The organism is Campylobacter concisus, from assembly GCF_902460705.1.
Lineage (GTDB): Bacteria > Campylobacterota > Campylobacteria > Campylobacterales > Campylobacteraceae > Campylobacter_A > Campylobacter_A concisus_Z.
This window is the reverse complement of sequence record NZ_CABPUP010000004.1, coordinates 55,292-112,962: the sequence shown is the minus strand read 5'-3', so window position 1 is coordinate 112,962 and position 57,671 is coordinate 55,292. Positions and strand designations below refer to the sequence as shown.

The 57,671-nt window shown below is 36.7% G+C and carries 54 protein-coding genes, 11 tRNA genes and 2 pseudogenes (2 of these 67 running past the window's edge); 41 read left to right on the top strand and 26 right to left on the bottom strand.

The features are described 5' to 3' along the window. Together F3G75_RS06880 and ccoG are read right to left on the bottom strand one after the other, a co-directional pair. A protein-coding gene (locus F3G75_RS06880) for a TetR/AcrR family transcriptional regulator (protein ID WP_149717034.1) crosses the window boundary here: on the bottom strand, positions 1–437 show its 5' portion. 190 nt of this gene lie to the left of the window's left edge; 437 of the gene's 627 nt are visible here — the first part of the coding sequence; its start codon is at positions 435–437; its stop codon lies off the left edge, out of view. Positions 438–467: 30 nt separating this feature from the next. Beyond that, positions 468–1,793, bottom strand: coding sequence for a cytochrome c oxidase accessory protein CcoG (ccoG, locus tag F3G75_RS06875; RefSeq protein WP_149717033.1), 1,326 nt, complete (start codon positions 1,791–1,793; stop codon positions 468–470). Positions 1,794–1,931: 138 nt separating this feature from the next. On the opposite strand from ccoG, the gene rpsU reads away from it, so the two are divergent. The 29 genes from rpsU to F3G75_RS06730 all read left to right on the top strand — a co-directional run bounded on the left by rpsU (position 1,932) and on the right by F3G75_RS06730 (position 30,016). Beyond that, positions 1,932–2,144: a 30S ribosomal protein S21 gene (rpsU, locus tag F3G75_RS06870; RefSeq protein WP_009294994.1), complete on the top strand. Its 213-nt coding sequence runs from the start codon at positions 1,932–1,934 to the stop codon at positions 2,142–2,144. 103 nt (positions 2,145–2,247) lie between these two features. Next, entirely contained in the window at positions 2,248–2,880 is a 633-nt protein-coding gene (locus F3G75_RS06865) for a DNA-binding protein (RefSeq protein WP_149717032.1), read from the top strand. Continuing rightward, on the top strand, positions 2,877–3,494 hold the full coding sequence (locus F3G75_RS06860) for a UPF0323 family lipoprotein (RefSeq protein ID WP_149717031.1): 618 nt from the start codon (positions 2,877–2,879) through the stop codon (positions 3,492–3,494). The genes F3G75_RS06865 and F3G75_RS06860 overlap by 4 nt, the downstream gene beginning before the upstream one ends. A 2-nt stretch (positions 3,495–3,496) precedes the next feature. After that, positions 3,497–4,678: a glutathionylspermidine synthase family protein gene (locus tag F3G75_RS06855; RefSeq protein WP_149717030.1), complete on the top strand. Its 1,182-nt coding sequence runs from the start codon at positions 3,497–3,499 to the stop codon at positions 4,676–4,678. 2 nt (positions 4,679–4,680) lie between these two features. Then, complete coding sequence (locus F3G75_RS06850; RefSeq protein ID WP_149717029.1) at positions 4,681–5,616, top strand: D-2-hydroxyacid dehydrogenase; 936 nt, start codon at positions 4,681–4,683, stop codon at positions 5,614–5,616. Beyond that, the gene (locus F3G75_RS06845) at positions 5,616–6,374 is read left to right on the top strand and encodes a hypothetical protein (protein ID WP_149717028.1); all 759 of its coding nucleotides are present in this window, start codon (positions 5,616–5,618) and stop codon (positions 6,372–6,374) included. Before F3G75_RS06850 ends, F3G75_RS06845 begins: the two co-directional genes overlap by 1 nt. Positions 6,375–6,390: 16 nt before the next feature. After that, positions 6,391–6,888: a YajQ family cyclic di-GMP-binding protein gene (locus F3G75_RS06840; protein WP_149717027.1), complete on the top strand. Its 498-nt coding sequence runs from the start codon at positions 6,391–6,393 to the stop codon at positions 6,886–6,888. Positions 6,889–7,160: 272 nt separating this feature from the next. Beyond that, entirely contained in the window at positions 7,161–7,952 is a 792-nt protein-coding gene (locus F3G75_RS06835; RefSeq protein WP_149717026.1) for a YegJ family protein, read from the top strand. Positions 7,953–7,975: 23 nt separating this feature from the next. Further along, entirely contained in the window at positions 7,976–8,176 is a 201-nt protein-coding gene (locus F3G75_RS06830; RefSeq protein WP_149717025.1) for a hypothetical protein, read from the top strand. Between the two features lie 314 nt (positions 8,177–8,490). Continuing rightward, the gene (locus F3G75_RS06825; RefSeq protein ID WP_149717024.1) at positions 8,491–9,204 is read left to right on the top strand and encodes a hypothetical protein; all 714 of its coding nucleotides are present in this window, start codon (positions 8,491–8,493) and stop codon (positions 9,202–9,204) included. 2 nt (positions 9,205–9,206) lie between these two features. Beyond that, positions 9,207–9,575 carry a hypothetical protein gene (locus F3G75_RS06820; protein ID WP_149717023.1) on the top strand — a complete coding sequence of 123 codons (369 nt, stop codon included), beginning with the start codon at positions 9,207–9,209 and terminating at the stop codon, positions 9,573–9,575. Positions 9,576–9,586: 11 nt separating this feature from the next. Next, on the top strand, positions 9,587–10,921 hold the full coding sequence (locus tag F3G75_RS06815) for a hypothetical protein (RefSeq protein WP_149717022.1): 1,335 nt from the start codon (positions 9,587–9,589) through the stop codon (positions 10,919–10,921). A 184-nt stretch (positions 10,922–11,105) separates the two neighbouring features. Next, positions 11,106–12,470 carry a coproporphyrinogen III oxidase family protein gene (locus F3G75_RS06810; RefSeq protein WP_149717021.1) on the top strand — a complete coding sequence of 455 codons (1,365 nt, stop codon included), beginning with the start codon at positions 11,106–11,108 and terminating at the stop codon, positions 12,468–12,470. Next, on the top strand, positions 12,470–14,104 hold the full coding sequence (locus tag F3G75_RS06805) for a multidrug ABC transporter permease/ATP-binding protein (RefSeq protein ID WP_149717020.1): 1,635 nt from the start codon (positions 12,470–12,472) through the stop codon (positions 14,102–14,104). The genes F3G75_RS06810 and F3G75_RS06805 overlap by 1 nt, the downstream gene beginning before the upstream one ends. Before the next feature lie 105 nt (positions 14,105–14,209). Beyond that, entirely contained in the window at positions 14,210–14,599 is a 390-nt protein-coding gene (locus F3G75_RS06800) for an NAD(P)H-quinone oxidoreductase subunit 3 (RefSeq protein WP_149717019.1), read from the top strand. After that, positions 14,581–15,093, top strand: a complete 513-nt coding sequence (locus F3G75_RS06795) for a NuoB/complex I 20 kDa subunit family protein (protein ID WP_012001120.1) — start codon at positions 14,581–14,583, stop codon at positions 15,091–15,093. The genes F3G75_RS06800 and F3G75_RS06795 overlap by 19 nt, the downstream gene beginning before the upstream one ends. After that, positions 15,090–15,848 carry an NADH-quinone oxidoreductase subunit C gene (locus F3G75_RS06790; protein WP_149717018.1) on the top strand — a complete coding sequence of 253 codons (759 nt, stop codon included), beginning with the start codon at positions 15,090–15,092 and terminating at the stop codon, positions 15,846–15,848. Before F3G75_RS06795 ends, F3G75_RS06790 begins: the two co-directional genes overlap by 4 nt. Beyond that, positions 15,845–17,074, top strand: coding sequence for an NADH dehydrogenase (quinone) subunit D (gene nuoD / locus F3G75_RS06785; RefSeq protein WP_149717017.1), 1,230 nt, complete (start codon positions 15,845–15,847; stop codon positions 17,072–17,074). Before F3G75_RS06790 ends, nuoD begins: the two co-directional genes overlap by 4 nt. Further along, positions 17,071–17,301, top strand: coding sequence for an NADH-ubiquinone oxidoreductase subunit E family protein (locus tag F3G75_RS06780; RefSeq protein WP_149717016.1), 231 nt, complete (start codon positions 17,071–17,073; stop codon positions 17,299–17,301). Before nuoD ends, F3G75_RS06780 begins: the two co-directional genes overlap by 4 nt. Beyond that, on the top strand, positions 17,298–18,008 hold the full coding sequence (locus F3G75_RS06775; protein WP_149717015.1) for a hypothetical protein: 711 nt from the start codon (positions 17,298–17,300) through the stop codon (positions 18,006–18,008). The genes F3G75_RS06780 and F3G75_RS06775 overlap by 4 nt, the downstream gene beginning before the upstream one ends. Next, positions 18,005–20,305: an NADH-quinone oxidoreductase subunit G gene (locus F3G75_RS06770; RefSeq protein ID WP_149717014.1), complete on the top strand. Its 2,301-nt coding sequence runs from the start codon at positions 18,005–18,007 to the stop codon at positions 20,303–20,305. Before F3G75_RS06775 ends, F3G75_RS06770 begins: the two co-directional genes overlap by 4 nt. After that, complete coding sequence (gene nuoH / locus F3G75_RS06765) at positions 20,298–21,293, top strand: NADH-quinone oxidoreductase subunit NuoH (protein WP_149717013.1); 996 nt, start codon at positions 20,298–20,300, stop codon at positions 21,291–21,293. Before F3G75_RS06770 ends, nuoH begins: the two co-directional genes overlap by 8 nt. A gap of 8 nt (positions 21,294–21,301) precedes the next feature. Beyond that, complete coding sequence (gene nuoI, locus F3G75_RS06760; protein ID WP_149717012.1) at positions 21,302–21,919, top strand: NADH-quinone oxidoreductase subunit NuoI; 618 nt, start codon at positions 21,302–21,304, stop codon at positions 21,917–21,919. 23 nt (positions 21,920–21,942) lie between these two features. After that, positions 21,943–22,479: an NADH-quinone oxidoreductase subunit J gene (locus F3G75_RS06755; RefSeq protein ID WP_103640936.1), complete on the top strand. Its 537-nt coding sequence runs from the start codon at positions 21,943–21,945 to the stop codon at positions 22,477–22,479. Then, on the top strand, positions 22,476–22,778 hold the full coding sequence (gene nuoK / locus F3G75_RS06750) for an NADH-quinone oxidoreductase subunit NuoK (protein WP_084041822.1): 303 nt from the start codon (positions 22,476–22,478) through the stop codon (positions 22,776–22,778). The genes F3G75_RS06755 and nuoK overlap by 4 nt, the downstream gene beginning before the upstream one ends. Before the next feature lie 3 nt (positions 22,779–22,781). Continuing rightward, positions 22,782–24,620: an NADH-quinone oxidoreductase subunit L gene (gene nuoL / locus F3G75_RS06745; RefSeq protein ID WP_149717011.1), complete on the top strand. Its 1,839-nt coding sequence runs from the start codon at positions 22,782–22,784 to the stop codon at positions 24,618–24,620. After that, positions 24,620–26,131 (top strand): NADH-quinone oxidoreductase subunit M, encoded by a 1,512-nt coding sequence (locus tag F3G75_RS06740; protein ID WP_149717010.1) that lies wholly within the window; start codon positions 24,620–24,622, stop codon positions 26,129–26,131. Before nuoL ends, F3G75_RS06740 begins: the two co-directional genes overlap by 1 nt. Next, positions 26,128–27,618, top strand: coding sequence for an NADH-quinone oxidoreductase subunit NuoN (gene nuoN, locus F3G75_RS06735; RefSeq protein WP_149717009.1), 1,491 nt, complete (start codon positions 26,128–26,130; stop codon positions 27,616–27,618). Before F3G75_RS06740 ends, nuoN begins: the two co-directional genes overlap by 4 nt. 22 nt (positions 27,619–27,640) lie before the next feature. Continuing rightward, positions 27,641–30,016, top strand: a complete 2,376-nt coding sequence (locus F3G75_RS06730; protein WP_149717008.1) for a tetratricopeptide repeat protein — start codon at positions 27,641–27,643, stop codon at positions 30,014–30,016. A gap of 540 nt (positions 30,017–30,556) precedes the next feature. Here F3G75_RS06730 and F3G75_RS06725 read toward each other — a convergent pair. From F3G75_RS06725 to F3G75_RS06650, 16 genes and pseudogenes are all read right to left on the bottom strand, one after another. After that, a tRNA-Glu gene (locus F3G75_RS06725) sits at positions 30,557–30,631 on the bottom strand. Between the two features lie 8 nt (positions 30,632–30,639). Beyond that, a tRNA-Lys gene (locus F3G75_RS06720) sits at positions 30,640–30,715 on the bottom strand. A 114-nt stretch (positions 30,716–30,829) separates the two neighbouring features. Beyond that, positions 30,830–30,906, bottom strand: a tRNA-Asp gene (locus F3G75_RS06715). Positions 30,907–30,914: 8 nt separating this feature from the next. After that, positions 30,915–30,990 (bottom strand) — tRNA-Val (locus F3G75_RS06710). A gap of 18 nt (positions 30,991–31,008) precedes the next feature. Beyond that, positions 31,009–31,084, bottom strand: a tRNA-Glu gene (locus F3G75_RS06705). A 13-nt stretch (positions 31,085–31,097) separates the two neighbouring features. Then, positions 31,098–31,173: transfer RNA gene (locus F3G75_RS06700), tRNA-Lys, on the bottom strand. 140 nt (positions 31,174–31,313) lie between these two features. Then, positions 31,314–31,398: transfer RNA gene (locus F3G75_RS06695), tRNA-Leu, on the bottom strand. A 15-nt stretch (positions 31,399–31,413) separates the two neighbouring features. After that, positions 31,414–31,490: transfer RNA gene (locus F3G75_RS06690), tRNA-Arg, on the bottom strand. A 15-nt stretch (positions 31,491–31,505) separates the two neighbouring features. Further along, a tRNA-Arg gene (locus F3G75_RS06685) sits at positions 31,506–31,582 on the bottom strand. A gap of 6 nt (positions 31,583–31,588) precedes the next feature. Then, a tRNA-His gene (locus tag F3G75_RS06680) sits at positions 31,589–31,665 on the bottom strand. A 9-nt stretch (positions 31,666–31,674) separates the two neighbouring features. Continuing rightward, a tRNA-Pro gene (locus tag F3G75_RS06675) sits at positions 31,675–31,752 on the bottom strand. 102 nt (positions 31,753–31,854) lie between these two features. Continuing rightward, a complete protein-coding gene (locus F3G75_RS06670) occupies positions 31,855–32,235 on the bottom strand; it encodes a VOC family protein (protein WP_149717007.1) in 381 nt (126 codons plus the stop codon). Positions 32,236–32,250: 15 nt separating this feature from the next. Further along, on the bottom strand, positions 32,251–32,979 hold the full coding sequence (locus F3G75_RS06665; protein ID WP_149717006.1) for a TerC family protein: 729 nt from the start codon (positions 32,977–32,979) through the stop codon (positions 32,251–32,253). After that, positions 32,972–33,559, bottom strand: coding sequence for a phosphoribosylglycinamide formyltransferase (purN, locus tag F3G75_RS06660; RefSeq protein ID WP_149717005.1), 588 nt, complete (start codon positions 33,557–33,559; stop codon positions 32,972–32,974). The genes F3G75_RS06665 and purN overlap by 8 nt, the downstream gene beginning before the upstream one ends. Continuing rightward, positions 33,541–34,944 carry an NAD(P)H-hydrate dehydratase gene (locus F3G75_RS06655; protein WP_149717004.1) on the bottom strand — a complete coding sequence of 468 codons (1,404 nt, stop codon included), beginning with the start codon at positions 34,942–34,944 and terminating at the stop codon, positions 33,541–33,543. The genes purN and F3G75_RS06655 overlap by 19 nt, the downstream gene beginning before the upstream one ends. Before the next feature lie 2 nt (positions 34,945–34,946). Next, positions 34,947–35,582: pseudogene (locus tag F3G75_RS06650) on the bottom strand (ATP-binding protein); the annotation flags it as partial. 312 nt (positions 35,583–35,894) lie between these two features. Between F3G75_RS06650 and F3G75_RS06645 the strand changes: the two are divergent. From F3G75_RS06645 to F3G75_RS06600, 10 genes are all read left to right on the top strand, one after another. Continuing rightward, a complete protein-coding gene (locus F3G75_RS06645) occupies positions 35,895–36,539 on the top strand; it encodes a TnsA endonuclease N-terminal domain-containing protein (protein ID WP_103559941.1) in 645 nt (214 codons plus the stop codon). Next, entirely contained in the window at positions 36,532–38,430 is a 1,899-nt protein-coding gene (locus F3G75_RS06640) for a TnsB C-terminal domain-containing protein (protein ID WP_103559942.1), read from the top strand. The genes F3G75_RS06645 and F3G75_RS06640 overlap by 8 nt, the downstream gene beginning before the upstream one ends. Before the next feature lie 12 nt (positions 38,431–38,442). Continuing rightward, on the top strand, positions 38,443–39,336 hold the full coding sequence (locus tag F3G75_RS06635; protein WP_103559943.1) for a TniB family NTP-binding protein: 894 nt from the start codon (positions 38,443–38,445) through the stop codon (positions 39,334–39,336). Positions 39,337–39,380: 44 nt separating this feature from the next. Further along, positions 39,381–40,298 (top strand): TniQ family protein, encoded by a 918-nt coding sequence (locus F3G75_RS06630; RefSeq protein ID WP_169779396.1) that lies wholly within the window; start codon positions 39,381–39,383, stop codon positions 40,296–40,298. Positions 40,299–40,500: 202 nt separating this feature from the next. Next, entirely contained in the window at positions 40,501–42,357 is a 1,857-nt protein-coding gene (locus tag F3G75_RS06625; RefSeq protein WP_103604732.1) for a TonB-dependent receptor domain-containing protein, read from the top strand. Positions 42,358–42,389: 32 nt separating this feature from the next. After that, positions 42,390–43,352, top strand: a complete 963-nt coding sequence (locus tag F3G75_RS06620) for an ABC transporter substrate-binding protein (RefSeq protein ID WP_103559946.1) — start codon at positions 42,390–42,392, stop codon at positions 43,350–43,352. A gap of 32 nt (positions 43,353–43,384) precedes the next feature. After that, positions 43,385–44,434 carry an ABC transporter substrate-binding protein gene (locus tag F3G75_RS06615; RefSeq protein WP_103593417.1) on the top strand — a complete coding sequence of 350 codons (1,050 nt, stop codon included), beginning with the start codon at positions 43,385–43,387 and terminating at the stop codon, positions 44,432–44,434. Next, positions 44,427–45,428 (top strand): FecCD family ABC transporter permease, encoded by a 1,002-nt coding sequence (locus F3G75_RS06610; RefSeq protein ID WP_103604734.1) that lies wholly within the window; start codon positions 44,427–44,429, stop codon positions 45,426–45,428. Before F3G75_RS06615 ends, F3G75_RS06610 begins: the two co-directional genes overlap by 8 nt. Further along, on the top strand, positions 45,428–46,162 hold the full coding sequence (locus tag F3G75_RS06605; RefSeq protein WP_103593415.1) for an ABC transporter ATP-binding protein: 735 nt from the start codon (positions 45,428–45,430) through the stop codon (positions 46,160–46,162). The genes F3G75_RS06610 and F3G75_RS06605 overlap by 1 nt, the downstream gene beginning before the upstream one ends. Next, positions 46,159–46,953: a class I SAM-dependent methyltransferase gene (locus F3G75_RS06600; protein ID WP_103604735.1), complete on the top strand. Its 795-nt coding sequence runs from the start codon at positions 46,159–46,161 to the stop codon at positions 46,951–46,953. Before F3G75_RS06605 ends, F3G75_RS06600 begins: the two co-directional genes overlap by 4 nt. Positions 46,954–47,274: 321 nt before the next feature. Here the strand turns inward: F3G75_RS06600 and F3G75_RS06595 are convergent, their stop codons facing one another. From F3G75_RS06595 to tig, 8 genes and pseudogenes are all read right to left on the bottom strand, one after another. Continuing rightward, positions 47,275–47,970, bottom strand: a complete 696-nt coding sequence (locus F3G75_RS06595) for a pentapeptide repeat-containing protein (RefSeq protein ID WP_103559950.1) — start codon at positions 47,968–47,970, stop codon at positions 47,275–47,277. A gap of 53 nt (positions 47,971–48,023) precedes the next feature. Beyond that, the gene (locus F3G75_RS06590; RefSeq protein ID WP_103559951.1) at positions 48,024–49,745 is read right to left on the bottom strand and encodes a Tn7-like element transposition protein TnsE; all 1,722 of its coding nucleotides are present in this window, start codon (positions 49,743–49,745) and stop codon (positions 48,024–48,026) included. A 184-nt stretch (positions 49,746–49,929) separates the two neighbouring features. Next, complete coding sequence (locus F3G75_RS06585; RefSeq protein ID WP_103559952.1) at positions 49,930–52,425, bottom strand: NACHT domain-containing protein; 2,496 nt, start codon at positions 52,423–52,425, stop codon at positions 49,930–49,932. Between the two features lie 100 nt (positions 52,426–52,525). Continuing rightward, positions 52,526–53,398, bottom strand: a pseudogene (locus tag F3G75_RS06580) (magnesium chelatase domain-containing protein); the annotation flags it as partial. Beyond that, entirely contained in the window at positions 53,395–53,913 is a 519-nt protein-coding gene (def, locus tag F3G75_RS06575; RefSeq protein WP_103592665.1) for a peptide deformylase, read from the bottom strand. The pseudogene F3G75_RS06580 and the gene def, both read right to left, overlap by 4 nt. A 14-nt stretch (positions 53,914–53,927) precedes the next feature. Continuing rightward, positions 53,928–54,950 carry a GGDEF domain-containing protein gene (locus F3G75_RS06570; RefSeq protein ID WP_085657935.1) on the bottom strand — a complete coding sequence of 341 codons (1,023 nt, stop codon included), beginning with the start codon at positions 54,948–54,950 and terminating at the stop codon, positions 53,928–53,930. 8 nt (positions 54,951–54,958) lie between these two features. Further along, a complete protein-coding gene (gene clpP, locus F3G75_RS06565; protein WP_054196008.1) occupies positions 54,959–55,549 on the bottom strand; it encodes an ATP-dependent Clp endopeptidase proteolytic subunit ClpP in 591 nt (196 codons plus the stop codon). Then, positions 55,549–56,880 (bottom strand): trigger factor, encoded by a 1,332-nt coding sequence (tig, locus tag F3G75_RS06560; RefSeq protein WP_149717003.1) that lies wholly within the window; start codon positions 56,878–56,880, stop codon positions 55,549–55,551. Before tig ends, clpP begins: the two co-directional genes overlap by 1 nt. A gap of 137 nt (positions 56,881–57,017) precedes the next feature. On the opposite strand from tig, the gene folE reads away from it, so the two are divergent. Together folE and fliI are read left to right on the top strand one after the other, a co-directional pair. Continuing rightward, positions 57,018–57,590: a GTP cyclohydrolase I FolE gene (gene folE / locus F3G75_RS06555; RefSeq protein ID WP_021090409.1), complete on the top strand. Its 573-nt coding sequence runs from the start codon at positions 57,018–57,020 to the stop codon at positions 57,588–57,590. Further along, on the top strand, positions 57,587–57,671 hold the start of the coding sequence (fliI, locus tag F3G75_RS06550) for a flagellar protein export ATPase FliI (RefSeq protein ID WP_149717002.1). 1,223 nt of this gene lie beyond the right edge of the window; 85 of the gene's 1,308 nt are visible here — the first part of the coding sequence; it begins with the start codon at positions 57,587–57,589; its stop codon lies off the right edge, out of view. Before folE ends, fliI begins: the two co-directional genes overlap by 4 nt.

Sequence of the window (57,671 nt, the reverse complement as noted above, 5' to 3'; positions counted from 1 at the left end):
TCGTCTCTTTCAAAGAAATTTATAAGCACAAGATCAATCTTTTTTAAAATTTGATCCAAAAACGTCTTACCAAGTTTGCTACCATTTTTAGAACCCTCGCTCATCATTATCCTACCAAGAGAGATATGCCTTTTACTGCAAGTAATAGAAAATGTTATGGTTGCAAATTTGGTTAAAAATTCCTCCAAGCTGTGAGAAATTTTAAGATCTATTTTCTCATCGATCTCTTTTATAAGGCTATCTATCTCTTGCTCAACGATCGCCTCAAAAAGCCCCTCTTTGTTCTCAAAAAACGTGTAAATGCTAGAAAGTGATCCACCACTTATCGCTACAATATCGCTTAAACTTGTCTTTTCGTATCTTTTTTCTAAAAATAGCTCAAGTGCTGTTTTTACGATAAGTTCGTATCTTTTTTTACCCTTTTCTGAGATCGCCATCTTGCTTCCTGTTAAATTTTTGCCATTTTATCATCTTTTAGGATAGATAAAAGCACTTTGCCTTTGCACGCTGATAGCCGGCTCATCGGTGGCATAGGCTTTTATATTTATGTGTTTTAAAAGATCTTTATCGCTTAAATTTTCATTTTTTGATTTTAATGTGACAATGACTCGTTGTTTTGCACCTGCTTTTAATATAAATGGCTTATTTGGACGAGAAATTTCTATATTCTTATCATCTACTTCAAAGTAAAATGCATGCTCTTTATTTTGTGTATTTTGCACCAAAAATACGTAAGAATTTTCAACTTCATTTTCGTCTAAAATTTTATAAAGCTCGCTTGTTCTATTTATATTTAAAAGCATGCTTTCTTTTTTGCCACTCATCAATACCCCAGCTGTTAAGACAATACCCAAAATGACAAGGTAAGCAACCGTTCTAAAGCGTAAAATTTTGACTCTTTTTTGCTCTTTTATAGAATTTATACTTCTCCACTCAATAAGTGAACTTTCATAAAAATGCTTCATCACTTTAGCACAAGCATCGCTACATTCTAGACAATTTATACATTCAAGCTGCATACCTTTTCTTATATCAATGTGCGTTGGGCATACTCTTACGCACGCCTCGCAGCCAGTACACAGCGCACCCTCTTCTTTTGGCTTTTTAAATTTCTCTTGTCCATTATAGATTACGCCGCCTCTTTTTTGATTGTAAATAACTTGGATCGTATCGTTATCAAACATCACCGATTGCACCCTAGCGTAAGGACAAACATAAATGCAAAAATTTTCTTTTAAAATGATGACATCATAAACTAACCAAATAGCTATAATAAGCCAAAATGCAAGTAAAACTCCGTGCTCACTTGGCTCTTTTAAATAAGCAAAAAAATCAAGCGGTGGTACAAAATACCATAAAAAATTCGCCGAAATAATAAGAGCTAAAACGCACCAAATTCCAACTGCTAAAGTACGCTTTAAAATTTGTCCTTTTGGCTCATTTTGTTTATTTTGGATATTTTTTCTAATCTTTAAAATTTTAGTTTGCAAAAGGTCACGAAATATCGTTCTAAAAATAGTTTGCGGACAGCTCCAACCGCACCAAACGCGCCCTGCAAGTGTCGTTAGAAAAAATATGCTTAAGAACAAAATAATAAATAAAAATGGTAGCAAGTACAGCTCTTGCATATCAAATTTTGTAAAAAAGAGATCAACTCTACTTTTATCAAAACTTAGCAAAAATAACTGTGCATCATTTACCCTGATAAATGGCAAAACAAAGACAAATAGCGTAATACAGGCGAAAAAAATGTAACGCCTCTTGGCGTAGCTAAGATGAAAATCCTTTGACATAATAAGCCTTTTTTGAAATTTTATGATTATAAAGCTTATGGCATTAAAAGAGTTTTAAAAAAAAATAGTTAAAAGCTTAAATTTATGAAAGTTAAACTATACTCACGGTTTATTTTAATCTGAAAGGTGGTGAGGACGTTGCCTGGTATTAAGGTACATCCTAACGAGTCATTTGATGAGGGTTACAGAAAGTTTAAAAAACAAACTGATCGTAACTTAGTAGTAACTGAAGCAAGAGCTAGACGCTTCTTTGAGCCTAAAACTGAGATCCGCAAAAAACAAAAAATTGCTGCTCGCAAGAAAATGCTTAAACGTCTTTATATGCTTAGACGCTACGAGTCAAGACTCTAAAACCAAGACAAAGAGGGCCCCGCTCTCTTTGTTTAACTCTTCTTTTAGCCTTATTTTTTTATAATCAAAGCAAATTTTTTATTTTATTTTAAACGGAAATTCGATGCAAAAGCTAGCTATAAACGAAGCTGCAGAAATTTTAGGCATAACAAAAGAAGCAGTCTATAATAGAATCCGCCGTGGTTCGATAAATACAGTCATTGAAAATGGCACAAAATTTGTCATCCTTGATGAGAAACCAAGTAGCGAAAAACCCACAAAAACCGCCCCAAAAAGCACAAAACCTAAATCCCAAAACGACGAGTTTGTAAGCTATTTGCTAAATGAGCTAAATGAGCTAAAGAGCTTAAATTTAAACTTGCAAGCCGATAAAGATAGGCTTTTTAAAGAAAAAGAGCAGATGCTCATCGAGCGCAAAAATGAAATTTTGCAAATTTACAAGGACAGAGACGAGAAGCTCATGCAGTTTCTAAACGCCATGCAAAGACCACTTTTAGCACCTAAAAACGAAAGTGCCGCAAGCGAAGTGGCGATAGATGCGCAGATAGAGGATGAGTCAAAATGGATAAATTTAAGCGAATATCTAAAGGAGTTAAATTTAAAGCCAAAAGCGACAAAAAAGATCAGTGAAAAGATAATAAAAGCGATACATCACTCCAAATTTATCAAATTTAAACGCGGCGTGATACTTGTTAGAAGACATAAAAATTTAAAAGAGTTGATAGGAGAGATATGAAACACATTAAAAAGATAGCAACTTATGCTGCGGTTGGAGGATTTGGTGCCATTATCATGGCTGGACTTGCAGGTTGTGGGAGCGACGATGGCGGTGATGAAAACGCACTAAACGAAGTTGCGCAAAAAAATGGCGCCTTTGTCATCATCGAAGAGAGCGCGCCTGGCGTTTATAAAATCTTAGAAGAGTATCCAAGCACCGAAACTAGGGTCGTGCTAAAAGATATGAACGGCACTGAGCGCGTGCTAAGCAAAGACGAGATCGATAAGCTTCTAGCGCAAGCAAATGCAAAGATCGACAATAACACTTCAAATTTGACAAGGACTAGCGACGCACAGCTAAGTAGCGGTGGGCTAAGCCTTGGCGAGACGATCCTTGCCTCAGCAGCTGGCGCGATACTTGGTAGCTGGATAGGCAGTAAGCTCTTTGGTAACCAAAATTTCCAAGCAAATCGCCAAAGCACATATAAAAATCCAAGTGCCTACACAAGAAGTGTGGATAGTTTTAATAAGCAAAAAGCTGCAAATTCTGCTGCAAGAAGCGGCGGTGGAAAGAGCGGATTTTTCGGTGGTGGCTCAAAGTCAGGCTCTAGCTCATCAAGCTTTGGAGGCTGAAAATGATAAATTTAAGAAAAATCACCCCATTAAACAACGAATTTATGGAGAAAATCGGCTTTGCATGGCATACAGATAACGACAACAGCTCGTATATCGCTGATGAGATCGTGCAAGTAAGCGAAAAAGAGGCAAATGCCTACTATGAGGCGGCAAACGAGCTATATGATATGTATGTAAATGCCGCTCAACACGTGATCGACAACAACCTTTTTCATGAGATAGGCATACCATTTAACCTTGTTGATATCATCAAAAATAGCTGGGAAAATGACGTTCATTGGCACCTTTACGGCAGGTTTGACCTAGCTGGCGGGCTTGATGGTAAGCCTATAAAGCTCATTGAGTTTAACGCCGACACGCCAACGGCAGTTTTTGAGACGGCGATCATCCAGTGGGCGATGCTAAAGCTAAATCACATGGACGAAGCAGCCCAGTTTAACGACCTTTACGAGTCGCTAAAGCAAAATTTCAAACGCCTTATCACGCTTGGCGACGAGGATGCGGACTTTGATGAGCTTTACGAGGGCTGGGGGATACTATTTAGCAGCATCGCTGGCAGTATCGAGGACGAGCAAACCGTAAAACTACTGCAATACATCGCAAAAGAGGTTGGCTTTGTAACAGACTTTGCCTACGTTGATGAGGTCGTTTTTAACGATGATGAGGGCATTTTTAAAGGCGATGCAAATTTTGAGTACTGGTTCAAGCTTGTCCCTTGGGAGAGCATAGCGATCGATGAGGGCGAGCTGGCTCTAATACTTTCAAACATCGTCAAAAATCAAAAAGCTATTATCATAAATCCAGCCTACACGCTGCTTTTCCAAAGCAAAGGGATTTTAAAAATCCTTTGGGATCTTTATCCTAATCACCCGCTCTTGCTTGAGACCTCAAACGAGCCGCTAAAAGGTAAAAAATATGTGAAAAAGCCGGTATTTGGCAGAGAAGGTGCAAACGTCTCGATACACGATGAAAACGGCGCACAAATAGCAAGCAACGATGGCGAATACGACTCAAACAAAGCCATCTATCAAGAATTTTACGAGTTTAACCAAGATGAGGGGGGCGAGAGCTACCAAGCAGGCGTATTTTACGCTTATGAAGCGTGCGCGCTTGGATATAGAAAGGGCGGCAAAATTTTAGATAACTACTCTAAATTTGTAGGACATTTCATTAAGGATTAAAGATGAAGATCGTTTGTTTAGACGCGGCCACGCTTGGCGAAAACGTTGATCTTAGTGTTTTTAAGAAATTTGGCGAGTTTATCAGCTACCAAAAAACCAAAAGCGATGAGGTCGTGCCACGTCTAAAGGGCGTTGATATCGTCATCACAAACAAGGTCGTCATCGACAAAGCCGTGATGGATGCGACAAATTTAAAGCTTATCTGCATAAGCGCAACTGGTATGAACAACGTAGATCTAGAGCATGCAAAAGCTAAAAATATAGCTGTGAAAAACGTCGCTGGCTACTCTACTGCAAGCGTCGTGCAGCACACATTTGCCATGCTTTTTGAGCTAACAAATCGCATCAAATTTTATGACCACTACGTAAAAAATGGCGAGTGGGTGAAGAGTGAAATTTTCACCTATCTTGGCGCAGATATCAGCGAGATCGCAGGCAAAGAATTTGGCATCATCGGACTTGGCGAGATAGGGCGCGGTGTGGCGGCAGTGGCACGTGCATTTGGCGCAAAAGTAAGCTACTACTCGACAAGCGGAGCAAATAAAAATAGCGAATTTGTGCAAAAAAGCTTAGATGAGCTACTAAGAGGTAGTGACATCATCACTATCCACGCACCACTAAATGAAAAGACTAGAAATTTACTAGGTATAAATGAGATAAATTTGCTAAAAGATGAGGCGATAGTGCTAAATTTAGGACGTGGCGGCATAGTGGATGAAGCGGCGATGGCAAGGGCGATAGATGAGAGAAATTTACGCTTTGGTACCGACGTTTTAGAAAGCGAACCGATGAGCGAAAATAGCCCATTTTTAAATGTAAAAAACAAAGAAAATCTACTCATCACGCCACACGTGGCATGGGGCAGCTTGGAGGCTAGAAAGACGCTCATCACAAAGATCGTCGCAAACATCGAAAATTTCATCAATGAGAGCAGATAATGGGCTATGATATAAGCTATCACGCCATTAGCGAAGATGAAATTTCAAAGTGGTATTTTGAGGCACTTGAGCTTGCAAGGGCTGGTAAATTTGAAGAGGTTTTAGCGCTTGCTAGCAAGGCTGGCGTAGAGGAATTTTACGCGCAAAAGTACAAAGATACGCTAAGCGCTGCGTTGCAGTATAAAGACGATGAAATTTTTAACAAAACTCACGGCTTTTGTATCGCCGTCACGCAAGGATTTTTTAGAAAATATTTCTACACTCGGGGCACAGCGTTAAGCTCTTTGGCGCGCCAAAATGAGAAATTTAAAAACTACATCAGCAACTGGCGAGAAATTTTACCAAGCGAGTTTTTGGATAAATTTAGTGGCGAAATTTATAATGAGATCACCGAAAACTACTGCTGTGGCGCTTACGTAAACGCTAAAAACGTAGCTAAACTAAAGGCTGACTATGAAGCAGGTGGCGAGATAAAAGAGGCGATTGATGGCTTTTACGCGCAAAATTTACCTGCATTTTTAGATGCACTAAACTATGCATACAAGCTAGGAACAGGCCTACTTGAGGTCACCGAGGTCGTGGAGCCAAATCCACTTGATCTAAACAAATCAAGCTCATATTCAAACCTCTTTAACTGCGATCCAAAGGGTGCTATCATCTACGCACAGATCGCTGTGCAGCAGATTAGCGAGGCAGTAAAGCAAGAAGAAACTGGTAAAAAGTCGCTTTTTGAGAAGATCAGAGGGCTATTTAAATAAATTTGAAAGGATAAAAATGGCAACTGAGCATAGTTTTGATATAAGTGCCGAGGTCGATATGATGGAGGTTAAAAACGCTCTTGAGACGGCAAAAAAAGAGATCGCTGCGAGATATGATTTTAAAGGGCTTGTGGCCGAAGTCGAGCTAAACGAAAAAGAAAAATTTATCACGCTTCTTAGCTCAAGTGATAACAAGATCGACGCGCTAAAAGATATCGTGATCTCAAAGCTCATCAAGCGCAACATCCCACCAGTGGCGATCACAGAAACAAAAAGAGAGCCAGCGAGTGGGGGCAATTTAAAAGCGACGCTAAAACTAAACGACACACTTGACGCTGAAAACTCAAAAAAGATCACCAAAGCGATCAAAGACTCAAAGATCAAGGTGAGCGCGCAGATCAGGGGCGAAGAGATCAGAGTGACAAGTAAGAGCATAGATGATCTGCAGGAGTGCATAAAGCTCGTTAGGGAGTTGAATTTAGAACTTCCAATAAGCTTTAAAAATCTAAAATAACGCACTTTTTCGCTTTATTATGCGTCGTTGATTTAAATTTTTACTCGGTCATTACCAACTCGGTAACTCCCATCACAAAAATTTAAATCGCCTCGCCTAATTTCACGAAATGACTGCGCGACTTTTATATTTAAAATTTTGTAGGATTTTGGACTAAATTTGCGAAATTTCGCATAGTTTTTGTATTTAAAATTTGACGTATTCGTGGGTGAAATTTCGCCTTATCGCTTTATTTAAATTTGATCTATCTAAAATAAAAAGAAGGACAAAAAATGAGCTTTTTTAAGAAAATTCTCGGTAAGCAAATCGATCTTGGCAAGCAAATGCCTATCTATTTTGTAAGTAGCGATGAAGACTATATGCAGCGTGCGTTTGAGCAGGCCAGAGAGAGCTTTAGATATTTTTGGCGTGAGGTTTACTGGGAGCACCACAGGATCGTACCTATGCTTGACTATGCAATGGTAAAAATTTGCTTCCTAGATGTCGTAAATGGCGAAGAAGTTGGCGAGCACATGTGGATAGACGATGTGGAATTTGACGGCGAAACGATATATGGTACGCTCATAAATGAGCCAGATAGCGTGCAAAACGTGAAATTAGGCGACCAAATAAGCGCAAAGATAGACGAGATGAGTGACTGGCTCTTTTCGATAGATGGACGCGCATACGGCGGATTTAGCGTGCAGGCGATGCGCTCACGCATGCAAAAGAAAGAGCTAAAAGAGCACGATAAAGAGTGGGGGCTTGATTTTGGCGATTTTAACGATATTTTGGTAGTTTACGAGCAAAAAGAGCACCCTGAAAATTTGATAGAGCATCCAATGAGCAAAAATACACATGAACAGGTGGAGCAGTATATAAAAGAGCATCTAAGTATGGTCACGGATGCCGATGAATTTGGCTATACGCAGCTTCACCACGAGGCGATCGCAGGAAATTTAAATCTTGTAAATCTCTTGCTAGAAAACGGCGCTGATAAAAATACCCGCACAAAAAGTGGCAAAACGGCAGCTAAATTTGCTGAGAATTTGGGCTGGAGCGAAATCGCGAAGGTGCTTAGCTAGTTAAATTTTTATAGGAGATAACTTTGAATTATCAAGATATTTTAAAACAGAAAGAAAATAATATTACTAGGATAGATGAAATCATAAAATTTTTAAGAGAAAATTTTGATGGCTTGGACAAATATGATAGTAAATATAGCCAGTTAATAGTTCTTTTAAATAAAGAAAAGAGGTTGTATAGTAATTTGGATAAAAGTAATCCTGATGTTTTTATAATGAATTAAGGGATATAAAACGTCAAATAGGTTTTAAAATTTCAGAAATTAAATATGAACTATCAAAAGCTCTTAAAGAAAAGAAATCTGCACCCAAAATAAAGGAGCAAGCAATAAAGTCCTCTGAAGAAAAAGATTCTGGAATTAAAAAAAATTTCCGAGAGGAATATGATGAAGATATTTACAAGAAGACAAAAGAAATATCAAAACGTACTAGTGAATATTTTGAATATTATTTAACAAAATCTTTTGAAGAAAGAAGTGTAAAAGACTATTTTAATGCTCTTTTAAAATTTCATCCATTGATACTATCTGGCATTAGCTTGGTTGGCATGATCTATTATTTTGCATATTTTGGATTTGAGTTGAAATATTTTCCTGATTTAGGTGGAGCAGATGTAGCATATGTTGGTGTATCATTATTTTTTATGCTAGCAACTATTTCTCTTTTCTTTATTTTGCCTTGTTTATGTTATCCAGGCTATCACAAGAAAGATATAGGATGGATATTTTTCTTTGGGCTTTCTTTGCTTCCTCTTTTTACATTGGTTTGTATGGCAACATTAAATACTATTATAAACAAATCACTTGACGTTTTATTTTGGTTTTCTTTGATAGGATCATTTATTTATTTGATTATTGTTATTTGCACAGATAAATTTACAACTTTCTCTTTATGTAAAGTTGCTATATTAATAATAATCTTTCCCGAAAATTTTAGTTTCAATGGATGGTTTTTTTCTTCAATAGTTGGACTTTATCTTATGACACTTGTATACTTTAAAGGTTTGGAATATTTTTATAACAATAATGACTTACTTCAGTTTGTAGTTGCTTTCATAATTGTAGTATTTGCAATTCTTTCTTGGTTTGTAACAAATGAATTCGCAAATAGGCTTGGCATAGCAAATGTTGAATATAAATATTTATCTATTGAAAAAAGTGCATTGGGTGCTTTACCAAAAGGAATTTATGATATTAGTAAAATAGCTCCATTTGAAAAAAGCCAGTTTTCTCATATATTGATAATAACTTGACTATGGAACATGATGAGAAAAACAACACAATATCTTATACTAATGTTTCACATAAGTATATACAATTCGGATGCGAAGAAAAAAATTGTAACGATATAAAAGACGCAATAAACATAAATTATAATGATAAGAAGCTAAGCTATACAACAAAAGACAAAGAGGACATATCAAAGGAAAATAATTTTACTATTGAAACTACTGCTAACCTAAAAACAAAAGATAATATAACCTACACAGAAGAAAACAGAGATATCATTTGGCTTCACAATATAAAAGCCATTTCAACTCTTGGTAAGTTTTATTATTTAGAGACAAAAGATGGAACAAAATTCGAGCTTGACGCAAGTAAAATCATCTCAAGAAAAAAATAAGAAAGGTAAATTTGAGTTATCAAGACATTTTAGATGAAAAAGATGAGAGTGCAAAAAACGCTAGAAAATTTGTAAATTTCTTAAAGGCAAATTTTTCAAACTGCGAGATAAGAAGCAGCAAACAAGCACGTTTGATCGCTCTTTTAAACGAAGAAAACGACCTTTTTGACAGGCTAAATAGGACAAATTTTACTGAAGTTTCAAAAAGGCTCGGCGAGATAAAAGAGCAGATCACTCTTGTCATTTTAGATATCAAAGATGAGATCATAAAAGACTTTGGCGAGCAAAACTATGAAATTTACAAAAAGGCGCTATCAAGAGAGCCAGAGGAGCTTGAAAAGGTCAAAAATGAGCTACTTTTAAACTCATTTTTCGAGAGCCATTTGGGTGAGTACTCAGCAAATTTAAAGGCAAATTTTATAAAAGAGTGTGTTACTTTTTTCTTTAAACACTCAAATTTTATCGTGCCTATCATCAGCGTACTTTGCTACTTTTATTATTTTGGCTTTGAGATCGGCTATTTTCCGAGTTTAGATAGCGCTGAGATGATATTTACAGGCATTTTGCTCTTTTGTGCGACCGCATTTGTCACCGTTTTTGAGATATTGGTTCTCGTTTTTATCTCATTTTTATACCAAAAAGACGATAAAAAGTATAAATTTAAAAAGCCAAAATTTCTATTTTTTTATAACTCAAATTTCATCTACATCTTAACGCTCATCTCATTTGCTATTTTAGCCTTTGCAGCCTTCAAGCTAAACTACGGCTGGAGCGCTATTTTATCGCTACTTTTACTATCCTATGTTGTCGTAAATTTAGCAGTTCGCTTTAAAGATAAATCAAATTTGGCTATATGGGTTTTATCTTGCTTGGTGGTTGCTTTATTTATTGCACTTAATATTGTTTCAAATGACTTTAGTGAGTTTTTTGCGCGTTGGATGCTATTTTGCTCATTTATGCTCTCATTTATGCTGGGCGTAGCTAGCATCAAAGAGACCAAGGATTTTTCATTTATATTTTATACTGCGATCATTCTTATGATAGTTTCAAACTCGCTTTTATTTGTCAAATACTCAGCCAAAATATTTAACATAGGCGATGTGGATTATAAATTTTTACTTGTTGATAAAAGTGCGCTAAATGCCCTTCCAAAGTCACTTTGTGAGGTAAAAGGCAAAGAGCAAATGGCTTGCGAGATAGATGAAAAGGCAGTTAAAATTTATAATGTAAAGTCGCTTTGTAATATTGGTAAATTTTATTATTTAGAAGCAATAGGTTGTGAAAAAAATGAGAAAATAAGATTTGAGCTTGATTCAAGCAAAATTATCTCAAGAGCCAAGGAGTAAAATCCTTAAGCTTTGGGGCTAAAATTTGATCGATATGTGAAATTTATAGATTTAAAAAATTAAAATTTATAGGCCAAATTTATCTGGCTAAGCCAAAATTTTCTTTAGCACAAGGCTAAATTTATTAAAAGTTAGCTATCCTAACACATCAATTTAAAACCAAACTTATTTAAGGCGATTAGTTATGATCTTTAAAAATATTGTCGAGAATTTTGCCGTAAATTACGCTCATAATTCTATTCAAAGATCACTATATAATGAATTTAATATAGACATTTTAACCACAACCTACACTAAAACTCCCAAAAAAAACAAAAAGTATATGCTCTACGCTCATGTACCATTTTGTCACACATTCTGTCCATACTGTTCGTTTCATAAGTACCACTATGAGCAAGAGCTTGCAAAAGTTTACTTTGAAAATTTACGTGAGGAGATTAGGCAGGTTAAAGAGGCTGGATTTGACTTTGATTCACTTTATGTTGGTGGTGGCACGACGCTTATAAATGAGCCTGAGCTTGAGAAAACGCTTAAGCTTGCAAAAGAGCTTTTTAGTATAGATGAAATTTCAGCAGAAAGCGATCCAAATCATATCTCGCCCGAGAGTTTATCTAGATTTGATGGATTAATTGATCGCTTAAGTGTTGGCGTACAAAGCTTTGATGATGAAACGTTAAAAAGAGTTGGCAGATACGAAAAATTTGGCTCAGCCAAGGAGGTAAAAAGAAAGCTTGAGCTTGCTCTTGGTAAAATCCCAGTCATTAGCCTAGATCTCATCTTTAACCTGCCAAATCAAACAAAAGAGCAGCTCATAAACGACATAAATACCGCAAAATCGATCTCTCCGCAACAAATTACCTTCTATCCACTTATGAAATCAGAGCTAACAAGAGAGAATATAGCTCGCTCGCTTGGTGTTTCAAACGTAGATAATGAGCGTGAATTTTATGAGATAATCACTGAAGAATTTAGCAAAAGTAACTACAAACAAAGCAACGCTTGGGCATTTTCAAATGAAAAAAGCGCAGACTTTCGCGACGAATATGTAGGCTCAAATTTAGAGTATCTTGGCGTTGGTAGCGGAGCATTTAGCTTTCTTAACGGTGAGCTTGTAATAAACGCGTTTAATCTACTTGAATACGGCAAAAGGATAAAAAATAGACAAAGCCCAGTCATTGCAAAATGTGGTTTTAGCAAGAAAGAGCGACTTAAATACACGTTTTTAACAAGGCTTTTTGATGGCGGAGTTGATATTAAAAGATATAATGACGAAAATAACACAAACATTAACAAGGCCTTATTTATGGAGCTTAGCTTGCTTAAGCTTGTAAATGCGGTATACGAAGAAAATGGCATTATTAAACCGACATTTTTTGGCAAATATATCTGCATCGTGCTTATGCGTGATTTTTACGCTGGTATGGACAAAGTTCGTGCGATATTTAAAGATGACGCTAAGATAAAAAGAAGCAAGGTGCTTCGCATAATGAGCGAAAATACTGAACAAAAGTATGAGCCAAATATCATTCAGCCACGAGCTGCGATGTAATGCTTGCAAATTTAATCAAAAAAAACATATATCAAATTTCTAAAATAGTGTTATTAACACTCGTATTTAGTGGACTTGGTGTCTGGACTCTTTCATTTATAAATAATGAGCTTGTAAGCTTAAAAGAATTTGACCCGATTCTTGCCATTAAATTTATAGCAGTTTTACTTTTATTTTTTATAAGCGCCATCGCCGCAAATATATCGCTTACAAATTTTGGGCATAAATTTATCTATGAGCTAAGATATCAAAGTGTAAAGCAAATTTTAGACACGCCAAATAGTGTAATAAACGAGATCGGCAAGGCAAAGATTATAGCTAGCCTAAATAATGACATAAAAACGATCACATTTGCCTTTATGAGCGCTACTGGCTTTATACAAAGCTTAGTTTTTATCATCTGTGCGAGCATCTACCTTTGTGTAATCGCTCCAAAAATTTTTATCTTTTTATCCATTTGGATCGGTGCGACTCTTTTTATAAATACGCTTTTTATGAAAAAAATTCATCTTTATTTTAAGCATTCTAGAGTTCAAGATGACGCATTGCAAAAGCACTACGACGATATCGTAGAGGGGCATAGAGAGCTTAGTTTAAATAGAGCAAGGGCAAGTGTCTGCTTTGATGAGTTAAATTTTACAGGCGATAAAAAACGCCAAAATATGGTAAAGGCCGATATTTATCACGCATTAAGCGATAATTTTACAAACATTATGCTTCTTGGCTCAGTTGGACTTTGTGTATTTTTGTGCGTAGCATTTGACTGGGCGAGCCTGCAAACAGCACTAAGCATTAGCCTAACGATACTATTTTTAAGAGGCTCATTTATGAGTATGGTTGGCTCCATACCAGCCGCACTTAGCGCAAAAGTGAGTTTAGAAAAGATCACGAGCTTAAATCTAAATAAATTTAAGGAAGGCTTTAAATTTGACGATAGCCTAAGCGATAATTGGCAAAGCATAAAACTAAAAGATATAAATTTCAACTACACTCACGGCAAATTTTGCCTAAAAGACGTAAATTTAGAGATCAAACGCGGTGAGATAACATTTATTATCGGTAAAAATGGCAGTGGCAAAAGTACGCTTATAAATTTACTTTGTGGCCTTATACGCCCAAGTAGTGGTGAAATTTACCTTGATAGCACAAAGATAGATGAAGGAAATTTACAAAGCTATCAGGCAAAGATTAGCGCTATTTTTGCCGATTTTTATCTATTTTCGCAAACGCTCTCTCATAATGGCTTTGCCAGCCAAAGCGAAATAGACGAGCTTTTAGCCTTACTTGAGATCGACAAAAAAGTAAGTGTCATAGATAACAAGCTTAGCACTACGCAGCTCTCAACCGGCCAGAGAAAGCGTCTAAGCCTGCTAATAGCCATTTTAGAGCACAGGTCTATCCTTATACTTGATGAGTGGGCAGCCGATCAAGATCCGCTATTTAAGCGTAAATTTTACAAAGAAATCTTGCCATTTTTACAAAGCAAGGGCATCAGCATCATCGCCGTAAGCCATGATGATAGCTACTTTAACATGGCGACTAGGATCATTTTAGTAAAAGATGGCTTTGTAAAAGAGCTTGATGAGAGCGAGCGAATAAGTGCTGCAAAAGATGCAGTTGAGAAGATAAAATAGGAGTAATTTTTACACAAAAGCACAATACTCACCCTACTCTTAAGCCGTTTCAAGCTCAAATAAATTTAAATTTAGTAGAATCTTAAAAATTAAAAAAGGCAAAGTATGTCACATTCAGAGCTTGAAAGCGCCTATTTTGGTGCATTTATCATACTTTTACTAGCGACTTGTTCATTTTGTTTAATAACATTCTTATCTTCAAAAATAAGTAAAAAATTAGCCAACCGCAATACCCAGCGTCTAAAACTTGGCTTTTACGAGTGTGGCCCAACCACCGTAAAACAGCCAAACAAGATAAATATCCACTACTTTTTTTATGGAATTTTATTTATTTTGTTTGATGTTGAAGTCATCTTTATGTATCCGTGGGCGGTTGATTTTAGGCTACTTGGAATTTTTGGACTAATCGAAATGTTGCTTTTTGTGGCGATTTTACTTATCGGCTTTGCTTATGCTTGGCAAAAAGGAGTCTTTAAATGGCAAAGCATCAGATAAACTACGCTGCAAATGGCGGCTTGCCAGTAGTTTTAACAACCGTTGATAAGCTCGTTCAATGGGGCAGAAGCAACTCACTTTGGGCACTTAGCTACGGGCTTGCTTGCTGTGCGATAGAGATGATGGCAAGTGGCGCTAGTAGGTATGACTTTGATAGATTTGGCACTATATTTCGTGCCAGTCCAAGACACTCAGAGGTAATGATCATAGCTGGTACGCTAACTAAAAAACACGCTGAGTTTACAAGGCGTCTTTATGATCAGATGCCTGAGCCAAAATGGGTCATCTCAATGGGTAGCTGCGCAAATACTGGTGGCATGTTTAACACCTACTCTACTGTTCAAGGTGTAGACCGCATAATACCAGTTGATATCTACATCCCAGGCTGTGCCCCACGTCCAGAGACGCTTCAATATGCACTTATGATGCTTCAAAAAAAGATAAGAAAACAAAGTGCATTTAGGGCGCAAAAGCCAAGAAAGCTCGAGATATGAGAGAGTATAAGGCAAATAATGATCTGCAAAAAAAGCAGTATTACAAAGAGAAATTTTATATAGAAAAGCATACACCAAAAGATGAGGTAAAAGGTTCTAAATTTGATGAGGAGTTAGCCATCTTAGAGCAAAGCGGAGTGCAAATTTTATCTAGCTACGTGGAGTTTGATCAGCTTGTAATTTATGTAAATTCTAGTGAAAATTTTAAAGCTCTTGAGACACTAAAAAGCTTTGGTTATGAACAGCTTAGCGAGCTCGCAGCACTTGATTTTACAAGTGCAAAAGATGGATATGAAGTCTTTTATCAGCTTCTTAGTATCAGTAAAAATAGACGCGCTCGCGTAAAATGCTTTGTAAAAAAGGATGAAATGTTAAAAAGTGTTTGTGGGCTTTATAAAAGCGCAAACTGGGCTGAGCGCGAGATGTATGATCTAAGCGGCGTTCTCATTAAAGATCATCCAAATTTAAAGCGCCTCATCATGCCTGATGACTGGCACTCACACCCACTCTTAAAGAGCTATCCGCTAGTTGGCGACGAGGCTGCTAAATGGTACGAGGTGGATAAAATTTTTGGAAGCGAATTTAGAGAGCAGATCGGCGAAGAGAACCGCGATCCAGCTTATATTGAAGAGAAAGATACCTTTGGATTTTCAAGAATATTTAACGAAGAGTACGAGTATCAAGAAGATGGCGGCGTAAAATTTGTCAAAAAGGCTAAATTTAACGAGAGCCAGATAGTAAAGGAAAGACCTTGAGCCAGTCACTAAACCGCTTAAAACCATTTTTTGAAAATTTAGAATTTGAGCAAAATGATGGCAAGATGATACTAAATTTTGGCCCACAGCACCCAAGCGCTCACGGCCAGCTAAAGCTTGTGCTTGAGCTTGACGGCGAAAAGGTGGTGCGTGCGCTGCCAGAGGTTGGCTTCATGCACCGAGGCGTTGAAAAAATGGCTGAAAATATGACCTATCAGGAATTTATACCAGTGACTGACAGGGTGGACTACATCGCATCAAGTGCGAATAACTACGCATTTTGTGCGGCTGTAGAGAAGCTTTGTGGTATCGAAGTGCCTCGCCGTGCGCAGATTATTAGAGTGATGCTTTTAGAGCTAAACCGCATTAGCTCGCACCTTTTGTTTTTAGCCACGCACGCCCTTGATGTTGGGGCTATGAGCGTATTTTTATACGCATTTAGAGAGCGCGAATACGCCCTTGATCTTATAGAAAAATATTGCGGCGCAAGGCTAACGCATAGTTCCATAAGGATCGGTGGCGTGCCGCTTGATCTGCCTGATGGCTGGTGCGAGGAGCTGCTTAAATTTTGCGAAAAATTTCCAAGCGACATTACACTTTATGAAGATCTGCTAAGTGAAAATAGAATTTGGCAAGCAAGGCTAATAGACGTGGGCGTAGTTAGCAAAGAGCTAGCCCTTAGTAGCGGCTGCTCTGGCGTCATGCTAAGAGCAAGTGGCATTGCGCGCGACATCAGAAAAGAAGAGCCTTATCTCATCTACGACGAGCTAGACTTTGACGTGCCTTATGCGACACACGGCGACTGCTACGCAAGGTATCTGCTTTACATGAAAGAGATGCGTGAGTGCGTGAAAATTTTAAAGCAGTGCGTTAGCAAGTATCAGACAAGCAGCCCCGCTATCATCGCCGACGCGCCAGATTACGTGAGCGCTTCAAAAGAGCAGATAATGAGCCAAAACTACTCATTAATGCAACATTTTGTGCTAATAACTCAGGGGCTAAAGCCCCCAAAGGGTGAAATTTACTTCGCTAGTGAGTCGCCAAAGGGCGAGCTTGGAATTTATATAAACTCGGACGGCAGTGCAAGCCCATATCGCCTAAAAATTCGTACGCCAAGCTTTTGGCACTGCGCTATTTATGAAGATTTATTAGTAGGCCAGTACGTTGCTGACGTCGCTACGATAATTGGTAGCACAAATATCATCTTAGGTGAGGTCGATAGATGAGACGGGTCGATCTTAGGCACTTAAAGAGTGACTTTTTGAGCGCTCTTGGACAGCAGATAAAGGCTGGCGAGCCTGGCGAAGTGATTATATTTTTATTTGAGATAGGCGATTTTAGCGGCGTAGCAAAGGCTGTAAATTTAGCCTATAATCTAAACTGCGAAGTGATGAACTCACTTAAATTTAACCAAGTTGATTGGGTATTAACCATAAAAAAGGGTAAGATATGAAATTTAATGATTTAATAGCAGGTAAAAGCTTAAGCATCGCAAATTTACTAAGCTTAAGCGACAAAAATTTAGCAAAAAAGATAAAAGAGCACGAGTTTAAATATATCTCTTGCATCGAAGATAACGAGCTTGGCGGCGAAAATTTAATCCGCTGCGAAATAGGCTCAATAAGCTACGTCTTAGCTCTTCTTTGCAAATACGCAAATTTATCTTGCGATGAGTTTTTTAGCGAGCTTGATGATGGGCTGATAAGTGGCGAGTGCAATGTTGGTGAAGAGGAATTTGAAGAGCTAGGCGAGTGGATAAAGGACGTTAAAAACATCGTTATTGATGATTCATTTTTTACTCATCCAGATAAAGATGCGATCTTTTGGCTACTTGAAATTTTAGGCAAAAATGTCGTTTTAGCTGGTGGTTGCAAGAAAGAATTTAATGATTATCACAAAATAGACGAGCTAAAAGAGCTTGAAAATTTTGACGGAGCGGTCGTTTATCTAAACAAGAACGCAAGCGATGAGATCGTAGGTGGTGTGCAGTTTGGTATCGTAGCAAAGGCAAAAGATGGCGATATATTAGAGCTTAAAGCAAAAGATTTTAGCGTGAAGGCAAAATTTAAACTAGACCATTCACTAAAAGGCACAGTTGCGATATTTGGCGCAAAAGAATTTGATGGATACGCATTTAAGCAAGTAGTAGTTAGTAAATGAAAATAAGCATAAATGATCAAATTTTAGAAGCAGATGAGGGCGAGAGCATCCTAAATATCGCAAGGGCAAATGGAATTTATATCCCAGCTCTTTGCTATCTTAGCGGCTGCTCACCAACTCTTGCTTGTAGACTTTGCATGGTCGAGGCAAACGGCAAAGTAGTTTATAGCTGCAATGCCAAAGCAAAAGAGGATATGCAAATTTATACAAACACGCCAGAAATCGCTGTCGAGCGAAATGCGATCATGCAGACTTACTGCGTAAATCATCCGATTCAATGTGGCGTTTGTGACAAAAGCGGCGAATGTGAACTACAAAATTTAACCACACATCTAAAGGTAAATGAACAAAAATTTGCCATCGCTGACACGCACAAACCGCATAAAAAATGGGGGCTAATCAACTATGATCCAGCTCTTTGCATAGTCTGCGAAAGATGTGTCACTGTTTGTAAGGATAGAATCGGAGAGAGTGCACTAAAGACCGTACCAAGGGGCGTTGAGGTGCCAAAAGAGCTAAAAGAGAGTATGCCAAAAGATGCCTATGCAGTTTTTAGCAAGATGCAAAAAAGCCTAATAGGTCCAAGCGTTGGCGAGAGTCTTGACTGCTCATTTTGTGGTGAGTGTATCAGTGTTTGCCCTACTGGAGCACTTATTAGTTCGCATTTTCAATATAGCACAAATATCTGGGAGCTAAACCCTATCCCAGCAGCAAATCCACATCAAAGCGACTGCGAGCTCATTTTTTATGACGTAAAAGAAAAGAGCACTAGCGATAGAAGTAAGCAAATTTACCGCGTCAACAATGATTTTACATTTGGCGAAATAAGTGGAGCAGCCAGATTTGGCTATGACTTTCACAACGAGCTTGCCTGTAAGAATGAAGAGAAATTTGAAGAGATTGTTTTAAATATTAAAAATGGCACGATCAAAAATATAAAATTTAATAGCTTCATCACGAATGAAGAGGCCCTTATTTTAGAGCGTTTAAGAGAGAAATTTGATCTAAATCTAATAAACAATGAAGCGCTAAATTATCAAAAATTTTTAAATAAATTTAGCGAATTTAGCGGGCTTAGCTCGTATAGCGCAGACTATGAAGATATTAAAAATAGCGATTTTATCATCACTGCTGGCAGTTTCTTAAGACACGAAAGCCCAGTGACAAGCTTTAAGTTAAATAATGCTTTAAAAATGAATAAAGCAGCTGGAATTTACTTTCATCACATAGCCGATGAGATCGTTAAAAAATATTCTAAAAATTTTATCTATGTAGCGCATGAAGCTGGAAAATTAGAGCAAATTGTACTTTTTATACTTAAAAACTGGGGTGAAAATTTACCTAGCGCACTTACATCAAAACTGACAAATTTTGATGAAAATTTTGGCTTAGATGTACCAGCTTTAAGCGAGGGCAAAAGCAAATTTACGCTCATTTTAGGAAGCGATTTTTACGCTCATGAAAATGCGAATTTACTAGCAGCACTTACTGGAGTGATCGCAAGAGCTACGCCTTTTCGTGTGATGCTAATACCACCACGCACAAACTCACTTGGCGTTGCTAAAATTTGCACTCTTACAAGCGAGAAAAAGCCTGGCAAGACGCTTGGCTATAACGAAAATGGTGATTTTAAATTTAGCATTTTTGAAGGCGATATCGATGCTAGCGCGCTAAATCAGCAAGAAGGTACATTTACAAGCATAAATAACGCCTTAGTGCCAACAAATGTGGCGATACCGCACAAAGGTTATTTTCTAAACGATATTGCAAATGCGCTTGGACTAATGGCTAAAAATACGATTGATTACACACCAGATTTACCAAAAGAAAAGGGTTACAAAGGCATTAAATTTGATGATTTAGAAAATTTTTATGCAAACGACGGCATAAGTCACAGAGGTTATAAACTAGAAATTTCAAATTTCACGCCAAAAGAGGACATAGAGTCACTTTTTAAAGAAAAAAATGAGCCAAATTTAAAAGATGGCGAAGCTCTAGTTAGCCTTGCAAATCCTATAAATTTGCCATCATTTTTTGCAAACTATGCCACACAAACAGCCAAGAGAGCGAAGCTTTATGCAAGTAGCGAATTTATGGCTAAATTTGAAATTTCACAAAATGAAGCGATTATTTTAGAAAAAGATGGGCGCAAGCTTGCCATTTGCGTGGAGCTTGATAGCGAGCTTAGCGGAGTTGGTGCGTACTTAGGTGATTATGACGATAAGCTTGAAGTGGGCGTTATATTTAATGGCAAAAGCTACGCCGCAGTTAAAATCATAAAGGCAAAAGATGAGTGAAACACTATTTTTTGTGCTAAGCACTATCATTAAAGCCGTGGTCATCTTAGCCGTCATGGCAAGCCTTGCAGGACTGGCAACTTATGCTGAGAGAAAGGTACTAGCCTACATGCAGCGCCGCGTTGGGCCTGATATGGTTGGACCTGCTGGGATTTTACAGATAGTAGCTGACATGATAAAACTCTTTACAAAAGAGGATATCGTACCAGCAAATACGAATAAATTTATCTTTTTAATAGCTCCACTAATATCAGCCATTGCCGCGTTTGCAGCGCTTGCACCTGTACCATTTTTGCCTGAGTTTGAAATTTTTGGACATACATTACGTCCAATTCTTTCAGATATTAATGTTGGTATTTTATACATCGCTGGTGTTGCTTCAGTTTGCGTTTTCTCTCCGCTTGCAGCTGGTCTTGCAAGCTATAATAAATTTGCACTAATTAGCGCAGCTCGCGCAGTAGTCTCACTTCTTAGTTTCGAAATAGTAGCTGGCATGGCTCTTTTAAGCGTCGTAATGGTAACTAGCTCACTCTCACTTGTGGATATAAACAACTATCAAAAAGGAATTTTTGGCTGGCTTATATTCAAGCAGCCCCTTGCATTTTTACTCTTTTTAATAGCAAGCTTTGTGGAGTGCAATAGAACACCATTTTGCTTAACAGAAAACGAAACAGAGATAGTGGCAGGTTATGGCACCGAGTATAGCGGCATGAGATGGGCGATGTTTTTCATCGGCGAATACACAAATATGATCGCAGCAAGCATAATTATCACGCTTTTGTTCCTAGGAGGATTTAACGAATTTTTATTTATCCCAGGTGCTTTGATGATCATCTTAAAATCAAGCATTGTCTTTTTCTTTTTTCTTTGGGTAAGGGCTTCATGGGCACATTTAAGAGTTGATCAGTTAAGTGCATTTTGCTGGAAAATTTTGCTTCCACTTGGAATTTTAAATATCGTAATCACTGGCTTTATGCTACTAATCTAAGGCGAAAAATGAGTGAGAAAAAATATATTTTAATAGATGAAAAGTTAAAGCCAAAGAGCACGTTTGATAAATTTAAGCACTTCATCGCTGCCACATTTAAGCCTGATCTTTTGATCGGACTAAAAGTCACGATAAAGCAGATGCTCTTTAGCAAGTCACATACTTTAAAATACCCTATGCAAAAGATGGAGCTAAATACTAGATATAGAGGTATTCACAAGCTTTTGAAATTTGTTGAAAGTGAAAATGAACGTTGCATTGGATGCGGGCTATGTGAGAAAATTTGCGTTAGCAATTGCATTTCGATGAAGACTTTACTTGGCGAAGATGGACGCAAAAAGGTCGCAAGCTACTCGATAAATTTAAGTAGATGTGTGTATTGTGGATTTTGTGCTGATGTTTGCCCTGAGCTTGCTATAGTTTGCGGACAAGAGTACGAAGTTGCAAGTGAAAGCAGGATTATATTTGGCACAAAAGATGAGTTTTTGACAAAGGATAAATTTTTAAAAGATCAAAGCGAGTTTGAAGGCTATGGCACACTTCCTAAAAATGCTGATAGCTTAATCAAAAAGACGCCAAATGCATTTATAAGCGAAAATGAAAATGAGACAAAAAGTGATGAGTAGTATAAATTTTAAAAGGGCAAAAGATGTATGAGAGCCTTGCATTTTATCTTTTTAGCGCCTTGGTTTTGGTGAGTTTTTCTTTTAGTGTATTTTGTAAAAACGCACTAAATGCAGTCTCTGCGCTAGCTGCTGGCATGGTCTTTATCTCGGCTATATTTTTCTTACTTGGAGCGGAATTTTTAGGCGTAGTGCAGATCATCGTATACACAGGTGCTGTGGTCGTTTTATATGCATTTGCAATGATGTTTTTTGATAGTAGCAAAGAGTGTGAGCCAAAAAGTAGCAAAAAAGCAAAGATCACCATCTATCTTTTAAGTAGCTTTATAGCGCTTCTTTTGATATTTATATTTTTAGCTCCTATTTATGGTGCAAAATTTGATGGATTAAGTCCCATTGCTAGCGAGCTTGGCAATATCGAGGTTATTGGAATTTTGCTTTTTAGCAAGTATTTGATCGCTTTTGAGATGTGTGCTGTAATGCTTCTTGTGGCAATGGTTGCTGGCATTATCTTGATACATAAAGACCTAAATACTCAAAATACGCTAGAGGAGATGCTATGATAGGACTTACTCACTACCTCATCCTAGCAAGTCTAGTCTTTGTCATAGGGCTAGTTGGCATAATGCGAAGAAGAAATTTGATCATGCTATTTTTCTCAAGTGAAATTTTGCTAAACTCGGCAAATATCGCACTCGCGGCTATCTCAAAATACCACTTTGATCTAACTGGACAAATAGTTGCATTTTTTATAGTGGCTATCGCGGCTAGTGAAGTCGCTGTGGGGCTTGGCCTGCTCGTGCTTTGGTATAAAAAGACTGGCAGCATTAGCCTAGATTCGATGACAAATATGAAAGGCTAAGAGATGACTTTATTTTGTATTTCACTATTTTTCCCTCTTCTTAGCTTTATCGTTTCTGGACTTTTTTCACATAGTAGTAAAAATTTTTTACTTGGTATCTTTTGCTCACTTTTAATGATAATTAGCACAACTGCCTCACTCATGCTAACAGCTAGCCTTGGCATAGATGAACCGCTAAATTTATCACTAAAAGAATTTATAAATTTTGGCGGTCTGGATTTAAATTTTGGCTTCTATCTTGACGCCATTAGCCTTGTTATGCTTAGCACTGTGGGTGTGGTAGCTAGTGTAGTGCATATATATTCCATTGGCTACATGAAAGATGACGCGAGCTTTAACCGCTTTTTTAGCTACCTTGGGCTCTTTGTCTTTTGCATGAACGTCCTTGTATCAAGCGATAACTTTATAGGGCTCTTTATCGGCTGGGAGGGTGTTGGGCTTTGCTCGTGGCTGCTCATTGGATTTTGGTATAAAAGAGCTAGTGCAAATATCGCTGCAAACGAAGCCTTTATAATGAATAGAGTCGCTGACCTTGCGATGCTTGTTGGTATCTTTTATATATTTTATAGCTTTGGCTCACTTAAATTTAGCGAGGTTTTTAACGCTAGAAGCGACTTTAGCGGGCTAAATTTAGGCATCATTGCAACACTTCTTTTTATAGGCGCCATGGGTAAAAGTGCACAGTTTCCATTTCACACTTGGCTTGCAAACGCCATGGAGGGGCCAACACCAGTTTCTGCGCTCATCCACGCTGCGACCATGGTAACGGCTGGCGTTTATCTAGTCATACGCGCGAATTTCATCTTTGCAAACGTGCCTGAAGTTTCGCACTTTATAGCCTACCTTGGCGTATTTGTAGCGATATTTGCCGCTAGCATCGCGCTAGTGCATAATGACCTTAAAAAAATAGTCGCCTACTCGACGCTTTCGCAGCTTGGATATATGTTCGTAGCTGCTGGCCTTGGCGCTTATAAGATCGCACTTTTTCACCTTGTCACGCATGCATTTTTCAAGTCACTTCTATTTTTATGCGCTGGCAACGTCATGCACGCGATGAACGACGAGCTAAATATCAAAAAAATGGGCGGACTTTATAAATTTATGAAGCCAACAGCACTTCTTTCTATCATCGCAAGCTGTGCGCTAGCTGGATTTTATCCATTTGCTGGCTTTTTTTCTAAAGATAAAATTTTAGAGGTTGCCTTTAGTGAAAATAAATTTTTATGGATCATTTTACTCTTTGGTGCTGTACTTACGGCATTTTATAGCTTTAGGCTTGTTATGCTCGTCTTTTTTACAAAGCCAAAGAGCGAGAAACACGTGCATGAAGCTAAAAACTATATGCTAGCTGGCATGGGCGTACTTGGAATTCTCTCAGTCATAAGTGGCTTTTTTTGGAGCAACTTTAGTAAGTTTTTAGAAAAAAGTTTAAAAGATTTTCCACTAAATTTATCTCACGGTAGTGAAATTTTCTTGCTCGTTTTAACACTTAGCCTAGTGCTAGCAAGTGCTGGCTTTGCTATATTTGCCTATAAAAGAGAAATTTTTAAAGAGAGTGTTTGTGAGAGCAGAATTTATAAAATTTTGCAAAATGCCTACTTTATCCCAAAATTTTACGAGAAATTTTTCATAAATGGCTATATGTTAATTTCACAAATTTGTAAGAAATTTGACGAGATGATAATCGATCGTAGTGTCGATCTAGTCGCAACAGCGCTAAATAAATTTGCATTTTTAGCAAACAAAATGCAAAGTGGCGACTTAAGCATCATGCTTAGATTTATGGTTGCAGGATTTGCCTTGCTTTTAAGCTTTATATTTTTATTAAACGGAGCCAAATAATGCTAAGTGTAATCATATTTTTCCCTGCAATAAGCGCAATACTTGGCTTTTTGATAGAAAATAAAAGCATAAAATTTTATGGAGCAAGCATCGCTCTCATAGAGCTTTTACTAGCCATTTTTATCTGCGTCAATGTTGATTTTCAGGGTTATGACTTTGTTTTAACGCATCAAGTCCCACTCATACCGAGCCTAAATATCAGCTATTTTGTAGGCATTGACGCTATTTCGCTGCTTCTTATCGTGCTTAGTGCATTTATGAGCTTTATCTCTATCGCTGCACTTAGTGATGATGGAAATTTAAAGCACCTTGTTATTAGCGTACTCTTTTTAGAGACCACGATGATGGGCGTCTTTAGCGCGCTTGATATGATCTTGTTTTACAGCTTTTGGGAGCTTAGCCTCATACCGCTACTTTACATCATCGGCGCATTTGGCAGTAAAAATAGAATTTACGCTGCGATCAAATTTTTCATCTACACATTTTTAGGCTCTGTTTTTATGCTCGTGGTGATCATTTTTATCGGCTATTTGTGCTATCAAAAAAGCGGCGTCTTTAGCTTTAATTTGCTTGACTGGTACAAGCTTGGCATAGGACAAAGCGCTCAAATTTGGCTATTTTTAGCATTTTTCTTTGCTTTTGGCGTGAAAACCCCGCTATTTCCATTTCACACGTGGCTTCCTTACGCGCACGGACAGGCTCCTACGATCGGCTCAGTGCTGCTTGCTAGCGTGCTTTTAAAGATGGGTACTTACGGTTTTGTGAGATTTTCACTGCCACTTTTTCCAGATGCTAGCCTGCTTTTAAGCGGCTTTGTCTGCGTCATAGCCATCATAATGATCATCTACGCAGCCCTTGTTGCCTACGCTCAAAGCGACATGAAGCAAGTGATCGCTTATAGCTCCATTTCACACATGGGCGTCATCATGCTAGGCATTTTTTCACTAAATTTGATAGGTCTTAGCGGCTCAATATTTTTAATGATAAGCCACGGCATCGTTAGTGGCGCGCTATTTTTGTTAGTTGGCATCATCTATGAGAGGACTCACACAAAAGAAATTTGCGAATTTGGCGGCCTTGCTAAGGTTATGCCAAAGTATGCACTTGTATTTTTTATAGCAACGCTTGCAAGCATTGGTTTGCCATTAACCATTGGCTTTGTGGGCGAGTTTTTGAGCCTGCTTGGCGTCTTTAAGCTAAATAAGCTCTTTGCGCTACTTGGTGGCTTTAGCATCATCATGGGCGCTGTTTATATGCTGGTGCTTTATAAAAGGGTATTTTTTGGCGAGTGCAAGGAGAAAAATTTAAGCCTAAAAGATCTAAATTTTAAAGAGTTAGTCGCTCTTGTGCCACTTTGTTTGCTCATAATCATTCTTGGTATCGCCCCAAATTTAATCCTAAAGCCACTTGAGCCAAGCGTGCAAAATATCATAAACAAAATGCAAACTAGAGCGGTAGATAGCAGTATAAAGGATAAAATTTCATCTTTAAATGGTGGGAGCAAACTATGAACGAAATAGCCTTTTTAGACCTTAAAGAAATTTCTTTATCTTCGGTTGCTCCGATGCTTAGCATGATAATCTTTGCGCTTTTTATCTTAATCGTTGGCACCATAAAAAAAGATCTTTCAAGAAATTTCTACTGCGTATTTTGTATCATCGCAATATTTGTAAATTTGGGCCTAATACTTGATTTTAACGGTCTTAGCCTTAGCTTTTGGGATATGCTTTTGGTTGATGGCGTTTCGGTCATTTCTCAAGTCATCATCCTCATCGCTTCAGCCCTTTTCATACCGCTGGCACTTAGCACAAAAGAGTATTTTGAGTACAAAATTTACGAGTATTACGCGCTATTTTTATTTATGATAGCTGGCTTTTTATTTATGGTGAGTTCAAATAACCTACTCATCATCTTTTTAGGCCTTGAGATCAGCTCGCTTTGCCTCTACACCCTAATCGCCCTTCATAATAAGGCAAAAAGCGTAGAAGCTGCCATTAAATACTTTGCTATGGGCTCGCTCTCGGCTGGCTTTTTTGCGATGGCGATGGCGATGTTTTATCTAGCTACAAATTCTATCGATATCACGCGAATTGGCGTAGTGATAAAAGACCTTAGCCTAAATCAAAATTTGATCATCTTGCTTGGCTGCGTTTTTATTGCCTCAGCCATTGGCTTTAAACTCTCACTCATACCTTTTCACACATGGATACCAGACGTCTATGAGGGCTCAAATGCCCCACTAGCAGGCTATATGTCGATTGTGCCAAAGGTAGCGGCATTTATCGTCGCACTTCGTGTCTTTGCCATGCTTGAAGCCTCACAAATTTCGTGGATAAAAGACCTGCTTTACATCATCGCCGTGCTTACGATGAGCCTTGCAAATATCATGGCTCTAGTGCAAAAAGACGTAAAAAGAATGCTCGCCTTTAGCTCCATAGCTCACGCTGGTGTAGTGCTCTGTGCACTTGTGGCAAATTCTCACGAGGCAAATGTCGCCTTGTTTTTCTACTGGATCATGTTTTTGTTTGCAAATTTGGGCGCATTTTCTATGCTCTGGGTGGCAAGGTGCGACGATGTAGTCTGCTGGGATAAGCGTTTTAAACATCCATTTGAGAAATTTTCAGGGCTTATTAAAATTTTACCAAGCTATGCCGTGATAATGGGAATTTTTATGATAGCCCTTGCTGGCATACCGCCTTTTAGCGTATTTTGGGGCAAAATGGTACTTGTTTCATCACTTATCAAGTCTGGCTATATCGTACTTAGCGTTATAATTATGATAAATTCTGCCATTGCGATTTATTACTATTTAAAGCTAATCGTCTTTATGTTTTTAAAAGAGCCGATCGTAAAAGATAAAAATCTCTACACCGCAAATATCTCGATGGCGCTAAAAGTAATTGTTGGCATTGCGGTAGCTGGAACGGCCTTTTCGTTTTTATTTTCTGGAGCGATTTTGGAATTTATTGAGCATTTTGTCTTTGCTTCAGGATTTTAGAAAATTTAACTATAATTGCGGCATGAAAAAGCTCTTAATTATTTTATTTTTTCCGCTTTATCTAACCGCTTTTAATCTTAGCCTAAATAGCGGCGCAAATGGTGATAAACCTTATAGCGTTCTTCAGCTAAGCGATGAGCAAGAATTTGAATGCGTGGAGCAAATTTTAGCTTACGATACCAAACGCTATGTCTGTATGCTAGATGATGAAATTTTGCCCAAAATTGAAGATACGACACTGCCATTAATGGATATAAAATATAAAAAGCAAGATGGCAAACTTTTTATCGTCATAATGCCAAAAGTACCGTCAAAACTGCTAAATATAAAAACTGAGCTTTATAATAGCCAAAACGTGCAAGATAGCCCAAAAACAACCATTTCAAAACACTTTAGCATAATTATAGATACTTCGCTCAGTGAAAATAACAAGAGAAAGTCTGGGCTAAATTTTAAACCTGATTTTAAAGATATGCTAAATCCCAGCATCGGAGCGCTTGATCTTAACAAAGCTCCTATTGCTGGGCTTGATAGTAATGACATTGATATCTACATAAGTATAAAAAGAGCTTATGAAAAGGGCGCTTATGAAAATGTAGTAAAAGACACTCAAACAGCGATAAAAAGGCATCCAAATAGCCTTTTTTCAAGTGAATTTTTGCTATTTCGTTTAAGGGCTCTTGATAAAATTTTTGAGACAAAAAATGAGTTTGAAGAGATCGAGCCAAAAGATATCGTAAGCGAAGGTAGGGCTTGGATCAGAAAATTTCCATCTGATGAAAACTATCCAGAAGTGCTATATCTAATCGCTAGAGCCTACCTAAAAGATAGCATCGCAAGTGATGCAAAATATATGCTTGATATCTTAAACGAAGAGCATGCAAACTCAAAATTTACAAAACTTGCAGCGCTTGATTACGCTGATTATCTCTACAAAATAGGCAGACAAAAAGAAGCGCTAAAAGACTATGAAAAAGTGCTTTACTCTACAAACGACATCGACCTTGCAAGTAGAGCAGCACTAAGCCTAGCTGATGCAAATATTGATAAAGAAAAATTTGATGAAGCAAAGAAATTTATACTAAAAATTGCAAATGCGAATGAAAAATTTTTTATGAATAACCCAACAAAGTCGATGAATCTTGCAACTACATTTGCAAGTAAAGATATGCCTGATGTGGCTGCTAAAATTTATGAAATTTTGATAAACAATAGCGATAGGACGAAAGATTTTTATGAAGTTGCTTTAAAAAATTTAGCACTAAATCTAGCCAAAACAAAAGATGAGAAAAAAGCATACGAATACTTAAATAAGTATGAGACAGAGTTTAAATATGGTGATTATATCGATGAAGTCACTAAAGCAAAAGATGGATTATTTTTTGAAGAAAAAGATAAAAATGCCACTGCACTTCATGCTAGATATAAAGAGCTAATTGAAAAATATGCCGGGACAAATATTAGCCAAAAGGCTCTTATAAGCGAGCTTGAGCTGGATATTAAAGAGCGCAAATTCTCCGATGCACTATCTTACAAAACCATGGCAAAAGATGGAAATTTAAGCAGGGCAATGGAGCTGATAAATGAGGCTGCACTAGAGCTTACAAAAGAGTATTTTATAAAAGATGATTGCACGGCTGTTATAAATTTACTTGAAAACTACGATATAAATAAAATCTCATTACCACAATTTAAGCTTTTTAACTGCTACTTTAGAACGGCTCGCTACAATGATGCACTTGAGCTCGCAAAAGCTCATGCAAAAGATGAAAATTTAGAAGATAGGGTCGAGTGGCTTGTAAATTTGAGCAAAATTTTATATAAAAATAAAGACTACGAGCATGCGATCATTGCCGCAAATGACGCGCTTTCACTTGGCTCATCAGTCGAATACTCAGATCCAACACCATCTCTTTTTGACAGGTTTTACTCATTGCTTGCATTAAAACGCTTTACGGAGGCGATCTCAACCATTAGTGCTATCGAACAGCTAAGAGGCCAAGACTTTAAGATTATCGAAGCATATACAGCTATAAGTGACTACGCGATAAAAAGTAATGACTACGCTATCGCTACAACGTATGCTAAAAAAGCTCTTGAGCTACAAACAAAAGCCAAGATAAATACCTTTTCGCCAAAGATAAATTTTAACTACTCAGAAGCATTATTAAAGACAGATAACCTAGGTGAGGCGCTTGACGAGGCGAAATTTATACTGAACATGAAGCTTGAGCCAGAAGACCGCTTACACGCTTTAAATTTGATAAGTGAAATTTATATAAGACAAAGGCAGTTTAAATTGGCTAGGCCTTATTTAAATGAGTGCTTTGACTCAAATTTTGTAAGCCCGTATAAAGATGCTTGCAAAGCTAAGCTTGACATGATAGGCAAAAACTAAATACAAAGAAATAGCTTACTTTGCTAGTTTTATATTTGAGCTTAAATTTTAACCTTTATTTTTGCTATTTAAGTTAAGCTTTCTTTAATTATGTATTTAATTTTTTATATTGCCATCAAATGCTCTTTATATTATAAAAAGAACTATATTTTATCGTAAGCCTTAATGATTTTTAACGCACGAGATCTGGTATGATCTTAAAAATTTTAAGCACCTTTCTTTAATAACAAATATAGGCTGTTTTACGATTTATAAGTTTAAAAATTAAAAATGCTTAATAAGTTTTTTTCCAATAGATCAAAGCAAAAACAACTTGTAACGCTTTTAATTATATTTATATGATGTGTTTTATTGTATTTATAGAAATTTTTAGCTTATTGTAAATTAACTTCTAAAATTTATCATATACTACACGCTAATTAAACAACAATATAAAAATTAATTTTTTACGTTTTTAGTAGCAATTTACTAAGCAAAAAAGTATACATTTTTAATAAATTTTCTATGTAACAAATTGAAAAGTAACAAGGATTATAAAAATGGTGACCCATACGAGACTCGAACTCGTGTTACCAACGTGAGAGGCTGGTGTCCTAACCGCTAGACGAATGGGCCAGAATGGATGGTGCCCCGTGTAGGCCTCGAACCTACGACCCCATCATTAAGAGTGATATGCTCTACCAACTGAGCTAACGAGGCAAAAAACATAATACAAACTATAAAGCCTAATTTTAGAACTAATAATCTTAAAATCTAAATTTTATCACTCAATAATAAGAAAATTTATAATAACCTTAAACTAAGGTTTAGAGATGGCGCAGCGGACGGGGCTCGAACCCGCGACCTCCGCCGTGACAGGGCGGCATTCTAACCAACTGAACTACCGCTGCACCTAAAATGGTGGTCGCTATAAGACTCGAACTTATGACATCCACCTTGTAAGGGTGGCGCTCTACCAACTGAGCTAAGCGACCTAAAATTTAAAAAATATCTGGCGACCCTTAGAGGATTTGAACCTCTGTTTCTACACAGAGAAAGTAGAGTCCTGAGCCACTAGACGAAAGGGTCATAAACCCAAAAATGGTGTCCTGCGTTGGATTCGAACCAACGGCCCCCTCATTAAAAGTGAGATGCTCTACCGACTGAGCTAGCAAGACATTTGTTTAAAAAAGAATTGAGATTATACAAAAAACATTATTACATGTCAAGAAACAAGAAAAGTACCTAATACTTTCTATAATAAAGGGTAACTTTAATTTTTAATAATATAAGTTTATCTCAAATTATAAAAAAAGAATGGTGCGGATGAAAGGACTTGAACCTTCACGCCGTGGGGCACCAGATCCTAAGTCTGGCGTGTCTGCCAATTTCACCACATCCGCACAACAATAATAAAGTGGTACGCCCATCAGGATTCGAACCTGAGGCCTACGGCTTAGAAGGCCGTTGCTCTATCCAGCTGAGCTATGAGCGCATAAAGTATTTTAAGTGGCGCGCCCGATAGGAGTCGAACCCATAACCTACAGATCCGAAGTCTGTCGCTCTATCCAATTGAGCTACGAGCGCCCAAAATGGGGTGAGTGATGGGAATCGAACCCACGACCCTCAGGACCACAATCTGATGCTCTAACCGACTGAGCTACACTCACCATTTAACATGGTCGGGGTGAAAGGATTCGAACCTTCGGCCCTCTGGTCCCAAACCAGATGCGCTAACCAGACTGCGCTACACCCCGCCTGAGTCGTGTTTGTAAGTTTATGCCACTACCTCATTAAAAAGTCGTATTTTAACTAGATTTTTTTTTAATGTCAATTAAAAAATACTTAAACTAAAAATTTTATATTCTATATGAGCTAAGTTCTATTAAATTTCCATCAAAATCATATAAATACAAGCTTTTCATGACCCCAAGTGCCCCATTTCTCTCTACGATATCAAGTTCAAATTTCACACCCTTTTCAAGTAACTCAGCGCGTACATTTTCTATAGGATCATCCACCACAAAACAAATGTCGGTACTGCCTTTTTTGGGATATTTTGCAGATGGCAAAAACTCACCTTCCAATTTATGTAAATTTATCTTTTGCGAGCCAAATTTTAAAGAGAAGCGACCATTATTTTTACAAAGCTGCATCCCTAAAATTTCGCAGTAAAAATTAATCGCTTTTTCTATATCGCTTACCACAAGAACAATATGGTCAATATTTTTTATCTGCATTTTGTTAAATTTCTATTAGTGCAACAAACCATCTTTTTTCTTTTTGGCATATATATTTATACTTTCCACTGCCAATGAAAATGCCATCGCAAAATAGATATATCCCTTTGGAATATGAAATCCTAATCCTTCAGCAACAAGAGTCATACCCACAAGCACCAAAAATGCAAGTGCTAAAATTTTTATTGTTGGATTATTATCTACAAAATTAGAAATACCTTTTGACGCTAGCATCATCACGCCAACTGCTAAAATAACAGCTATGATCATTATCTCTATATGATCAGCCATTCCAACAGCCGTGATAACACTATCAAGAGAAAAAACGATATCCAAAACAGCTATCTCGCTTACAATAACCAAGAAATTTGCATGTGATTTTGTACTATTTTGATGCTCTTCGCCATCACCAGAAACACTAGAATGTATTTCAAGGGTTGATTTTACAAGTAAAAATAGACCACCTAGTATAAGCACCAAATCCCTGCCACTTATGCTAAATTCTGCGATAGTAAAGAGTGGCTTCGTAAGCTTCATGATCCAAAACAATGAAAGTAAAAGTAAAATTCTAGTCACCATAGCTAGCCCTAAACCGACAATCCTACCACTGCCGCGCTGCTCTGGCGGTAGTTTGCCCACCAAAATAGCGATAAATATAATATTATCTATACCCAAAACTATCTCTAAGCCAGTTAACGTAAGTAGTGATATCCACGCTTCTGGCGAAGTCATCCATTCAAACATTTGCTTCCTTTGTTAAAATTTTTATTATGCTCTCAGGCAAAATTTCATGCTCTATCGCATGAATTTTACTCTCCCAGTCCTCCAAGCTCATACCATCTTCTCTTTCAAACGCTCTTTGTGCGATGAGTTTACCTCCATCAAGCTCCTCGCTCACGTAGTGCACGCTAACTCCGCCGAGCATCATCTCGCTCTCAAAGCTCTCTTTTATCGCATGAGCGCCTTTAAAAAGTGGCAATATGGAAGGATGTAAATTTATGGCTTTTATCTGTGATGTAAAAACAGGAGTTAATATCCTCATAAATCCAGCAAGCACCGTTATTTCAGCGCCGCTTTTTAAAATTTGCTCTACGACTGCAGCGTCAAATTCTTCTCTATTTGTAAATTTGGCACTCTCTATTATCGTCGTATCAAGCCCAAATTTCTTAGCACGCTCTATGCCGTATGCGCCTGGCTTGTTGCAGATACAAAGGCAAACTTCGATTTTTATACCATTAAAAATTTGATTATGAACTTTTTTAAGTATCGCTTCTAAATTTGAGCCACTACCGCTAAAAAGTACGGCTATTTTTTTCGTAAGCATTTTACTCCTTTTATAATGTCTGTTGGCTCGAGCGCGTAGCTGTTTTTGCCAAAATTTCTAAGGCTTAGCGCATGAGCTAGTGTAGCCGATATGGCAGCATCCAGTGGCTCGTAACCTTGAGCTAAAAGAGCAAGTACAAGTCCGCTTAGCACGTCACCACTTCCGCCTTTTGCAAGTATATTTTTACCATAAGGCATAACAAAAATTTGCCCCTCTTTGGCGATTATAGTGTTTGCACCTTTTAGCACAAGTACTGCCTTAAATTTCTCGCTCCAAGACTTAGCGTAAGCAAATCTATTTTCTTGTAATGTTTTTACGTCGATATCTGCTATATTACAAAGCTTTAAAAGTGAGCAAAATTCCTTTGGATGGGGTGTCAAGACGCAGTTCTCATCTAGTAGGTCAAGCACTTTTGTGCTGTAAAAGATATCAGCGTCAAGCACTAACTTTTTGCCTTTTAAAATTTGCACTTCAAGCTCTTCTACGCCCTTTTTACCAAGCCCCATGCCAACGGCTCCGGCATTCATTTTATTGCTTATCTTGCTATCTTGCATGATCTGCGTTGGCAAATTTAGACTCTCATTGCTTATCACGCTAACTAGCCCAGACCCAAAGGCAAATGCCGCCTTTGCGCAAAGCATGCTAGCTCCTATATGCTCACCAGATAGGATAAATACATGGCCAAAGTCGCCCTTATTTACGCACTGATATTTTCTATTTGGAAGCATAAGGTCGCATTTTTCAAGCAAATGATAGTCGCTCTCGCACTCGTAGTTTTGCGCGCTTATGCCAAGATCAGCGACCTTTATCTTGCCAACAAAGTCTTTTGCAGCGTCACTATAAAGCCCAAGCTTTCTAGCTCCCATCGTGATCGTGATGTCCGCTTTTACGCAAGCACCTAGCACCTTGCCATCGCTGCTTAGCCCGCTTGGCATATCACAAGCGATAGTGTAGGCAGAGCTTTTGTTTATTTTTGAGATGAGCTCTATGTACTTTTCGTCTAAGATTCTATTTAAACCAGAGCCAAAAAGTCCGTCTATGACGCACTTTGCGCTATTAAAGCTATTTTCTACATCTTTACTCTCACGCACGCTAGCAGATTTAGCTCGCTCAAGCTGTTTGGTGGCTAGTGGCTTTAAATTTTTACTAGATAGGATAAATTCACACTCAAACTCACCCTCAAGCATTCTTAAAGCACAAAGCACGTCAGCACCGTTATTCCCACCACCGCAAATGCCTAGTACCCTCATACCTTTTTTAAATTTCTTACGTACGAAATTTGCTATGGCTGCGGCTGCATTTTCCATTAAAATTTCTTCGCTAAGGTTAAATTTCTCACTCACCCTCTCATCCAAAATTCTTGTATCTACATATAAATTTTTCATCTTTATGCCCTAAAACTAAGCGCCTCTAAGATGTGGGGCTTTAAAATTTGCCCACTCTCATCAAGGTCAGCGATACTTCTAGCCACTCTAAGTGTCCTTTTTATGCCTCTTTGAGAAAGATTGTACCTCGAGGCTGCCTTTTGTAAAATTTCTCTTGCTTCATTATCCAGTAGACAAAATTTTTCTACTTGTGCGTCATTTAGCTTGCCATTTAGCTCATCTTGATCGCGTTTTTTTTGAAATATAAAAGCCTTTAAAACCATCTCACTCATCTGCTGCGAGCTTAAACTCGCCTTGTCATCTGGCGAACTCTCGTCCATAGCAACTTTTAAATCAATGCGGTCAAGCACTGGAGCTGAAATTCTTGATTTATAGTTTTTTATCTCGTTTTCGCTGCATTTGCAATTTAGATTGCGAGAGAATAAATTTCCACAAGGACATGGATTTTGAGCTGCTACGAAGATAAACTTAGTTTCATAAGTCACTTTTGAATTCACTCTTGCGATGTGGATTTGATTGTCCTCTAGTGGCTCTCTGAGGCTCTCAATCACTTGTTTAGAAAAGTGAGGAAATTCGTCAAAAAATAGCACTCCACCATTTGCAAGTGCGATTTCACCGATCTTTGCAACATTTGAACCGCTGTAAGATTCAATAAAAGTTGCGAATGAATAAAAGCGATTGAGAAATGCATTATGTAAAATCATTGCCCTATTTTCAGTTAAATTGATACTATTTTACTATTTTTTAAAATTAAAAACAAGCTACTAGAAATTCAATAAAAGTTGCGAATAGTTCAATAAAAGTTGCTAAAATATTATAAAAATTCAATAAAAGTTGCTAAAAAGTTTTAAAGGCGGTATAATACATGTATAGTATTTTAAAAAATATAATTGAGATATAGAAAACAATTAATTTCACTAGATCTAAAGTAAATTAATAAAAAGGTAGCTATGTCAGTACGAAAAATTCCAAAAAACTATCGCTCATCCACCGGAATATTTCAGAGTCTGAAAAACAAGTCGCCTATCTCCTATGAATCTTTGCTCGAAAGAGACTTTTACTTACTTTTAGAATTTAATCATGAAGTGCAATCCTATGAGGAACAACCGCTTACAACACAATATGCCTATAGAAATTCAATTTACAGATATACCCCTGATTGTCTAGTACAATACTATCCAAATTTTAATAAGCTTCCATGCGTATTTGAAATCAAATTTAGCGAAGAGCTTAAAGAAAAGAAAGTTTTTCTCGATGCAAAATTCTTTCAAATTGAACAATATCTGTATGAAAATGATATGAATTTTAAAATATTTACAGAACTAGATATAGATCCAATATATCTTGAGAATGCAAAACTAATCTACACATATGCTAATCTTCAGAGCACCAATGCGGTCAAAGACGCATTTAACTTGTGTAAAAAATATTCAGGAAAAACACTTGCATATATTTTAAACCAAATTAGCGACAATAGGCTAAGACAAGCAGAATTCATTCCCTATATTTGGTATTTAGTTTTTTCTTCAAAGCTCAAAATAGATATGTATAAGCCTATAAATTTTAATACTCCAATAAGGATCTGCGATGAATAAGGTGCAATATGCTATAGGCATGCATATTTTTTATAACAATGTAGAATATATAGTTGTTAGACAAATTAACTTTCAAGAAATCATGGCACAGAATATTTCAACTGGAGAAAAAGCTATTCTCCCTATTCAAGAAATGACAAAAGAGTCTCAAATTTCCAATCAAGAAGATAATCAACAAGACATCAACCCCTTAGAACTAAGTTCAAATGACTGGGACGAAGCCAACAAAAGACTAGAAATTATAAAGCCTATCTTGGGTGTAGTCACCAATAGAATTAAGGCCATCAAGCAAAGGGCTGCTGAATATAACTTGCACCCAAGTACAATTTATAGGTGGCTTGAAGCATACAAAAACTCAGGCAATCTTCTAGCTTCTATAGCCCCAAAAAATCAAGCCAAGGGAGGCAGAGGACGTCTTAGAACAGTTGAAGAGGTGGAATTGATAATTAAAAAAACAATTGAGGAGCTATATCTCTCGAAACAGAAATATTCATCAAAAAAGACATATATGGCGATAGTCCAAAGATGTAAAAATGCAAAAATTAAGCCGCCTAGCGAAAACACGGTACGCTCCAGAATCCAGTCGCTGTCGGACAAGGAAGTTCTTAAACGAAGAGAAAGCGCTAGAATGGCCGACAGAAAATATAGAAATACAGATGGTATGTTTCCAGCAGGAAAATATCCGCTTGATTTTATACAAATCGACCATACCCCAATGGATATTATTGTTGTAGATGAAGTGTACGGACAGCCTATAGGAAGACCATATTTGACCATAGCGATGGATATTTATAGTAGAATGGTCATGGGGTTTTTTATAAGCCTAGATGAACCTAGTTATTTTTCAGTCTCACAATGCCTTACACAAGCAATGCTATCAAAAGAGAAATATTTAAGAAGCCTAGAAGTCGATGGCGAATGGAATATTTGGGGGATTCCTAAAACAATAGGACTCGATAATGCGGCAGAATTTAGAGGAAAGGATTTGCAAAGGGTTTGTGAGCACTACGGCATAGAGTTAAATTGGAGACCTGTTGCAAGACCGCAGTTTGGTGGTCACATAGAAAGGATTATAGGTACCGCTATGAGAGAAGTACACACTCTGCCTGGCACCACTTTTTCAAATATTCAGCAAAGAGGAGAATATAAATCCGAAAAATATGCCACTATGACGCTCAAGTCTCTTGAAAAATGGCTTACCGAATACATCATAAATGTTTACCACAAACAGATACATAGCGGCATAAATTGTACTCCAGAGCATAAATACGAGATAGGAATATTCGGCGATGGCAAAACATCCTTGGGTAGAGGCCTGCCTGAAAGAATTGCTGATGAAGATAAATTTAAAATTTCGCTACTACCTACTATTGAACGCACAATCCAGCAATCTGGAATTAAAATAGATAGCATTCAATACTATGCAGATGCCTTAAGAAGATGGATTAGAGCCAAAGATAAAGACAAGAAAGCTAGAAAATTTATTTTCAAAAGAGACCTAAGAGATATAAGTACAATTTGGTTTTATGATCCTGAAATAAAGGAGTATTATCCAATTCCTTTTAGGAATATATCCTATCCTCCAATATCAGTCTGGGATTTAAGGGCTATCAAAAAATATCTTGACGACAACAATGTAACTGGATACGATGAAGTGACTATCTTTTCGGCATATGAAAAAATGAAACAAATCGAAAAAGATTCTGCGCAAAAAGTAAAAAGTATAAGAAGGAAGCACTCCGCACAAAAACATAGAGATACGAAAAGGAAATTTGATAATATACCAAAGACCAAATCTAAGTCAAATGCCTCATCTGATGCTGAAAATGACATATCTTTATCTGATTTATATAAAGATGTTGAGCCTTTCGATGATATAGAGATTTTATAAAGGCAACAACCTATGGAAAACCAACATTTAATTCAACAAGCACAAGATGCATTATTGCTTACAGATGAAGAAAGAATTGCTTTTATGTTAAACGAGAAGTGGTTTTTATACCCAATTGCCAAAGAAATTCTAAAAGAATTAGAATTTCATCTTAAGCATCCCAAAAAAAATAGAATGAAAGGCAGGCTTATTGTTGGCGGAACCAACAACGGAAAAACGTCTATCGTAAATAAATTTATTAGAAGCCATATGCCATATGATGATGAAAATGTCAAAATAACGCCAGTAGTAGCGGTGAGTGCGCCCGAAAGCTCCAATCCATCAGACCTATATGGAAGTATTTTACACAAGCTAGGGGTCCCATATAAAAACACAGACAGAGCTACAAAAAAGAAAGAAAAGGTTGAGGGAATATTTTTACTATGTCGCACTAATATGCTTATAATCGATGAAATACACAATATTATAGTGGCACCCGTACAAAAACAAAAAGCCTTTATGGTGGCATTAAAAAATCTTAGCAACGAGTTAATGATACCCATCATATTGGTAGGCACTGCCGATGCACTACATGCTATAAATACAGATTCACAAATAAGTAATCGATTTCCGCCACTGGTTGTACCAAAATGGAAATACGATAGATCTTTTTTATCCTTACTGGCAAGCATAGAAAAAACTCTCCCTCTAAGAAAACAATCAAATATGGCCACCTCAAAAGAGATATCAAATTATATTTTAGACTACTCTGAAGGGTATATAGGAGAAATTATAGATTTAATAAACTTAGCTGCTCAATATGCCATAGAACAAAAAATTGAAAGCATTACCATGGAAACACTTAAAAAATCTAATTTTGTGCGCCCTTCTATGAGAAAAAATATTACTGATTTTATAGAAATATGATAAGCCATGTTACTAGATTTATAAATTTAAACGATAGGGACTTTGTGATTCATCCAAAGCCTCAAGACGACGAATTACTATCGTCATGGCTAGTAAGAGTAGCTCTAGCAAACGATGCAGCAGCTACATCTTTTACTAACATGCATTTTAGAGAATATGCAAGAAATATTATCTGGCAAAGGGATTTGGATATATGGTGTCCTCAAGATCTTATGAAGCGACTCTCGGAAAAAAGTCATTTATCAAAGGAGCAAATTCTAGATATGACATTAAAAAGCTATGAAGGAAAACTACAAGAACATATTAATGGTAGAACCAGAACTCGCTTTGTACAGCCCCTTGGGAACTATTGCCATATAAAAAGAAATGGCGGATTAAGATTTTGTCCCAAATGCCTAAAGGAGGATATAGTACCCTACTTTAGAAAGACATGGAGACTTTCTTTTTATACAGCATGCATCAAGCACGACTGTTTTCTGCACAGCAGATGTCCTACATGTGGCTCTCCACTAGTAATTTATAAGCATTACAACGAAAGAGACTTTACTTTTTGCTATAAATGTGGCACCGATCTTAAAACGGCACCTGCTCATACTATAAATAAACTTTCTTACGGGCTTAAAGCAGTAGAATGTTTGCTACAAATACTAAGTGAGGGCTACGGTATAAAATTCGGAAAAAAAGTAGCGTCAATCGATTTTTTTCATTTTTTAAAACAGATTAATAAAATGATTTATTTATGGAGAAAAACAGATGGCGTATTTGAGCACGAAATATTAGGAGATGTCATAAAATTTAATACTACAACTAAAAATAAATGCTATGAGGACTTTATAACCATAGAAGAACAGTATCTACTGTATTCCGGCTCTTGTTTTTTGATTCAATCAGATTCAAATTTTAAAGATTTTATTCAAAATAATCACATATTGCAGTGCCATATATATAAAGATTTTAGATAAAAATAGGTATTTGAATATAAAGATATAATTACCATTAAACCTATTTAAAAGGCCACAGTAATCCGCCCCCTGCTTAATATTAACTTCTTTACATAGATATTTAATTATTATTCCACATCAAGTTTATTTAAAAATTATTGCACTACAATTCTTTTTGATATTTTGATATAAAAAATCATAATTATATCTAAAAGGATTTCTAATGAGATTAGCTATCAGTCTGGCTGCGGCTACGATGGTACTGTTTGCAAACGGTGCAAATCCCGACGTTATAAAGCCGATAAAGGATTTTACGCCTCCGCCACCTTATACGCCAAACATCGCTCAAAGCGCGTTTCCCGAAAATCAATTCAACCGCGTGCCAAGGGATGATTATTTTTTTGTGACGGATTTGCTCGATAATTCGATGGACAAATTTCACGTCGCGGGCGGATTTTACGGCAGGACGTTTTATAGTTCGGGACTTTTTAAATACCGCGGTGCAAATTTCTATACGATTTTAAACGCAAACTTTTCTAAAGCCAATCGCTACAAAGACGGTGGCGGCAGGGAATGGAACTACGGCTATGCCAGGCAGGGGCAAAGCGCGGTCGTGGGTTTCGTGCCTAGTGAGCTAAGTGAGTTTAGATTTACGCTAGTGCACGATAATATTGACGATGACAAGCAGCCTCACCATACTGCCGACTCGATAAAGACGCAACGATATATCGGTAAGTTTAACGCCAGGCTAGGTAAAGAGGATTTATCTAATACGTTAAATTTTGAAATAGCATTACGCGACGTGAGCAGAAGAAACGACAATTATCATTTGCGCCGCGCAGACCCTTCTAATATGGTAAAGGTAGAAGTAGATAGAAAGATTATAGATACGGAGCTAAAATACGATGTTGATTTTTCAAACTGGCACAATGTGGTCGGTACAGGATATCAGCACGATAATCATGAGGGCAAAAGATATCGTAAAATAGGCAATGATTGGGTTTTAAACGGCTTTAGGTTTGCAGACGTAACGAATAAAAAAACGAGAGTTTTTGATACGCTAAGCTATAAATTTACTGACGCGCACAAGCTCAGCCTAGCTCTAAACTACGACTGGATGAAGTCGAATTTAAATGATTTAAATACGGTTTATAACGGAGCAAGCGCGATAAATACCGTCGCTAAGCTTATTAAACAAATTTACGGCAAAGACTTTGACGGCAACATAAAACAGAATGGCTTAAGCGCTAGCCTAAAATACGACTTCACGCCCAATAAGCAAGATAATTACTATGTGGCTATAGAAAGTCTTTATCGTATGCCGAGCAATATGGAACGCTTTAGCAGTCTCTATGGGCCGACTACTAGAGGCTGGATCAGCAATCCGTTTATTAAGCCAGAGCGCCACAACCGCGTAAATTTGGGCTTTACCTATAAGAGCGAATTTTATAAAGAATACATGAGCTCGCGTCAGGGCGAGGATAGCTTTAGTCTGGGCGGGTACTTTATCGCAGACGACGCGCAGGATCTAGTTATCTACGATCGTCGCCACTCGGCCGCTGCCGCGCCGATGAATAAAAACGCCGTCATCACGCGCAACGTTGATGCTAGGATTTACAGCGTAAATTTGCGCGGGGAGTATAATTTCGCGCGAAATTTCGGGCTAAAAACTTCATTATTTTACAACTACGGACAAAACAAAACCGACGGCAGACCGCTCTATCAGATCCGCCCGTTTGAGGCAAATTTGGCCTTTGATTACAAGGACTACGCGAGCTTTGGCAGCTACAATATCGGCACGGCGGTGCGCTACGTAGCAAAGCAAAATAGAGGAGATTTCGATAAAGCCACCGGCTTTGGCATCGACAAGCGTGAAGCGGCTAAGAGCTTTACGACGATGGACGTTTACGGCGGATTTGAGTTTAAAAACAGCTGGGGCGTGAGGCTTGGCGTGACGAATATCTTTGATAAAGATTACGCCGAGTTTATCAGCGGTGAGCACGTAGGAGCGCTAGATCCTGATCCTGTGGTGCACGCGCCGGGGAGGGCGGTGTTTGTCAGCTTCCACTCTAGTTTTTAAAGACAACTATCTGTATAGCAAGGAGATACAATATGAATAGACGAGGTTTTTTAGGATTTGGCGCGGCGATTGGTGCTACAGCTCTTGCGCCGAGCCTTTTTGCGAAGGAAAATTTCACGATGTGGGGCGCGCCGGCAATCCCTAGCGTGATAATGGCCGTAGCAAGCCTACAAGGCGAGCTAGCAAAGACTCATGACGTGAGGTTACGCATTTGGAATAGTACGGATCAACTCCGAGCAGGCGTAGCTAATGGGGAAATAAAAATCACTATGGCGCCATCAAACGTGGGAGCAAACATGCGAAATCACGGCTTAAATTTAGCTATGCTAAATTTGCTTAGCCTTGGTACGATACAAGCCATGGTAAAAGATGAGAATATAAAAACTTTTGAAGATTTTATCGGCAAAAAATTAATAATTCCTTTTAAGGGTGATATGCCTGATTTGGTTCTGCGAGCGCTTTGTAAAAAACGAGGAATAGATATTTCCAAAATAGACATTACGTATACGCAGACGCCGCCGGAAGCTGCAGGATTATTTTTACAAAAAGATTATGATATTTTAATCGCCCCTCAACCTCTTCCGGCAGCAACCATACTGCGCGGGAAGAAAATGGGGATAGCGGTACATTACGGAGTAGATATTCCTAAGGTCTGGGGAGAAAGCTTTAATACCAAGCCGTACATTCCGATGGCGGGCATTATAGTCGACGTAGATTTTTATAAAGCAAATTTGCCTCTATTTGATACGCTTCATAGCGACTTAACTAACGCTCTATCTTGGATCAAAGATAATAAGCAAAGTGCTGCCAAAATAGGAGCCGAATATCTACCGGTTCCAGAGCCGGCACTGGTTAATGCATTTGATAGGGCAAATTTGACGGTAACAAAAGCTCGCGATATGCAAGATGAGATAATGTCATTTTTTGAAACTATTTTTGAGTTTAATCCAAAGCTTTTGGGCGGTAAGATGCCCGACAAGAGTTTGTTTCTATAATTAAAGATAAATTTATAAAAAAGGATAATGTCATGTTAAAACATATTTTGTGTTTATTATTTGTTTCTCTAAATATTTCGTTTGCTATGACAAACGAACAGATTGATGAATTTATATCAAAAAATAGCGTAGATATTCAGACTTTAAATGGAGTCCCAAATAAAGTTTACGCCAGTAATCCACCGTTACTATTTTTGCTATATACCGTTGCTCCCGAGAAAGTCAGCGGTATAAATTCTAGTTTCGGTAAAAGAGAAAAGCCGTATCTAAAAGAGAGTATGATTAACCAGCCGGTAGTAGGAGGATTTTTCGGGCAAGGCAAAATTCCAAATATGGAAATGCTTTTAAAGCTAGATCCTGATTTGATATTAGTAAATTCTGACTCTAAAAATACTCAAAAGAAATTCAAAGAAACCCTGGGTGGCATAAATAAACCTATGCTGTACTTAAAAGGCTATGAACTAGAAGATTACATTGACTCTCTTGAGGTTTTGGGCAAAATTTTAGATAAGCAAGATAGAGTAAAAAAGCTAATAGAGTATTCTAAAAAAACCATGGATATTTCAAAAGAGCTTAATGAATATATAGTAAAAAACTCAGTTGTTAAGCCTAAAATATACTATGCCGAAGATCCCGACGGACTAGCTACTGAATGCGAGGGCTCATGGCATACTAGGCTTATAGAGCTAAGCGGTGCCGAAAATGTACATAAATGCAGTGGAAATCCGGATGCTACGGCTTATGGGCACATTAAAATTAGCTTTGAACAAATAGCCGAATATGATCCTGATATTATATTAATTTTCGAGAAGAGCTTTTATGATAAAATCTATGACGATCCTAAATGGCAAATACTAAAAGCCGTAAAAAATAAAAGAGCTTATTACTTACCTCGCGAACCATTTTCTTGGTTTGATCGTCCGCCTTCATTTATGAGATTCATAGGGCTTAAATGGCTTATAAATTTAACTCACCCTGATGTATTTAAATTCAATATGAATAAGGAAGTTAAGGACTTTTATAAATTATTCCTAGAGGTTGACATAAGCGATAACCAAGTAAAAGAGCTTATAGGTGAGTAAAAAAGCCTTTACGTTTTTAAGTATCTTATTGCTAGGGTTTATGTTACTTTCGGTACTAATAGGAAAATACGGCTTTAATGCGGAAGATTATCTAACATATTTTAAAGCCGTTATAAAAGGCGAAGACTTGAAAAATTATCAAGTTATGCATACTTTGATAACGGAAATTCGCCTTCCTAGAATAATGGCCTGCATTATAATAGGCGCTAGTTTGGCTATTTCTGGCTCAGCATACCAAGCCATGTTTGTAAATCCTCTAGTAAGTCCATCAATACTTGGGGTTTTAAGCGGTGCCGGATTCGGCGCCGCCATAGGAATGTTTTTCGGATTAAACGAATATCTCATTCAGCTTAGTACCTTTGCGTTTGGTTTTATAGCGGTACTGACGGCCTTAAGCATATCGGCCTTTTATTCACGCTCTGGCAGTATTATAGTATTGGTTCTAGGAGGTGTTATTAGCGGTTCTCTTTTCACATCATTACTATCAGCATTGAAATACGCAGCCGATCCAAATGACTCATTGCCGGCTATTACTTATTTTTTAATGGGTAGCCTAGGGTTTGCTTCGAAGAATTTTATTCAAATTTCGATTCTACCGATGTTTGCGGGAATACTATTGTTGGCCTTTAGCGGCAAATATTTAAATGCACTGAGTTTGGGAGAAGAAGAGGCTAAAAGTCTGGGCATAAATGTTGCTAGGGTTAAAATTTTCGTTATTTTGGTTGCTACTTTTATCAGTGCCCTAAGCGTAACGATAGCCGGTATTATCGGTTGGATAGGTCTTATAGTTCCACATATGGCTCGTTTTATATTCGGAGCGGATAATCGCGCCGTATTGTCTAGTTCAGCTATGATAGGTGCTATATTTTTACTTTTTTGCGATAACTTTTCGAGACTTATGTTTACTTTTGAAGTCCCGATAGGTATAGTAACTTCACTGTTTGGAATACCTATATTTATTCTAGTGCTTCGTAGAGCTAAAAAGAGTTTTTAATGATAGAAATCAGAAATCTAAAATTCGGATACAAAGATAAGAATATACTAAACGGTATAAGTTTTAGTATCAAAAAAGGCGATACGCTTAGTATCTTGGGCGCAAACGGTAGCGGCAAAAGCACTCTCCTGCGTATTATGCTTGGATTTTTAAAATTTGAGGGTACGGTAAATATATGCGGTAAAAGCGTAAGGAATTACGAAAAAAAAGAACTTGCAAGGCTTATAGCCTACGTTCCTCAAACGCATGCCCCGTCATATGAATATAGCGTATTTGATATAGTACTAATGGGCGCATTGTGCAGAACGTCTTTATTTTCTAACTTTAGCCTTGCCGACAAAAAGCTTGCCGAGTATGCATTGGAAAGAATGGGTATTTTAGAGCTAAAAGATGAACTTTATACTAGAATAAGCGGTGGACAAAGGCAGCTAGCATATATCGCTAGAACCTTAGTACAAGGCGCCAAAGTTATTTTTATGGACGAACCTACGACCGGGCTTGACTTCGGCAATCAAATTAAACTACTTGAAATGATAAAGACGCTAAAAGACGAGGGGTATACTTTCGTACAAACCACTCATTACCCTCGTCACGCTAAATTTGTTTCAAATCTAGTATTGTTTTTAAAAGACGGCAAGATACTAGATTTTGGAAAGTGCGATGAATTGATAAATCCATCAAATATAGATAAGATTTACGGAATAGATTATCAAAAATATGAGGACAAATTATGATATTACCTTCTAATTACGATAGGCTGGATTTTAATAAGCTTTATAAGGAGCAAAGAACAAATAGCTCTTTTATTAGGAAATCAGTAGCCAAATGGGACGTTAAGGCAGCAAGCTTTAGCGAGAGCGTACTTAAGAGCGACTATGTTAAAGACTTTATCTCAAGAGTCGATTTTGATGGCGCAAGAACGCTTCTTGATTTCGCATGCGGTACCGGAGCATTAAGCATAGCTGCAGCAAATAAGGTAGATAAAATTTACGGTTATGATTTTTCGTCGAAAATGCTAGAATTCGCAGAACAAAACTCTCGGGATTTTAATTGTAAAAATATTGAATTCGCGCAAAAAGCATTCGAAGACGACTTTAGCGACGTACCTGAGTGCGATATTACGTTTGCATCTCGTTGCCTTGACGTAGATGACTTAAAACAAGCCCTAGAGAAATTACTTTCAAAGACGAAAAAAGCCCTTTATATTACTTTTAAAGTCGGTAGTTTCATTAACGAAGACGTTTTAAATGCTCTTGGAAGCAATATTGAAAAAAGACCAGACTTTATATATTTAATAAATATTTTATTCCAAATGGGATATCTTCCAAAGCTAGAGTATATACAAACTTCATGCGGTGATGGAATACCTGAAACTATCGACGATCTTGTTAAAAAAATACAATGGGGACTTTCGAGAGAGCTTACGGAGCCAGAAGTTTATAATCTCAATAAGTACTTTAACGGCAACCGCTTTGAGCGAAAACAAGAATATATGAACTGGGCTTTCATAAGAGTAGATAAATGATAATTTTATAATTAACTGTTATGGTCAATAAATTTGGATTGGTCTTAAAAATATCATATATTTATAGTTAGTGATATTTGAGCATACGGGATACGATGGCAATTCTTTAAGATGCCTGATATATTAATGCTAGGTTTTTACGCATTATTAAAAAATACATCCTATTGCTAAACACAGAGCCAATGTAATGCAAGGTTTTATAGCACATTAATGTAAAAAAAGAGACAACCGTCAAAACATCTGATACCATAGGTAGCACCTCCGCTAATTTTTGTATTACAAACACCTTTAACTCGCATCAGTCCGTAGACGAGTGTTTGATTAGCTTATAGAGCCCTGTGTGGCAATAGAACCGAGTTCATTTATTGTATCATTTTTTTGTTTTTTATACAATATTTTTTTAATATAGCTCAATGTATGAAAATCACAAGATATATGATTAAGGCTTGATAAATTATTTACTAGAAAATTTTCACCAAATTCTGATACCAATATATCGACCGATAGTGTATTTATTGCATCTCTTTTTTGAAATAATACGCTAGAATTTTTTATAAAGCGGTTATTGCGAAGTTTATCAAAAGCCTTTAATAGCTCTTTGCTATAATTATTACTACTAGGAAAAGCTGTTAATATTTCGGTATTTTTTAAATTTCTTTTACTAATAATTTTTGATAAGCCGCTTGTGCATACTATTTTACAATTATAAAATTTGCAATTTTTAATTTTACACTCCTTGAAAACCGAAGATGAAATAATTGAATCTTCAAAAAGTGCATTCGTTAAATTACATTTTCTAAAAAGCGTTCCATTTAATAAACAAGATCTTATTTGGGCTTCATAAAAACTGCAAAATTTAAATTTTGTTCCAATAAAAGAAGTGCCGTCAAATATAGTGCCGGAAAAATTGGTTTTATAGCTGCATGATTTATTAAAATTTTTATATATAAATTTCCTGCCACTCCTATCCACGCAACTATAACTAAAAGCTTTTTTATTTTTGTCGTTTACGGGCATGCAACCTCTATCTATTAATTTTTATTCGTATTTATAGATTATATTATAATGAGTCATTTTTCTTGATATCTCTCCAGTACGCATTTTAACCTCTTGCCCCAATCTTGTATCTTTTTCTCACGTGTATCATATGGATGGTATAAATAGTATTTGGTCATTTTAAATTTTAAATCCTGCAACCAACTATTACTCGTTTTTGCAATGTTTGTGACTATTTCTTGCACGATATCCTCATCTATACTATTATAATAATCCCTAATTAAAAGCGTACTAAGCGTTTCTAACAATTTGTCTTTTTGTATCTCAAGAATAATGTACCTACAATTTTTGTAGTATATCTCAACCACTATATACTTTCTAGGAGTCACTCCATCCAACATTGTAGCCCTCTTCCACGCATGCCTTCCTCGATAGTTTTTTGGTTTTTGAGGCAAGTCCTCGCATTTTAAAATTTTGTATGAAAAATCGCAATAAATATCAGAGCAATACATCAACATGGCTTTTATGTCTTCGATAGTTATATAACTTCCGGTTTCTTGCTCACTATCCTCGTCTTCTTTTTTCAAGTGCCCCTCTGTAGTATTTAGATCGCCCTGCACTTCCGCGTCGTTTGAGCTTAGATCTAATTTGTCCTCCTGCAATTTATCACTTCCTCGTACTATTTCTCTACTTTGGTCTTCTTCTGTAATCGTTTCAAATTCAATAGTTTTATTGAGCAGATCTAACTTTGCCTCTAAATTAGCATCCTCATCTTTATCTACTATACTTACTGAACTATGTAAAATATTGGGGGTTCTTTCATTGAGTTGATTCGTTAAATCTTTCTTGGACAGCTTTGTGCTTTTTATCACACCTATTATATCTTTTTTTCCTCCAGGAAGCTCTCTAATAACTTTAAGCTGTTCAAATGGATAAAACGAATTTTCTTGCAAGATTTTTAAAACAAGCAATGATCCATCACTTAATACCTTAACTCTTGCCTTAAAATTTATTTTTCCAGGTACTGGAAAATTTGCTTGAATAGTCATCGTATTTGGCGAGCCCACAAAGTTAGCACTTTGTTTCCTATGCTCAGATAATATTTTGCTAGCAACCATATCTCTTCTTATTTGTAGCCACATATTATTAGCTCTTTTGTCTATAACAAATCTATATATATTTTCTGCATCAATATTATTTGCATTGAATTTTAAGTATATTTTACCAATCCCATTATCTAATGTTGCTCTTTTATAAAGGCCATCCAATGAACTATTTTGCCCCTGAGTCTCCGACATAATTTGTCTAGTCATCGATGCTGATGTAAAGTAGAAATATCTTGCGATTTCATAGTGTGGAAAAATAACCGTTCTTCCAGATAAATTATCTGTAAAGGTTGAATATTTTTGCTGATTTTTATGCCAACCAATATTGTATTTACCTATTTTCTCAGGCAGCTCACTCATAAACTTATCTAAAATAGGTATATTCTTAAGATTTTTGGTCACCAGCAATCCATCGCCGATACTTATTTGAAAATTGTGAATATCTCCTGCACTGGTTCCATTTTTTTGCTGGTTTTCAATAACAGTACCCAACGGGAAAGCACAAATTTCTTTTAGGTTGAAAAAAGATAGAAAATATTCGGGTTTATCTTTGAATATCTCTTTTAAAATGATTGGGATACTAAAATTCGTTTCGTTTTGATAAATATCTCCATATGAAAAGACAATCAACTTTTTATTTTTTGGTAATTTTGTCAATATCAAATCTTGTAAAATCACACTTTCATTCATTACCCAAAGCCCTCTGAGCACTCCTTAGAATCTATTTTGTTCTATTCTAAGCTTAAAAATTTATATATAAAAGATCATTCTTATATACCACACAATATAGAAATTGTGCAGTATAATTATTCTCTTCGATTTTTTAATTTTTTCTGCTAACATTTAAACTTTTTACCTACGGTATACAAACATATTAATTTGTCTTTTTATGTTTGTAGGATGGTAGTTTTTTAAAGTCCTTCTTCTTTTTTGTGGAAAATATGCTTTTTATCAATTCGGGGTATTTTCTCTTTTGCCTATTAACTATTTTTTTTATACATAAGTTAAGATCTTCTTTGTTGTCTAATTTATTTTTATTTTTGAATATATCTATTATTACAGTCAACAACAGATTATTTTCAATATTTGACATCCTATTTATTTGCGGCAAAAACTTAAGCAAAATATCGCCCACATATTCTTTTCCTAATAAATCTATATTTGATAGTATGTAGATGGTGCAAAAGTAGAGCTTATTTTCATCTGGCTGTAAATCTATACTACTATCAGATATTGGAGCATTTGCAACCTCAGAAATTATATTTTTTACTTCGTCAACAATGAACATACTAGAATAATACATTCCGGTTAAATGGAGCATTGCTATGCTACTAAGTATTTTTGGTGGATTTGTTATTTTTAGAATTTTCTGGAATATAGAGTTAAGGTCATCTTTTAAATTTAAAGAATTGTTTATTGCCTTTTCTATAACCTTATTTTTTATAGTATTTTCGGTCATCCAACCATATTGTAGAAGCTTACCTAAAAACATTATATTGATATTTTTTTCAAATCTGTCTTCCAAGGACTCTATCCTACTACTTAATTTTTCCAAATCTTTTTGATTAAGCTTTGTTTTTAACCCAAAATAAAAATAAGCAACATCCTCCCATAGGCCATCAGAAGTATACAAATCAAACAATATGTCAAACTGATCAATATCATCTAACTCTTCTTTATTGTCCCTAAAATATAATGCAATAAAATAATCTAGAAATGATTTATGCGAAAAGGACATATTGCCATTTTCGTCTATTTTAATAAGAGACGTTCTAGTAATAGTATCAATAAAACTGCGCTTATCCGTTATAAAATTATATTTATTACAAAAGGAATTGACGCATTCGCTAAAATCATTTTTGCTAACGATAGTCTTATCTTGTTTGAAAAAATATTGATATGCGAAATTAGCTAGAAAGTCTTTTTTTATTTTTGGCTCAAAAAGTTTATCAATATCAACATCTGTCGTTTTATATTCACCAAAAATTAGACTGACATATCTGTTGTATAACTCCGTAATGGATGCTGGAATCTCATGTTTTTCTTTTACAACATCCATTAAAAGCTTTAACGCCAAAGGATAGAATGGTATTTGTCCCTCTAGTTCGTTTATGCTTTTTTCTACAATATTGATTGATATATTGTTTGCTTTAATTATTTTTTTAATGAGAGATATCGCCTGATTTACACCGTATGGCAAAAGCTCATAATTCTCATATTCGAAAAAAGATTCTATTATTCCATAGTTAATTCTAGATGTAAAAAGTATATTTGCATTATTGTTACTCTTGCTTAAATAACTTTCTATATTACCCTTTATCTTATCTCTTATTTCATTTCCTACTTCATCTATTCCATCTATAATAATTAAATTTGGCTTTATGGCAATCATATTACCATAAAAAGATTCTATAATATTGGAAAAATTATGCAGTGAACAACTGTTGATAAAATCAATAGCCCTAAAACATACAGGTAATGCAAAATCCTTCTTTTCTTCCAAAAGGATGTGGTTCTGGTTTTCTTTTAATAAATAATTTATAGAAATGAGTACCATTTTAAATACTAAAATGGACTTTCCAGAGCCTGCATCACCGGTTAGTAAAAATTTCTTTTTAGTTTTTGACATTAATATTTTTAAAAAAGAATCAAGAGTTTCTTTCTTGCCAAAAATTTGTTCGCCTATCCTATTGAGGGTATTTTTATCATTATCGCTTATTATTAGCTCTTGTCTGCTTCTCGTAATTTTTTTAATATTTGGCTGAATAAAATACTCATCGTCATTATTGTCTCCCAGGAATTCTTCTATTTTTTCTATGCGATCCAACAAAAATGATTCCATACTCCCATTAAAAAAGAATTCTGGATAATATTGTTCAAATAAATTTATTAACCTTGTAATATCCATAAATTCGGTATTATTTTTATAGGGAGCCTCTTTTATTTCATATAGGATTTTTTCTTGAGCATTCTGTGTAATTGTTCCGAGATTAACAATACATACATCGGAGATGGTTACCATTTCATTTTTATCATTCAGTTTCGCTGGTAAATTAAAAGCCTGCTTGACTTGTGTTACTACTTCTGTTGTTTTTCCAGATGCTTTACCATCTAGTTTTTCTAAAGCCTTTACAACAAAGGCTGTATACTTTTTATTACCAGTAGATCCATCATACTCCATAACAAGGTCTTTACCATTCTCATTCGATCCTTGTAAAATCTCTATATATGGATTTTTTTCTTGATGCATTTTTTCTAATAATTTCTTTAGAATATGGTGAAATTCATTTTCTTTACCTAAAAATCTCTGCAGTCGCTCCTTCTTGGTATCATGACCTAATTTCTTTGCTTTTGTATTGTAGTCAACCATGAAATAATCCTTTTTAAAATAAAATATTTTAATAAATTATAAAAACAACATATGTTCGCAACTTTTATTGAACTATTCGCAACTTTTATTGAATTTCACAACCGCCACCAAATATTGAACTTTTAGTCGAGGTGTGATGTGGCGAGCGAAAAGCTCTAATACTTGTAAATTCGCTATCTTGCAAATTTAGTGATCGGTAGGCGGCAGACTTTAACACCTCTTCTAAGCTTTGTGGCGCCATGATGTAAACGAGGCGTTTTGCACACATGCTCTTGCCGCTACCTGGACTGCCTTCAAATAAAATATTGTGCATACCAACGGCTGCGATGACACAGGCTCTTTTAGCTCTTTCTTGACCCAAAACGTCCTTAAAATCAAGCTCGAAGTTTAAATTTGGAACATATCTTTTGCTAGAAATTTCTATCACGTTTGAAAATAGCTCATGCGTGGCGGTAAAACGTATGCTTTTTGCAAATTCTGCGTCATTAAAAAACCTAATCGCTTCCTCTAGAGTACTAACCGCATAAGTCTCTAAATTTGGGATCATTGAAGCTTTTTGTGCTATCTCTTTTGGTACTAAGACTTTTACGTTTTTTACCTGCGTGCTTAAAAAAAGAAGGATCGAGAATAAATTTGCTGTGCTTTTTACGCTTCCATTGAGTCCAAGCTCGCCAAAGACAAAAATTTTCTCTAAGCTTTTTGCCTTTTGAAGAGCTATAAGAAGGGCGATAGCTAGGTCAAAATGTGAGCCACTTTTTGGCAGATCTGAAGGGGATAAATTTATGGTTATCTTTTGTGCTGGGAAGGAAAAATCAAGTGCTAGAAGCGCTGCCTTTACGCGTTCTGTACTCTCTTTTATGCTTGTGCTTGCAAGCCCAACGATGCTAAAACCAGGAAGCCCGCGAGAGAAGATAGACTCAACGTCAATTATCTTCAGCCCATCGCCGTAAGTAGCACATCTTAGAGACTTCATGAAGCTTTTTCTTTTTTTTGCTTTTTGTATTCCTTGTCAAATTTTTTGCGTTTATTAAAGCCGATTTTTTCTATAAAAAGATGTCCATCTAAATGATCATTTTCATGCTGGATAGCAATAGCCAAAAGCCCATCAGCCTTTAAACTTTGCTCTTTGCCAAAGCGGTCTTGATATTTGATAGCCACAACCTCATTTCTTTTTACATCTTCATAATATCCAGGCACACTAAGGCAGCCCTCTTGATAGACACACTCACCCTCACGTAGTTCAAATTTTGGGTTTATGATTTCGATTAAATTTTCTTTATCTTGCACGCCCTCGTCATTGGCTAAATTTATAATAAAAATTCTTTTTGCGACACCTATCTGAATAGCAGCAAGGCCGATGCCCTCTTTTGCAATCATCGTATCATACATATCATCAAGTAGTTTGTGAAGTTCCTCATCAAAATTTTTAACCTCTTTTGAGACTTCATAAAGCTTTTTATTTGGATAAGATAAAACCTCTAAGATCAAGCTCAAACTCCTACTTATTCACCCAAAAATATAGGCTGCTCATCATCTTGTGTTAGTATTAGTTGATCTAACGAGTAAGAGATTAGTTCTTCAGCACTTCTTGTCTTTGTTATCATGCTTGAAACTACTTGGATATCAAGCTTGCACTCTTCACCATCTATCTTCCAAGGTATAGACGAAAGCATATTTAAAATTCTGCTACCGGCTTGTTTTGTGCCATTTTCATCAGTATATTTCATAACCATAGCAAAACAGCCATCACCGTAATGAGCCACTATATCGCTTCTTCTAGAAGTTCTTAAAAGAAGCTGTGATATAGCTTTATACATATTGTTTCGCTCTTTTAAATTTTTAACACGATTTGTAAATCTATCTTTTGCTCTTACTAGTAAAAACGATGCATTATAGCCATATCTTTTAACGGCTTCTACTTCACTTTGCACTGTGGCTACTAGAAATTTTTTATTATAAACGTCATATGTCGTATCATAAATCGACTGCTCTTCAATAGATTTAAGCATCTTGGCTACTTCGTCATAGCTTACTTTAATGACATCAAGATGCTTATCCATAAGGCTGTTTAATTTTATTAGATCATGATTAAATGCGCTTAAAACATTTTGAAGAGCTAGGATATTTGTATTATTTTTGAGTGCATCCATACGCTTTTGCACTAGGCCTCTCATAATGCCTAAATTTTTATAGATTAGCACCACGGCTTGAAGCATGCTTTTTATTTGGATAAATCCTTGCTTTATCTCTTTTTCAATAGAGATATTACTGCCTGATGGTACTGATATCTCGGAATTTATGACTATCATATCACCGATCTCTTTTCTAAATTCATCAGGCTGCCCATCAAGCATTTTCTCAAAATAAATAGAGTAATTGTTTGGCGTAGATGGAACATTATCGTCGCTTAATTCATGCAAAACATTTTCTGAAAATTTGTAGATATCTACCTTTTCTTTTTCTAGAATATGTTTTACCTCAACCGCTTTTTTCTTAGGGTCTGGTGCATTATCTATCTTTATCACTTTGGGCCTTATTTAAAACTTTTCTCCAAAATTTTATCAACAAGTCCGTACTCTTTGGCTTCGGCCGAACTCATAAAGAAGTCACGTTCAGTATCTTTTACGATCTTACTTAGCTTTTGACCTGTATTTTTGGCCAAAATTCCATTTAAAATTTCTTTCATACGCAAAATTTCACGAGCTTGTATCTCGATATCAGTCGCTTGTCCTCTAGCACCGCCAAGTGGTTGGTGTATCATGATGCGAGAATTTGGCAACGCATATCTTTTACCTGGTGCGCCACAGCTTAGCAAAAATGCACCCATGCTAGCAGCTTGGCCGATACAGATCGTGCAAACATCTGGCTTTATGTAGTTCATCGTATCATAGATGCTAAAGCCACTTGTTATAACGCCACCTGGTGAGTTTATATATAGATAGATATCTTTATCTGGATCTTCAGCCTCTAAAAATAGAAGCTGGGCGACAATAGAAGCAGCCATACCGTCCTCTATCTCACCACTTAGCATAACGATCCTGTCTTTTAAAAGACGGGAGTATATATCATAGCTTCGCTCACCTCTACTAGTTCTTTCAACTACGACAGGAACGTAATAGCTCATTACTCGGCCTTCTCTTTTTTACTTGCTTTTTTCTCGTCTTTTTCTTTGTTAAAGAGCTCACCAAATAGCTTCTCTTCGATCATTGACATCTTTATAGCTGGAAGCATGCCTTGGTTGCGGTACATCTCAAGGTGTGCTTTTGGGTCTTGACCGCTTCTATACGCCTCAAAATAGATCGCTTGAACGACCTCTTGATCGCTTACTTTCACGCCTCTTACGCGAGCTAGCTCATCGATAATGAAAGTTAAACGAACGCTATTTTCAGCGTCTTTTCTAAACTCATCACGTTTTTTAGAAAGAGCATCTTTGTCCTCTCTAAATTTCTTCATATCATCTGGAGTAAATGAGCTCCATGCGTTTCTAAACTGCATATCAATCTCTTGCTCAACAATATTTTTTGGCACGTCAAATTTAAATTTCTCGACCGCAGCTTCAGCAAATTTTGGCTTAAGCTCATCATTTATAAGTTTATAAATTTTCTCTTGACGGATTTGCTCTTTTATACGCTCATCAAGTAACTCTTCAGTTGGTTTTTCTTCATTTGGAAGTAAAGTTTTTAGCATCTCTTCATCTAGTTTTTCAGGAATTTTTCTCTCTTGAATTTCATGAAGTTTTATTTTAAAGATAGCGTCTTTACCAGCTAAATGTGCAGCTCCGTAGTTTTCTGGGAATTTAACCTCGATATCTTTTTCGCCACCAGCTTTTATGCCTACCATACCATCTTCAAAGCCTGGAATGAATTGATTTGAGCCGATCTCAAGTACATAGTTTTCAGCCTTGCCACCATCAAATGCAACGCCATCAACAAAGCCTTCAAAGTCAAATTTAGCAAAATCACCAACCTTTAGGCCTCTTTTGCCATCGATTTTTTCAAGTGGAGCTATCATTTTTAAAAGTTCAGTTTTTTTCTCATCGATATCTTTTTTCAATACACGTGGGTTTGAAAACTCAGGTATCAAACTCTCATAGCCGCTCACATCGACACTTGGTTTAAATGAAACTGTTAGCTCAACGTCGATCTTACCATCTTTTCTATCAAATTTTGAAACGATAGGCTCGCCGATAAGATCATCATTTTTCTTGCCTGCTTGTTTTATAGCCTCATCAACAACATCTCTTAAGACATCTTGTTCAGCATCGTTTGTTAGCTCTTTCTCGTAGCGTTTTAGCACAATAGCAACTGGCACATGGCCTTGTCTAAAGCCATCTACTTTCATAGTTTTTGCTGCTTTTTTTGCTAGTTTTTCTACGCTAGATTTTATAGCATCTGTACTTATAGTTGTGCTTGCTAGGGTATTTACGCTATCTAGAGCTTTTGTTTTGATTTCCATCTAATTCCTTTATGAATACAAATTTTTAGCCCAAAATATAGCAGAATTTTCCTTATTTCATTGTAAATTTGTAAATTTTTATAGATATAAAAGGCGTTTTAACGTAGAATCTGGCAATAAAATTATGGAGAAAATTTATGCAAGAGAGTTTTGAAAATTCGGTTAAAAACATGCTAACGATTATAGGCGAAGATCCAAACAGAGAAGGCCTTATAAAGACGCCTGAGCGTGTCTTTAAAGCATTTAAATTTCTAACTAGCGGATATGATGAAGATCCAAAAGAGGTTCTTGGTGACGCACTTTTTACTAGCTCAAATAACGAAATGGTTCTCATGCGAAACATCGAGTTTTATAGCCTTTGCGAGCACCATTTGCTGCCTATTATCGGCCGTGTGCATGTGGCTTACATCCCAAATGGCAAGGTCGTTGGACTTAGTAAAATTCCACGCATGGTAAATATCTACGCCAGACGCTTGCAAATTCAAGAGCAAATGACTGAGCAGATCGCAAAAGCACTTGAGGACGTAATCGCTCCAAAAGGCGTTGGAGTCGTCGTCGAGGCTAGACATATGTGCGTTGAGATGAGGGGTGTGCAAAAGATAAACTCAACCACTACGACCTCGGCTCTTAGGGGCTGCTTTATCAAAAACGCAGACACGAGGCGGGAGTTTTTCTCGCTTATAAATTCTCCTAGGGAAACGCATTTTTGAGCTTAGAGCATATAAATTTAAAGCTTAAAGAGGGGGTGAAACTCTCAAATACCTTTGGCATCATAACTAAAATCACAGCTA

What these genes read in the sequence shown, in the direction of transcription:
- ccoG (WP_149717033.1), bottom strand. Translation starts at nt 1,793, where the DNA reads ATGTCAAAGGATTTTCATCTTAGCTACGCCAAGAGGCGTTACATTTTT.
- F3G75_RS06865 (WP_149717032.1), top strand. Translation starts at nt 2,248, where the DNA reads ATGCAAAAGCTAGCTATAAACGAAGCTGCAGAAATTTTAGGCATAACA.
- F3G75_RS06860 (WP_149717031.1), top strand. Translation starts at nt 2,877, where the DNA reads ATGAAACACATTAAAAAGATAGCAACTTATGCTGCGGTTGGAGGATTT.
- F3G75_RS06855 (WP_149717030.1), top strand. Translation starts at nt 3,497, where the DNA reads ATGATAAATTTAAGAAAAATCACCCCATTAAACAACGAATTTATGGAG.
- F3G75_RS06850 (WP_149717029.1), top strand. Translation starts at nt 4,681, where the DNA reads ATGAAGATCGTTTGTTTAGACGCGGCCACGCTTGGCGAAAACGTTGAT.
- F3G75_RS06845 (WP_149717028.1), top strand. Translation starts at nt 5,616, where the DNA reads ATGGGCTATGATATAAGCTATCACGCCATTAGCGAAGATGAAATTTCA.
- F3G75_RS06840 (WP_149717027.1), top strand. Translation starts at nt 6,391, where the DNA reads ATGGCAACTGAGCATAGTTTTGATATAAGTGCCGAGGTCGATATGATG.
- F3G75_RS06835 (WP_149717026.1), top strand. Translation starts at nt 7,161, where the DNA reads ATGAGCTTTTTTAAGAAAATTCTCGGTAAGCAAATCGATCTTGGCAAG.
- F3G75_RS06820 (WP_149717023.1), top strand. Translation starts at nt 9,207, where the DNA reads ATGGAACATGATGAGAAAAACAACACAATATCTTATACTAATGTTTCA.
- F3G75_RS06810 (WP_149717021.1), top strand. Translation starts at nt 11,106, where the DNA reads ATGATCTTTAAAAATATTGTCGAGAATTTTGCCGTAAATTACGCTCAT.
- F3G75_RS06805 (WP_149717020.1), top strand. Translation starts at nt 12,470, where the DNA reads ATGCTTGCAAATTTAATCAAAAAAAACATATATCAAATTTCTAAAATA.
- F3G75_RS06800 (WP_149717019.1), top strand. Translation starts at nt 14,210, where the DNA reads ATGTCACATTCAGAGCTTGAAAGCGCCTATTTTGGTGCATTTATCATA.
- F3G75_RS06795 (WP_012001120.1), top strand. Translation starts at nt 14,581, where the DNA reads ATGGCAAAGCATCAGATAAACTACGCTGCAAATGGCGGCTTGCCAGTA.
- F3G75_RS06790 (WP_149717018.1), top strand. Translation starts at nt 15,090, where the DNA reads ATGAGAGAGTATAAGGCAAATAATGATCTGCAAAAAAAGCAGTATTAC.
- F3G75_RS06780 (WP_149717016.1), top strand. Translation starts at nt 17,071, where the DNA reads ATGAGACGGGTCGATCTTAGGCACTTAAAGAGTGACTTTTTGAGCGCT.
- F3G75_RS06775 (WP_149717015.1), top strand. Translation starts at nt 17,298, where the DNA reads ATGAAATTTAATGATTTAATAGCAGGTAAAAGCTTAAGCATCGCAAAT.
- F3G75_RS06770 (WP_149717014.1), top strand. Translation starts at nt 18,005, where the DNA reads ATGAAAATAAGCATAAATGATCAAATTTTAGAAGCAGATGAGGGCGAG.
- nuoH (WP_149717013.1), top strand. Translation starts at nt 20,298, where the DNA reads ATGAGTGAAACACTATTTTTTGTGCTAAGCACTATCATTAAAGCCGTG.
- nuoI (WP_149717012.1), top strand. Translation starts at nt 21,302, where the DNA reads ATGAGTGAGAAAAAATATATTTTAATAGATGAAAAGTTAAAGCCAAAG.
- F3G75_RS06755 (WP_103640936.1), top strand. Translation starts at nt 21,943, where the DNA reads ATGTATGAGAGCCTTGCATTTTATCTTTTTAGCGCCTTGGTTTTGGTG.
- nuoK (WP_084041822.1), top strand. Translation starts at nt 22,476, where the DNA reads ATGATAGGACTTACTCACTACCTCATCCTAGCAAGTCTAGTCTTTGTC.
- nuoL (WP_149717011.1), top strand. Translation starts at nt 22,782, where the DNA reads ATGACTTTATTTTGTATTTCACTATTTTTCCCTCTTCTTAGCTTTATC.
- F3G75_RS06740 (WP_149717010.1), top strand. Translation starts at nt 24,620, where the DNA reads ATGCTAAGTGTAATCATATTTTTCCCTGCAATAAGCGCAATACTTGGC.
- nuoN (WP_149717009.1), top strand. Translation starts at nt 26,128, where the DNA reads ATGAACGAAATAGCCTTTTTAGACCTTAAAGAAATTTCTTTATCTTCG.
- F3G75_RS06730 (WP_149717008.1), top strand. Translation starts at nt 27,641, where the DNA reads ATGAAAAAGCTCTTAATTATTTTATTTTTTCCGCTTTATCTAACCGCT.
- F3G75_RS06670 (WP_149717007.1), bottom strand. Translation starts at nt 32,235, where the DNA reads ATGCAGATAAAAAATATTGACCATATTGTTCTTGTGGTAAGCGATATA.
- F3G75_RS06665 (WP_149717006.1), bottom strand. Translation starts at nt 32,979, where the DNA reads ATGTTTGAATGGATGACTTCGCCAGAAGCGTGGATATCACTACTTACG.
- purN (WP_149717005.1), bottom strand. Translation starts at nt 33,559, where the DNA reads ATGCTTACGAAAAAAATAGCCGTACTTTTTAGCGGTAGTGGCTCAAAT.
- F3G75_RS06655 (WP_149717004.1), bottom strand. Translation starts at nt 34,944, where the DNA reads ATGAAAAATTTATATGTAGATACAAGAATTTTGGATGAGAGGGTGAGT.
- F3G75_RS06645 (WP_103559941.1), top strand. Translation starts at nt 35,895, where the DNA reads ATGTCAGTACGAAAAATTCCAAAAAACTATCGCTCATCCACCGGAATA.
- F3G75_RS06640 (WP_103559942.1), top strand. Translation starts at nt 36,532, where the DNA reads ATGAATAAGGTGCAATATGCTATAGGCATGCATATTTTTTATAACAAT.
- F3G75_RS06635 (WP_103559943.1), top strand. Translation starts at nt 38,443, where the DNA reads ATGGAAAACCAACATTTAATTCAACAAGCACAAGATGCATTATTGCTT.
- F3G75_RS06625 (WP_103604732.1), top strand. Translation starts at nt 40,501, where the DNA reads ATGAGATTAGCTATCAGTCTGGCTGCGGCTACGATGGTACTGTTTGCA.
- F3G75_RS06620 (WP_103559946.1), top strand. Translation starts at nt 42,390, where the DNA reads ATGAATAGACGAGGTTTTTTAGGATTTGGCGCGGCGATTGGTGCTACA.
- F3G75_RS06615 (WP_103593417.1), top strand. Translation starts at nt 43,385, where the DNA reads ATGTTAAAACATATTTTGTGTTTATTATTTGTTTCTCTAAATATTTCG.
- F3G75_RS06605 (WP_103593415.1), top strand. Translation starts at nt 45,428, where the DNA reads ATGATAGAAATCAGAAATCTAAAATTCGGATACAAAGATAAGAATATA.
- F3G75_RS06600 (WP_103604735.1), top strand. Translation starts at nt 46,159, where the DNA reads ATGATATTACCTTCTAATTACGATAGGCTGGATTTTAATAAGCTTTAT.
- F3G75_RS06595 (WP_103559950.1), bottom strand. Translation starts at nt 47,970, where the DNA reads ATGCCCGTAAACGACAAAAATAAAAAAGCTTTTAGTTATAGTTGCGTG.
- F3G75_RS06590 (WP_103559951.1), bottom strand. Translation starts at nt 49,745, where the DNA reads ATGAATGAAAGTGTGATTTTACAAGATTTGATATTGACAAAATTACCA.
- F3G75_RS06585 (WP_103559952.1), bottom strand. Translation starts at nt 52,425, where the DNA reads ATGGTTGACTACAATACAAAAGCAAAGAAATTAGGTCATGATACCAAG.
- clpP (WP_054196008.1), bottom strand. Translation starts at nt 55,549, where the DNA reads ATGAGCTATTACGTTCCTGTCGTAGTTGAAAGAACTAGTAGAGGTGAG.
- tig (WP_149717003.1), bottom strand. Translation starts at nt 56,880, where the DNA reads ATGGAAATCAAAACAAAAGCTCTAGATAGCGTAAATACCCTAGCAAGC.
- folE (WP_021090409.1), top strand. Translation starts at nt 57,018, where the DNA reads ATGCAAGAGAGTTTTGAAAATTCGGTTAAAAACATGCTAACGATTATA.